Annotated in this window: 53 protein-coding genes (1 of these 53 cut by a window edge); 19 read left to right on the top strand and 34 right to left on the bottom strand. The window is 72.3% G+C overall.

The window, feature by feature from the left end; all coding sequences use genetic code 11:
• The first annotated feature begins 627 nt into the window (after positions 1-627).
• Entirely contained in the window at positions 628-1,653 is a 1,026-nt protein-coding gene (trpS, locus tag ACIP4Y_RS26145) for a tryptophan--tRNA ligase (RefSeq protein ID WP_401397887.1), read from the top strand.
• A 30-nt stretch (positions 1,654-1,683) separates the two neighbouring features.
• On the opposite strand, the gene proC is transcribed toward trpS, so the two are convergent.
• From proC to ACIP4Y_RS26175, 6 genes are all read right to left on the bottom strand, one after another.
• Complete coding sequence (gene proC / locus ACIP4Y_RS26150; protein ID WP_401397889.1) at positions 1,684-2,496, bottom strand: pyrroline-5-carboxylate reductase; 813 nt, start codon at positions 2,494-2,496, stop codon at positions 1,684-1,686.
• A gap of 101 nt (positions 2,497-2,597) precedes the next feature.
• A complete protein-coding gene (locus ACIP4Y_RS26155; protein WP_401397891.1) occupies positions 2,598-3,368 on the bottom strand; it encodes an ABC transporter permease in 771 nt (256 codons plus the stop codon).
• Complete coding sequence (locus ACIP4Y_RS26160; protein ID WP_401397893.1) at positions 3,365-4,162, bottom strand: ABC transporter ATP-binding protein; 798 nt, start codon at positions 4,160-4,162, stop codon at positions 3,365-3,367. Before ACIP4Y_RS26160 ends, ACIP4Y_RS26155 begins: the two co-directional genes overlap by 4 nt.
• Positions 4,163-4,224: 62 nt before the next feature.
• Positions 4,225-5,022, bottom strand: a complete 798-nt coding sequence (locus ACIP4Y_RS26165) for a class I SAM-dependent methyltransferase (protein ID WP_401397895.1) — start codon at positions 5,020-5,022, stop codon at positions 4,225-4,227.
• 52 nt (positions 5,023-5,074) lie between these two features.
• Complete coding sequence (locus ACIP4Y_RS26170) at positions 5,075-5,617, bottom strand: EamA/RhaT family transporter (RefSeq protein ID WP_401397897.1); 543 nt, start codon at positions 5,615-5,617, stop codon at positions 5,075-5,077.
• Between the two features lie 197 nt (positions 5,618-5,814).
• Positions 5,815-6,132 carry an SH3 domain-containing protein gene (locus ACIP4Y_RS26175; protein ID WP_358637641.1) on the bottom strand — a complete coding sequence of 106 codons (318 nt, stop codon included), beginning with the start codon at positions 6,130-6,132 and terminating at the stop codon, positions 5,815-5,817.
• A 152-nt stretch (positions 6,133-6,284) separates the two neighbouring features.
• Between ACIP4Y_RS26175 and ACIP4Y_RS26180 the strand changes: the two genes are divergently transcribed.
• Entirely contained in the window at positions 6,285-8,417 is a 2,133-nt protein-coding gene (locus ACIP4Y_RS26180) for a serine/threonine-protein kinase (protein WP_401397899.1), read from the top strand.
• Positions 8,418-8,466: 49 nt separating this feature from the next.
• Here ACIP4Y_RS26180 and ilvD read toward each other — a convergent pair whose 3' ends face one another.
• The 4 genes from ilvD to ACIP4Y_RS26200 form a co-directional block, all read right to left on the bottom strand.
• Positions 8,467-10,320 (bottom strand): dihydroxy-acid dehydratase, encoded by a 1,854-nt coding sequence (gene ilvD, locus ACIP4Y_RS26185; protein WP_401397901.1) that lies wholly within the window; start codon positions 10,318-10,320, stop codon positions 8,467-8,469.
• A gap of 95 nt (positions 10,321-10,415) precedes the next feature.
• A complete protein-coding gene (locus ACIP4Y_RS26190; RefSeq protein WP_358637647.1) occupies positions 10,416-11,051 on the bottom strand; it encodes a TetR family transcriptional regulator in 636 nt (211 codons plus the stop codon).
• Positions 11,048-11,872, bottom strand: coding sequence for a sugar phosphate isomerase/epimerase family protein (locus ACIP4Y_RS26195; protein ID WP_401397903.1), 825 nt, complete (start codon positions 11,870-11,872; stop codon positions 11,048-11,050). The genes ACIP4Y_RS26190 and ACIP4Y_RS26195 overlap by 4 nt, the downstream gene beginning before the upstream one ends.
• A 119-nt stretch (positions 11,873-11,991) precedes the next feature.
• Positions 11,992-12,924, bottom strand: coding sequence for a Ppx/GppA phosphatase family protein (locus tag ACIP4Y_RS26200; RefSeq protein WP_358637651.1), 933 nt, complete (start codon positions 12,922-12,924; stop codon positions 11,992-11,994).
• Between the two features lie 71 nt (positions 12,925-12,995).
• On the opposite strand from ACIP4Y_RS26200, the gene ACIP4Y_RS26205 reads away from it, so the two are divergent.
• A complete protein-coding gene (locus ACIP4Y_RS26205) occupies positions 12,996-13,835 on the top strand; it encodes a hypothetical protein (protein WP_401397905.1) in 840 nt (279 codons plus the stop codon).
• Positions 13,836-13,864: 29 nt separating this feature from the next.
• Here ACIP4Y_RS26205 and ACIP4Y_RS26210 read toward each other — a convergent pair whose 3' ends face one another.
• Positions 13,865-15,586, bottom strand: a complete 1,722-nt coding sequence (locus tag ACIP4Y_RS26210) for a hypothetical protein (protein WP_401397907.1) — start codon at positions 15,584-15,586, stop codon at positions 13,865-13,867.
• Positions 15,587-15,805: 219 nt separating this feature from the next.
• On the opposite strand from ACIP4Y_RS26210, the gene radA reads away from it, so the two are divergent.
• The gene (gene radA / locus ACIP4Y_RS26215; protein WP_358637657.1) at positions 15,806-17,215 is read left to right on the top strand and encodes a DNA repair protein RadA; all 1,410 of its coding nucleotides are present in this window, start codon (positions 15,806-15,808) and stop codon (positions 17,213-17,215) included.
• 80 nt (positions 17,216-17,295) lie between these two features.
• Positions 17,296-18,420, top strand: coding sequence for a DNA integrity scanning diadenylate cyclase DisA (gene disA, locus ACIP4Y_RS26220; protein WP_401397910.1), 1,125 nt, complete (start codon positions 17,296-17,298; stop codon positions 18,418-18,420).
• 43 nt (positions 18,421-18,463) lie between these two features.
• Here disA and ACIP4Y_RS26225 read toward each other — a convergent pair whose 3' ends face one another.
• Complete coding sequence (locus tag ACIP4Y_RS26225; RefSeq protein ID WP_401397911.1) at positions 18,464-19,276, bottom strand: hypothetical protein; 813 nt, start codon at positions 19,274-19,276, stop codon at positions 18,464-18,466.
• Between the two features lie 181 nt (positions 19,277-19,457).
• Here ACIP4Y_RS26225 and ACIP4Y_RS26230 point away from each other — a divergent pair, with 181 nt between their 5' ends.
• The 5 genes from ACIP4Y_RS26230 (at position 19,458) to cseC (ending at position 23,928) form a co-directional block, all read left to right on the top strand.
• A complete protein-coding gene (locus ACIP4Y_RS26230) occupies positions 19,458-20,333 on the top strand; it encodes an A/G-specific adenine glycosylase (protein ID WP_401397913.1) in 876 nt (291 codons plus the stop codon).
• Between the two features lie 274 nt (positions 20,334-20,607).
• Entirely contained in the window at positions 20,608-21,147 is a 540-nt protein-coding gene (locus ACIP4Y_RS26235; protein ID WP_030751823.1) for a SigE family RNA polymerase sigma factor, read from the top strand.
• Entirely contained in the window at positions 21,135-21,788 is a 654-nt protein-coding gene (locus ACIP4Y_RS26240; RefSeq protein WP_401397915.1) for a hypothetical protein, read from the top strand. The genes ACIP4Y_RS26235 and ACIP4Y_RS26240 overlap by 13 nt, the downstream gene beginning before the upstream one ends.
• A 54-nt stretch (positions 21,789-21,842) precedes the next feature.
• A complete protein-coding gene (gene cseB / locus ACIP4Y_RS26245; protein ID WP_401397917.1) occupies positions 21,843-22,544 on the top strand; it encodes a two-component system response regulator CseB in 702 nt (233 codons plus the stop codon).
• Positions 22,545-22,557: 13 nt separating this feature from the next.
• On the top strand, positions 22,558-23,928 hold the full coding sequence (gene cseC / locus ACIP4Y_RS26250) for a two-component system sensor histidine kinase CseC (RefSeq protein WP_401397919.1): 1,371 nt from the start codon (positions 22,558-22,560) through the stop codon (positions 23,926-23,928).
• 44 nt (positions 23,929-23,972) lie between these two features.
• On the opposite strand, the gene ACIP4Y_RS26255 is transcribed toward cseC, so the two are convergent.
• The 4 genes from ACIP4Y_RS26255 to ACIP4Y_RS26270 all read right to left on the bottom strand — a co-directional run bounded on the left by ACIP4Y_RS26255 (position 23,973) and on the right by ACIP4Y_RS26270 (position 27,436).
• Complete coding sequence (locus ACIP4Y_RS26255) at positions 23,973-24,824, bottom strand: class I SAM-dependent methyltransferase (protein WP_401397921.1); 852 nt, start codon at positions 24,822-24,824, stop codon at positions 23,973-23,975.
• Positions 24,821-25,255 (bottom strand): VOC family protein, encoded by a 435-nt coding sequence (locus ACIP4Y_RS26260; protein WP_401397923.1) that lies wholly within the window; start codon positions 25,253-25,255, stop codon positions 24,821-24,823. Before ACIP4Y_RS26260 ends, ACIP4Y_RS26255 begins: the two co-directional genes overlap by 4 nt.
• Positions 25,252-25,728 carry a helix-turn-helix transcriptional regulator gene (locus ACIP4Y_RS26265; RefSeq protein WP_401397925.1) on the bottom strand — a complete coding sequence of 159 codons (477 nt, stop codon included), beginning with the start codon at positions 25,726-25,728 and terminating at the stop codon, positions 25,252-25,254. The genes ACIP4Y_RS26260 and ACIP4Y_RS26265 overlap by 4 nt, the downstream gene beginning before the upstream one ends.
• 139 nt (positions 25,729-25,867) lie before the next feature.
• On the bottom strand, positions 25,868-27,436 hold the full coding sequence (locus tag ACIP4Y_RS26270) for an MDR family MFS transporter (protein ID WP_401397927.1): 1,569 nt from the start codon (positions 27,434-27,436) through the stop codon (positions 25,868-25,870).
• Between the two features lie 126 nt (positions 27,437-27,562).
• On the opposite strand from ACIP4Y_RS26270, the gene ACIP4Y_RS26275 reads away from it, so the two are divergent.
• Positions 27,563-28,162 carry a TetR/AcrR family transcriptional regulator gene (locus ACIP4Y_RS26275; protein ID WP_401397929.1) on the top strand — a complete coding sequence of 200 codons (600 nt, stop codon included), beginning with the start codon at positions 27,563-27,565 and terminating at the stop codon, positions 28,160-28,162.
• A gap of 57 nt (positions 28,163-28,219) precedes the next feature.
• Here the strand turns inward: ACIP4Y_RS26275 and ACIP4Y_RS26280 are convergent, their stop codons facing one another.
• Positions 28,220-28,771 (bottom strand): M23 family metallopeptidase, encoded by a 552-nt coding sequence (locus ACIP4Y_RS26280; protein WP_358637681.1) that lies wholly within the window; start codon positions 28,769-28,771, stop codon positions 28,220-28,222.
• Between the two features lie 465 nt (positions 28,772-29,236).
• Between ACIP4Y_RS26280 and ACIP4Y_RS26285 the strand changes: the two genes are divergently transcribed.
• On the top strand, positions 29,237-29,842 hold the full coding sequence (locus tag ACIP4Y_RS26285) for an HAD family acid phosphatase (protein ID WP_401397931.1): 606 nt from the start codon (positions 29,237-29,239) through the stop codon (positions 29,840-29,842).
• Positions 29,843-29,956: 114 nt separating this feature from the next.
• On the opposite strand, the gene ACIP4Y_RS26290 is transcribed toward ACIP4Y_RS26285, so the two are convergent.
• Complete coding sequence (locus ACIP4Y_RS26290; protein WP_401397933.1) at positions 29,957-32,482, bottom strand: ATP-dependent Clp protease ATP-binding subunit; 2,526 nt, start codon at positions 32,480-32,482, stop codon at positions 29,957-29,959.
• A gap of 465 nt (positions 32,483-32,947) precedes the next feature.
• On the opposite strand from ACIP4Y_RS26290, the gene ACIP4Y_RS26295 reads away from it, so the two are divergent.
• The gene (locus ACIP4Y_RS26295; protein WP_401397935.1) at positions 32,948-33,661 is read left to right on the top strand and encodes an SCO3374 family protein; all 714 of its coding nucleotides are present in this window, start codon (positions 32,948-32,950) and stop codon (positions 33,659-33,661) included.
• On the opposite strand, the gene ACIP4Y_RS26300 is transcribed toward ACIP4Y_RS26295, so the two are convergent.
• From ACIP4Y_RS26300 to ACIP4Y_RS26345, 10 genes are all read right to left on the bottom strand, one after another.
• Entirely contained in the window at positions 33,640-33,975 is a 336-nt protein-coding gene (locus ACIP4Y_RS26300; RefSeq protein ID WP_030342734.1) for an Lsr2 family protein, read from the bottom strand. The genes ACIP4Y_RS26295 and ACIP4Y_RS26300 overlap by 22 nt on opposite strands.
• Before the next feature lie 203 nt (positions 33,976-34,178).
• Positions 34,179-34,712 carry an amino-acid N-acetyltransferase gene (locus tag ACIP4Y_RS26305; protein WP_030651520.1) on the bottom strand — a complete coding sequence of 178 codons (534 nt, stop codon included), beginning with the start codon at positions 34,710-34,712 and terminating at the stop codon, positions 34,179-34,181.
• A gap of 9 nt (positions 34,713-34,721) precedes the next feature.
• A complete protein-coding gene (locus tag ACIP4Y_RS26310; protein ID WP_401398418.1) occupies positions 34,722-35,144 on the bottom strand; it encodes a BlaI/MecI/CopY family transcriptional regulator in 423 nt (140 codons plus the stop codon).
• Between the two features lie 191 nt (positions 35,145-35,335).
• The gene (locus tag ACIP4Y_RS26315; RefSeq protein ID WP_401397938.1) at positions 35,336-35,515 is read right to left on the bottom strand and encodes a hypothetical protein; all 180 of its coding nucleotides are present in this window, start codon (positions 35,513-35,515) and stop codon (positions 35,336-35,338) included.
• 342 nt (positions 35,516-35,857) lie between these two features.
• Complete coding sequence (locus ACIP4Y_RS26320) at positions 35,858-36,502, bottom strand: hypothetical protein (RefSeq protein WP_401398420.1); 645 nt, start codon at positions 36,500-36,502, stop codon at positions 35,858-35,860.
• A gap of 160 nt (positions 36,503-36,662) precedes the next feature.
• The gene (locus ACIP4Y_RS26325; RefSeq protein WP_358637693.1) at positions 36,663-37,460 is read right to left on the bottom strand and encodes a type III pantothenate kinase; all 798 of its coding nucleotides are present in this window, start codon (positions 37,458-37,460) and stop codon (positions 36,663-36,665) included.
• 5 nt (positions 37,461-37,465) lie between these two features.
• On the bottom strand, positions 37,466-38,443 hold the full coding sequence (gene nadC, locus ACIP4Y_RS26330; RefSeq protein ID WP_358637695.1) for a carboxylating nicotinate-nucleotide diphosphorylase: 978 nt from the start codon (positions 38,441-38,443) through the stop codon (positions 37,466-37,468).
• Positions 38,444-38,468: 25 nt separating this feature from the next.
• Positions 38,469-40,166: an L-aspartate oxidase gene (locus tag ACIP4Y_RS26335; protein ID WP_358637697.1), complete on the bottom strand. Its 1,698-nt coding sequence runs from the start codon at positions 40,164-40,166 to the stop codon at positions 38,469-38,471.
• On the bottom strand, positions 40,163-41,155 hold the full coding sequence (gene panC / locus ACIP4Y_RS26340) for a pantoate--beta-alanine ligase (protein ID WP_358637699.1): 993 nt from the start codon (positions 41,153-41,155) through the stop codon (positions 40,163-40,165). Before panC ends, ACIP4Y_RS26335 begins: the two co-directional genes overlap by 4 nt.
• Positions 41,152-42,162: a Rossmann-like and DUF2520 domain-containing protein gene (locus ACIP4Y_RS26345; RefSeq protein WP_401397941.1), complete on the bottom strand. Its 1,011-nt coding sequence runs from the start codon at positions 42,160-42,162 to the stop codon at positions 41,152-41,154. Before ACIP4Y_RS26345 ends, panC begins: the two co-directional genes overlap by 4 nt.
• A 184-nt stretch (positions 42,163-42,346) precedes the next feature.
• On the opposite strand from ACIP4Y_RS26345, the gene ACIP4Y_RS26350 reads away from it, so the two are divergent.
• A complete protein-coding gene (locus ACIP4Y_RS26350; RefSeq protein WP_401397943.1) occupies positions 42,347-43,519 on the top strand; it encodes a threonine aldolase family protein in 1,173 nt (390 codons plus the stop codon).
• 19 nt (positions 43,520-43,538) lie between these two features.
• On the opposite strand, the gene ACIP4Y_RS26355 is transcribed toward ACIP4Y_RS26350, so the two are convergent.
• Positions 43,539-43,748: a hypothetical protein gene (locus ACIP4Y_RS26355; RefSeq protein ID WP_401397945.1), complete on the bottom strand. Its 210-nt coding sequence runs from the start codon at positions 43,746-43,748 to the stop codon at positions 43,539-43,541.
• A 185-nt stretch (positions 43,749-43,933) separates the two neighbouring features.
• Between ACIP4Y_RS26355 and ACIP4Y_RS26360 the strand changes: the two genes are divergently transcribed.
• Positions 43,934-45,037 (top strand): DUF5937 family protein, encoded by a 1,104-nt coding sequence (locus ACIP4Y_RS26360; RefSeq protein WP_401397947.1) that lies wholly within the window; start codon positions 43,934-43,936, stop codon positions 45,035-45,037.
• 28 nt (positions 45,038-45,065) lie between these two features.
• Here the strand turns inward: ACIP4Y_RS26360 and ACIP4Y_RS26365 are convergent, their stop codons facing one another.
• Both ACIP4Y_RS26365 and ACIP4Y_RS26370 read right to left on the bottom strand, forming a co-directional pair.
• Complete coding sequence (locus ACIP4Y_RS26365) at positions 45,066-45,737, bottom strand: response regulator transcription factor (RefSeq protein ID WP_358637709.1); 672 nt, start codon at positions 45,735-45,737, stop codon at positions 45,066-45,068.
• A gap of 77 nt (positions 45,738-45,814) precedes the next feature.
• A complete protein-coding gene (locus ACIP4Y_RS26370; protein ID WP_401397949.1) occupies positions 45,815-47,020 on the bottom strand; it encodes a sensor histidine kinase in 1,206 nt (401 codons plus the stop codon).
• Positions 47,021-47,138: 118 nt separating this feature from the next.
• On the opposite strand from ACIP4Y_RS26370, the gene ACIP4Y_RS26375 reads away from it, so the two are divergent.
• Positions 47,139-48,383, top strand: a complete 1,245-nt coding sequence (locus tag ACIP4Y_RS26375) for an SAM-dependent methyltransferase (RefSeq protein ID WP_401397951.1) — start codon at positions 47,139-47,141, stop codon at positions 48,381-48,383.
• Between the two features lie 39 nt (positions 48,384-48,422).
• Here the strand turns inward: ACIP4Y_RS26375 and ACIP4Y_RS26380 are convergent, their stop codons facing one another.
• Positions 48,423-49,574, bottom strand: a complete 1,152-nt coding sequence (locus ACIP4Y_RS26380) for an NADH-quinone oxidoreductase subunit D (protein ID WP_401397953.1) — start codon at positions 49,572-49,574, stop codon at positions 48,423-48,425.
• Positions 49,575-49,605: 31 nt separating this feature from the next.
• Between ACIP4Y_RS26380 and ACIP4Y_RS26385 the strand changes: the two genes are divergently transcribed.
• On the top strand, positions 49,606-50,109 hold the full coding sequence (locus tag ACIP4Y_RS26385; protein ID WP_401397955.1) for a PH domain-containing protein: 504 nt from the start codon (positions 49,606-49,608) through the stop codon (positions 50,107-50,109).
• Positions 50,106-51,476 (top strand): PH domain-containing protein, encoded by a 1,371-nt coding sequence (locus ACIP4Y_RS26390; protein WP_358637719.1) that lies wholly within the window; start codon positions 50,106-50,108, stop codon positions 51,474-51,476. The genes ACIP4Y_RS26385 and ACIP4Y_RS26390 overlap by 4 nt, the downstream gene beginning before the upstream one ends.
• Before the next feature lie 77 nt (positions 51,477-51,553).
• Here ACIP4Y_RS26390 and ACIP4Y_RS26395 read toward each other — a convergent pair whose 3' ends face one another.
• Together ACIP4Y_RS26395 and ACIP4Y_RS26400 are read right to left on the bottom strand one after the other, a co-directional pair.
• On the bottom strand, positions 51,554-52,840 hold the full coding sequence (locus tag ACIP4Y_RS26395; RefSeq protein WP_401397958.1) for a hypothetical protein: 1,287 nt from the start codon (positions 52,838-52,840) through the stop codon (positions 51,554-51,556).
• A 96-nt stretch (positions 52,841-52,936) separates the two neighbouring features.
• A complete protein-coding gene (locus ACIP4Y_RS26400; protein ID WP_401397960.1) occupies positions 52,937-54,064 on the bottom strand; it encodes an alpha/beta hydrolase in 1,128 nt (375 codons plus the stop codon).
• 225 nt (positions 54,065-54,289) lie between these two features.
• Between ACIP4Y_RS26400 and ACIP4Y_RS26405 the strand changes: the two genes are divergently transcribed.
• Positions 54,290-55,120: the 5' portion of a phosphatidylglycerol lysyltransferase domain-containing protein gene (locus ACIP4Y_RS26405; protein WP_401397962.1), read on the top strand. Its footprint extends 984 nt past the window's final position; only the first 831 of its 1,815 coding nucleotides appear in the window; the start codon lies at positions 54,290-54,292; its stop codon lies off the right edge, out of view.

The raw sequence follows: 55,120 nt of genomic DNA on the forward strand, positions 1-55,120 counted from the left end.
CTCTCGGGCTTTCCTCCGGGCGCTTCCCTTCGGTCTTGCGTTTCCGACTCTATCAGATCTTTTCTCGATCCGATTTCCTCGGTGCTTTCCAGGTTTCCGCTCTCGCGTTTCCCTTTCCGGCGTTTCCGACTCTATCAGATCCTTTCGGCGTCTGATCCCCAGTCAGCGGGGTGTGTCTTCCCGGCCGTTGGGCCGTTCCGACGAGTGAGACTTTAGCGGATTCCTGGCTCCCGAGCTAATCGGGGCCGACGTCCTTTCGAACGCGGATTCCTCATTTCGCAAATACGCACGCCAATGCAGTCGGCGCCTGAGCGTCGAATGAGTGGGTGGTGCTTGCGGAATGGCTGTCCGGGGACCGACCGAAGTCGGCGCTCACGTCGGACAACTCGGAGAACAGTACGTATCGGCGTGGGGTGTGTCAACTCGCTCCCCAGCAGCACTCCGGGGGCGTACCGTGGAGCACGTGATGACGCGTACGTGTAGCCAGCTCTGGTGGGCCGCCTGACGGCGGCCGTACACACGTATGCACTCAACGGCCGCCGCTTCGGCGGCCGTTCTCGTATCTCCCTCCGGGTCTTCGGGGGCCGGCCGCAGGAGCGGCGGTCCCGACCAGAAGGTGGAGTGGAGATGACTCGGGTCTTCAGCGGGATTCAGCCGACCGGGCACCTGACCCTGGGCAACTACCTGGGAGCAATGCGGCGCTGGGCAGAGGTGGACCAGCACCGGGCCGACTCGCTGTTCTGCGTGGTGGATCTGCACGCGCTGACCGTGGACCACGATCCCGCGCGGGTGCGCAGGCTCAGCCGGCAGACGACCACGCTGTTGCTGGCGGCGGGGCTCGACCCCGAGGTGTGCACCGTTTTCCTGCAGAGCCATGTGGACGAGCACACGCGGCTGTCGTACCTGCTGGAGTGCGTGGCGACGGACGGGGAGATGCGGCGGATGATCCAGTACAAGGAGAAGGCCGCGAAGGAACGGGACCGCGGTGGGAGCGTGCGTCTGTCGCTGCTGACGTATCCCGTCCTGATGGCCGCGGACATCCTGGCGTACGGCACCGACGAGGTGCCGGTGGGTGAGGACCAGGCGCAGCACGTGGAGCTGGCCCGGGATATCGCGGTGCGGTTCAACCAGCGGTACGGGCACACCTTCGTGGTGCCGAGGACGACGCTGCCGCAGGTGGCGGCGCGGGTGATGAACCTGCAGGACCCCACGCGGAAGATGGGGAAGTCGGACGACTCGGGGGCGGGGGTCGTCTATCTGCTGGACGAGCCGGACGTGGTGCGCAAGAAGGTGCTGCGTGCGGTGACCGACAGCGGGCGGGAAGTCGTCTACGACCGGGCGGAGCGGCCGGGGGTCGCGAATCTGCTCGACATTCTCGCTGCGTGCACGGGCGGGAACCCTGAGTCACTGGCGGACGTTTACGACTCGTACGGCTCTTTGAAGAAGGACACCGCGGAGGCGGTGGTGGAGGTGCTGCGGCCGGTGCAGGCCAGGCACCGGGAGCTGTGCGCTGATCCGGTGTATGTCGAGGGGGTGCTGCGGGATGGTGCGGAGAAGGCTCGGTCGTTGGCCAGGCCGACGGTCGATACGGCTTACCGGGCGATCGGGCTGCTGCCGCCCGTGGCGGAGCCTTCACTGAGCGCAGCCCGGTAGCCGGGCGGCGCTCAAGCGGGGCCGGCCGGGTCAGTCCTTCTTGCCGGAGGCGAGTTCGCGGCTGCGGTCGCGGGCGGCTTCGAGGGCGGCGATGAGGGCGGCCCGTACGCCGTGGTTCTCCAGTTCGCGGATGGCGTTGATCGTGGTGCCGGCCGGGGAGGTGACGTTCTCCCGGAGTTTGACGGGGTGTTCGCCGCTGTCGCGGAGCATCACGGCGGCGCCGATCGCGGACTGGACGATGAGGTCGTGGGCCTTGTCGCGGGGCAGGCCGAGCAGGATGCCCGCGTCGGTCATGGCTTCGACCAGGTAGAAGAAGTACGCCGGGCCGGAGCCGGACAGCGCGGTGCAGGCGTCCTGCTGGCTCTCGGGGACACGGAGGGTCTTGCCGACGCCGCCGAAGATCTCCTCGGCGTGTGCGAGGTGTTCCTCGGTGGCGTGGCTGCCGGCGGAGATGACCGACATGGCCTCGTCGACGAGGGCGGGCGTGTTGGTCATGACACGGACGACGGGGGTGCCCGCTGCCAGGCGCTCCTCGAAGAAGGAGGTGGGGATACCGGCGGCTCCGCTGATGATCAGGCGGTCGGCGGGGACGTGCGGGGCGAGTTCGTCCAGGAGGGTGCCCATGTCCTGCGGCTTGACCGTGAGGATCAGGGTGTCGGCGGTCTTGGCGGCCTCGGTGTTGCCGACCGGGCTGACTCCGTAGCGGGTGCGGAGTTCTTCGGCGCGTTCGGGGCGGCGGGCGGTGACCAGGAGGTCGGCGGGGGACCAGCCGGCCCGGATCATTCCGCTGAGCAGGGCTTCGCCGATCTTGCCGGTGCCGAGGACTGCGACTTTCTGGCTCATGCGGTTCAGTTTGGCACCGGGGTGAGGTGCACGGGTCCGCTGTCCGGTGGGCGGAACGGGGGCCGGGCACAGGCTGGGCGGCTGCCGGGCGGGGGGTGTGGCTAGGCCGTGCGCCGTCGTAGCGTCGCCGCTCCCAGGCCCAGGACGAGGACCGCGCAGCCGGCCACGATCAGGATGTCCCGGACGAAGGTCGCGGTGATGTCGCTGTGGTGGAGGACCTCGTTCATGCCGTCGACGGCGTACGACATCGGCAGGACGTCGGACAGGGCCTCCAGGACGGGGTGCATGTCGGAACGGGGAGTGAACAGGCCGCAGAGGAGGAGCTGGGGGAAGATCACCGCGGGCATGAACTGGACCGCCTGGAATTCGGAGGCCGCGAAGGCCGAGACGAAGAGGCCGAGGGCCGTGCCGAGCAGGGCGTCGAGGAGGGCCACGAGGAGGAGCAGCCAGGGGGAGCCGGTGACGTCGAGGCCGAGGAGCCAGACCGCGAGTCCGGTGGCGAGGGCGGACTGGACGACGGCGAGGGCGCCGAAGGCCAGGGCGTAGCCGGCGATGAGGTCGGCCTTGCCGAGGGGCATGGCGAGGAGGCGTTCGAGGGTGCCGGAGGTGCGTTCGCGCAGCGTGGCGATGGAGGTGACCAGGAACATCGTGATCAGCGGGAAGACGCCGAGCAGCGAGGCGCCGATGGTGTCGAAGGTGCGGGGGCTCGCGTCGAAGACGTAGCGCAGCAGGATCAGCATCAGGCACGGGATGAGGATCATCAGCGCGATGGTGCGCGGGTCGTGGCGCAGCTGGCGCAGGACCCGGGCCGCGGTGGCGGTGGTGCGGGAGGCGTCGAGCGCGCCGGGGGCCGCCGGGGTGGTCGTACTCATCGGGTGCTCTCTTTCGTGCGGCCCGCGGCGGCCTCGTCGACCAGATGGAGGAAGGCGGCCTCGACGGTGTCGGCGCCGGTGCGGGTGCGCAGGGCGTCCGGGGTGTCGTCGGCGAGGACCTCGCCCTCGCACATGAGGAGGAGGCGGTGGCAGCGCTCGGCCTCGTCCATGACGTGGGAGGAGACGAGGAGGGTGGTGCCGCGGCCGGCGGCGAGGTCGTGGAAGAGGTTCCACAGGTCTCGGCGCAGGACGGGGTCGAGACCGACGGTCGGTTCGTCGAGGACGAGGAGTTCGGGGGTGCCGAGGAGGGCGACGGCCAGGGAGACGCGGCCGCGCTGGCCGCCGGAGAGGTTGCCGGCGAGGGCGTCGGCGTGGCGGGTGAGGTCGACGTCGGCGATGGCCTGGGTGACGTGCTGGTCGCGGCGTTGGGCGGCGGCTCGGCCGGGGTCGAGGATCGCGGCGAAGTAGTCGAGGTTCTGACGGACCGTGAGGTCGTCGTAGACGGAGGGGGCCTGGGTGACGTAGCCGACGCGGCTGCGCAGGGCGGGGTGGCCGGCCGGGTGGCCGAGGACGTTCAGGGTGCCGGTGACCTTGGCCTGGGTGCCGACGATCGAGCGCATGAGGGTGGATTTGCCGCACCCGGAGGGGCCGAGCAGGCCGGTGATCTGCCCGCGGGGGACGGTGAAGCGGAGGTGGTGCAGGACCGTGCGGGGGCCGCGGACGACGGTGAGGTCGTCGGCGTGGACGGCGGGGGCCGGTGACTGGGCTGGAGGGTCCGGCGCATAATTCATCATGCGATGAATAATTGGGCTGGAGGGGTCGCGACGTCAAGGGGGCGGGCCCGTGAGGAGTTGTTTCAGGGGGTGCGGGCGACCAGGAGCAGGACGTCGTACGTCTCCTCGACCGTCCCGTCCGGGAAGACCTCCAGGAGGTGGGCGCGCTCCTCCTCCAGGAAGGCGGCCGTGCGTTCCCCCGGGGTGACGAGGAACGCCGAGTGGCTGCCGATGTTGGCGAGGTGGGTGTCGATCGGGACGCGGCGGCTCCAGCGGACCGTGCGGCGGGCGAAGTCCAGGCGCCCGCCGGGGTCGGCCTGCTGGTCGGGCCTGCCCGGCTTGCTCGCCTCGGCGGCGACGTCCGCACCGAGGAAGCGGGCGACGCGCCGGCCGGCCTCGGCGATCCACGGGACGTCCAGGGGGCTGGTGTTCCACCACAGGGCCAGCGCACCGCCCGGGCGCAGTACGCGCAGCGCCTCCGGCACCGAGCGGGCCGGGTCGGTCCAGTGCCAGGCCTGGGCGTAGGTGACGAGGTCGGCCTGGGCGTCGGCGACGGGGAGGGCGTTGCCGTCGCCGCGGACCAGCGGGATGCGGGGCAGCGCGCGGCGGAACTCGGCGGCCATGCCCGCGCCGGGTTCCACGGCGAGGACATCGGCGCCGCGGGCGTGCAGGAGGGCGGTGGAGATACCGGTGCCTGCGCCGACGTCCACGGTCCGGGCGCCGGGCAGGGGGCGGCCGGCCAGTTCCTCGACGGCGTCGAACAGGGCTGGTGGATAGGAAGGGCGGTTCGCGGCGTACTGGGCGGCGGCGGAGTCGAAGGACCCGGCTCGGGCGGCGTGGAAGGCGCGCGGGTCGGCGGGCGACGGCTGGGTGGCGGTCATGCGGTCCTGTCTACGGCACCGCCACCCGCCTGTCGCAGCCGTTTCCGGCCTGCTACCGGCGGCGCTTCTTCCGGGACGGGTTGCCGGTGCGGCGGGTGGTGCGGCGTTCGTGGGCCTCGCGCGCCTTCTCGTACTCCTCGCGGTGCAGCCTCTCACCGGGCGCCTCGGTGAGGGAGCGGAAGAAGTAGGCGAGGAGGGAGCCGACGAAGCCGATGGCGAGCAGGCCGCGCAGGCCGGCCTGGCGCTGCGGGTCGTGGCGCCGGCCGAAGCCCTCCCAGGTGTTGCGGAAGGCGAGCGCGCTGCAGATCGCGAACATGGCGACGACCAGCACGGTCACGAAGGAACCGGTCTCGGCGATCCGGATGCCCTGGTAGGCGAAGCGCAGCACCAGGCAGGAGACGGCGGCAGCGGCGAGGGAACCGACGGCGACGCCGGCGCGGCGGGCGCCGTAGCCGTTGTCGTGGTGCACCCAGGACGTGCCGAAGAAGCGCAGGGGTTCGGGGCGGGGGCCGCCGCCCTGGGCCACGCCGTCGCCCTGGGCCGCGCGGCCGGCGGAGCCCGCCGTGGTGTCCGGGGTGCCGGTTTCGTCGCTCACGGGACGATTATGGCTCCGGCCGTCGGCGGACTCCCGGGCGGGTCGGGTCCCTGCCGGGGCGGGCCACCGGCCAGATCCGGGCCTCGACCGGCACAAGCCCCGTCCGCCCGGCTCGCCGTCGGGACGGCCCCCCACCCGGCCGAAACGGCCCGCCCCGTCGGGGCGACTGCCCGGCGGGACGGACCGTGAGGCCGGGATCAGCCGCAGCGGGAGGCGACGTAGCCGTCGCTGCCCGTGTTGACGTAGGCGTCGGAGACGTACTCGCCGCTGTCGATGAGGTCCCAGATGTTGGTCGTTCCGTAGGTGCCCGACACGGTCGTACCGGGCGACTGGCAGTAGATCGGCACCCGGACGCCCTCCGGCAGGACGCGGACCAGGTTGTACTGGGTGCCCGGGCCGCTGCGGACGTTCAGCCGGACGCCGGGGGCGACGGCGTAGGTGCGGACGGCTGCCGCCGTCTGTACCGCCGTGCCCTCGTCGATGCCCTCGGTCTCCTGTGCGCGGTCGACTGACATGTTGTGGTCCTCCCCCGTGTGTCACTGAAATGCGGCGCGCAACGCGTATGCGCGACTCGCACGCAGACGCTAGCAAGCCGCCTCTGCCCCGTACGAGTCATCGACTAGGCTCCGTGCGTCGCGCGCGCGGACGAAGAGCACGGGGGTGGTCCATGTCGCCACAGCGCAGCAGTGGAGCGGGCGCGGAAGCGGAACTTCCCGAATACGCCGGTCACTACCGGCTGGAGTCCTGTCTGGGGTCCGGTGGCATGGGAGTCGTCCATCTCGCCCGGAGCACCTCGGGGATGCGGCTCGCGGTGAAGGTCGTGCACGCCGAATTCGCGCGGGACCCCGAGTTCAGGGGCCGTTTCCGGCAGGAGGTGGCCGCCGCCCGCAGGGTCAGCGGTGCCTTCACGGCGCCCGTCGTGGATGCCGACCCGGAGGCCGAACGGCCCTGGATGGCCACCCTGTTCATCCCCGGTCCGACCCTCTCCGACCAGGTGAAGCGGAAGGGCCCCATGGCGCCCGAGCAGCTGCGTCGGGTGATGGCGGGACTCGCCGAGGCGCTGCGGGACATCCACCGGGTCGGGGTCGTGCACCGGGATCTGAAGCCCAGCAACGTGCTGCTCGCCGAGGACGGTCCGAAGGTCATCGACTTCGGTATCTCCCGGCCGAAGGACAGCGAACTGCGCACCGAGACGGGGAAGTTGATCGGCACACCGCCGTTCATGGCGCCCGAGCAGTTCCGGCGCCCCCGTGAAGTGGGTCCGGCCGCCGACATCTTCGCGCTCGGCTCGGTCATGGTGCACGCGGCCACGGGGCGCGGGCCGTTCGACTCCGACAGCCCGTACGTCGTCGCGTACCAGGTGGTCCATGACGAGCCCGACCTGGCGGGCGTACCGGAGGGGCTCGCGCCGCTGGTGCTGCGGTGCCTGGCCAAGGAGCCCGCGGACCGGCCCACACCGGACGAGCTGATGCGGGAACTGCGCTCGGTGGCGGCCTCGTACGACACCCAGGCGTTCATACCGGCGCAGCGGACGGGTGAGGACGGGCCCGCGTCGGAGTCCGCGCCGGAGTCCCTGTCCGTGAGCCCCTCGCGCCCCCGGCCCGCCGGGCGGCGCCTCGGCGGCAGACGGGCGGCGATGCTGGCGGCCGGAGGCCTCGGGCTCGCGCTGGCCGGCGTGCTCGCCGCGGTGTGGGCGTCGGGCGGAAACGATCAGGCGCCCGAGGGCGGGGGTGCGCGGACCCTGACGGCGGCTTCCGGCAGCACCTGGACGGCCCGGCCGTCGGTCGGCGGCGAGGGCATGCCGCACTGCGCGTACGGGGCGGGAAAGGTGCTCTGCGCGCGCCCGGGTGTCGTCTTCGCGCTCTCGCCGGACGACGGCGGGCTGCTGTGGCGGCGCCCGGTCGACACCCCGTCCACGAGCGGGCCGCCGGCCGTCTCCGGCGGGCTGGTGCAGCCGTACACGGACGGCGGCTCACGGCTCGCGGGGCTCGACCCGGCGACCGGCAGGCAGGTGTGGCAGCGCCGGCCGCCCGCGGGGACGACGGTGCGGTACGCCGGCGGTACGGCCCTGCTCGCGGGCGCCGACGGCACGCTCACCGGGGTGGACGGCGCGACCGGCGCCACCCGCTGGCGCGGTGCCGTACCCGGCCAGGGCGTGCCCGCCTTCGTGGCGTTCCCCGGCGAGCCGGCGGCCTGGGCGACGCGCACGTCCGCCGACGGGACGAGCACACAGGTGACCGCCGTGGACCCGGAGACCGGCCGGGTGCGGGAGGACGTACGGCTGCGGGGCTGGCTCAAACCGTTCGCCGCGCGGGACGGTTCGGTGTTCTTCCTGGCGGTGGACAGCGCGTACGGCGCCGAGGAGATCGTCCGCTACACCCCCGCGACGGGCGCGACCCGGCGCGTCGCGCTGCCCGCCGTGCTCGACGGCGCGCACGCCACCGTGCGCGGGAACGTCGTCTACGTGCTGGCCACCGGCGGCTCCCTGGACGCCGTGGACATGGCGTCGGGCAGGCACCTGTGGCATCTGGAGACGTCGGTGAGCCGCGGTTCGGTGCCCGTCGTGCAGGGCGGGCGGGTGTACTTCACCGCGAGCGACGGCCGGCTGCTCGCCGTGGACGCCCGGAAGGGCCGGCTCGTGGGGCAGACGCCGGCGCGGCTGGGCGCGAACTCCGCCCAGGTCATGAGCACCCCGCCCGCCCCGGTGCCGGTCGGCGACCGCGTGCTCGCCGCCGCGCCCGACGGCACGGTGTTCGCCGTGGACAGCCGGAAGCCGTCGGCCTGGGGCGCCTCCCGGTGACAGGACGCAGGGGCCGCCCCCGTCACAAGGCGACCCCTGCCGCGACCGGTCAGCCCAGCCGGGACACGTCGCGCACCGCGCCCTTGTCGGCGCTCGTCGCCATCGCCGCGTACGCCCGCAGGGCGGCGGAGACCTTGCGGTCGCGGTTCTTCGGGGCGTAGACGCCGTTCAGGGCCTGCGCGCGGCGGGCCAGTTCGGCCTCGTCGACCAGCAGCTCGATGGTGCGGCCAGGGATGTCGATGCGGATGCGGTCGCCGTCCCGGACCAGGGCGATGGTGCCGCCGGAGGCCGCCTCGGGGGAGGCGTGGCCGATGGACAGGCCCGAGGTGCCGCCGGAGAAACGGCCGTCGGTGATCAGGGCGCAGGTCTTGCCGAGGCCGCGGCCCTTCAGGTACGAGGTCGGGTACAGCATCTCCTGCATGCCGGGGCCGCCCTTGGGGCCCTCGTAGCGGATGACGACGACGTCGCCGTCCTTGACCTCCTGGGTGAGGATCCGCTGGACGGCCTCCTCCTGGGACTCGCAGACGACCGCCGGGCCCTCGAAGGTCCAGATCGACTCGTCGACGCCGGCCGTCTTGACCACGCAGCCGTCGACGGCGAGGTTACCGCGCAGGACCGCCAGGCCGCCGTCCTTGGAGTACGCGTGCTCGGCGGAGCGGATGCAGCCGTTCTCGGCGTCGTCGTCCAGGGACTCCCAGCGCTCGGACTGGGAGAAGGCCTCGGCGGAGCGGACGCAGCCGGGGGCCGCGTGCCACAGCTCGACCGCCTCCGGGGACGGGGAGCCGCCGCGGACGTCCCAGGTCTTCAGCCAGTCGGAGAGGGAGGGGCTGTGGACGGCGTGCACGTCCTCGTTGAGCAGGCCGGCGCGGTGCAGTTCGCCGAGGAGGGCGGGGATGCCGCCGGCGCGGTGCACGTCCTCCATGTAGTACGTGCGGTTCTTGGCGACGTTGGGGGCCACCTTCGCCAGGCAGGGCACGCGGCGCGAGACGGCGTCGATCTCGTCCAGGCCGAACGGGACGCCCGCCTCCTGGGCGGCGGCCAGCAGGTGGAGGATCGTGTTCGTGGAGCCGCCCATCGCGATGTCCAGGGCCATGGCGTTCTCGAAGGCCTGGAAGGTGGCGATGTTGCGGGGCAGGACGGTGTCGTCGTCCTGCTCGTAGTAGCGGCGGGTGAGGTCCATGACCGTACGGGCCGCGTCGACGTACAGCTGCTTGCGCGCGGTGTGGGTGGCGAGGACGGAGCCGTTGCCGGGCAGGGACAGGCCGATGGCCTCGGTCAGGCAGTTCATCGAGTTGGCGGTGAACATGCCGGAACAGCTGCCGCAGGTCGGGCAGGCGTTCTCCTCGATCCGGAGGATGTCCTCGTCGGAGATCTTGTCGTTGACGGCGTCGGAGATCGCGTCGACCAGGTCGAGGGTGCGGACCGTGCCGTCCACGAGGGTGGCACGGCCGGACTCCATGGGTCCGCCGGAGACGAACACCGTCGGGATGTTCAGGCGCAGGGCCGCCATGAGCATGCCCGGGGTGATCTTGTCGCAGTTGGAGATGCAGACCAGGGCGTCGGCGCAGTGCGCCTCGACCATGTACTCGACCGAGTCCGCGATCAGGTCGCGGGAGGGCAGGGAGTACAGCATGCCGCCGTGGCCCATCGCGATGCCGTCGTCGACGGCGATCGTGTTGAACTCGCGCGGGATGCCGCCCGCCTCCTTGATCGCCTCGCTGACGATCCGGCCGACCGGCTGGAGGTGGGTGTGGCCCGGCACGAACTCGGTGAAGGAGTTCGCGACGGCGATGATCGGCTTCCGGCCGATGTCCGCACCGGGTACACCGGAGGCGCGCATAAGGGCGCGGGCGCCCGCCATGTTGCGGCCGTGGGTGACTGTGCGGGACCTCAGCTCGGGCATCGTCGCTCGCTCCTTCAGACGGATGTGGCTGCTATCGAGCGTACGCCGGTCATCCAGTGGGCGGGACACGGTGTCCGAATTGCGGGACGCCCGTTTCATGGAGCCGTCAGGTGCCCCTGTACGACGGGTGCGACGCGGGCGATGATCTGCTCCAGGTCCGCCGACGCCAGCGGCTCCACCTTGATCACGTACCGCAGCATGGCGCAGCCCACCAGCTGCGCGGCCGCCAGCTCGGCGCGCAGCTCGGCGTCCGGCAGGTCCAGCTGGGCGGCGATACGGCGCAGCAGCTGGGCGGCGACCAGGCGGCGGAAGACGGCGGCGGCCGTGTCGTTGTTGACGGCCGAGCGCACGATCGCCAGCACGGGCGTGCGGGTGGTGGGGTTCTCCCAGACGCCGAAGATGAACCGGGTCAGCCGCTCGCCGACGGCGTCCAGGGGGCCTTCGGCGACCGCCTCCGGCCCGTTCAGCGCGGGGGCGAAGGCGACCTCGATGGCCGCCTCGAAGACCTGTTCCTTGGTGCCGAAGTAGTGGTGGACGAGCGCCGAGTCCACGCCGGCCGCCTTGGCGATGCCGCGTACGGACGTCTTCTCGTACCCGCGTGCGGAGAACTCCTCGCGGGCGGCGGTGAGGATGCGGTCCCGGGTGCCGGCGGACTCGGTGCGCGGGGGGCGGCCGCGGCGGCGGGCGGGGGGCTCGGGCCAGGTGCCGTCCGCCGGCGGGGTGGCGGTCACCGGCGGGACACCCGCACGGCCGCCGCGGTCAGGTGCTTGCGCGTGAACTCCAGGGCCTCGGCGAGATCGGCCTCGCGCTCGGCGCCGGACATCGCCCGCCGGGTGTTGACCTCGATCACGACATGGCCGTCGAAGCCGGTGCGCACCAGGCGCTCCAGCAGCTCGGCGCACGGCTGGGTGCCGCGGCCGGGGACCAGGTGCTCGTCCTTGGCCGAGCCCCGGCCGTCGGCGAGGTGGACGTGCCCGAGCCGGTCCCCCATGCGGTCGACCATGTCCAGGGCATCGCTGCGGGCCGTCGCCGTGTGGCTGAGATCGATCGTGAAGTGCCGGTAGTCGTCGTGGGTGACGTCCCAGTCGGGGGCGTAGGCGAGCATCTCGCGGTCGCGGTAGCGCCAGGGGTACATGTTCTCGACGGCGAACCGTACGTCCGTCTCGTCCGCCATCCGCCAGATCCCGTCGACGAAGTCCCGGGCGTACTGCCGCTGCCAGCGGAACGGCGGGTGTACGACGACGGTGGAGGCGCCCAGCTTCTCGGCCGCCGCGCGGGCCCGCTGGAGCTTCACCCAGGGGTCGGTGGACCAGACCCGCTGGGTGATCAGCAGGCAGGGGGCGTGGACGGCCAGGACCGGAATGCCGTGGTAGTCCGACAGGCGGCGCAGCGCCTCGATGTCCTGGCTGACCGGGTCGGTCCAGACCATCACCTCGACGCCGTCGTAACCGAGGCGCGCGGCGATCTCGAAGGCCGTCGCTGTCGACTCCGGGTAGACGGAGGCGGTCGACAGCGCGATGCGCACGTCCGTTGGTTCAGCCACGTCCGTCACCTTACGGCGTGGAGTGGCTCGGGTGTTGGGTGCCTATTCGCCGTTGTGAGGTTTGCCATTTGCGCGGCTGCGGGTGCGTTGTGGTTGACCGCGCCGTTCCCCGCGCCCCTCTCGGGGCGCTAATCGCTTCCCATGTGATCCAGGCGCCGCAGGATGACGCCCTCCCTCAGGGCCCAGGGGCAGATCTCCAGGCTTTCCACGCCGAACAGGTCCATCGCGCCCTCGGCGACCAGGGCGCCGGCGAGGAGCTGGCCGGCCCTGCCGTCCGAGACACCGGGGAGCTCGGCGCGCTGCTCGGTCGTCATACCGGCCAGGCGCGGGACCCAGGCCTCCAGGGACTCGCGCTTGAGTTCGCGCTGGACGTAGAGGCCCTCGGCGCTGCGGGCGGCGCCGGCGATGCGGGCGAGCTGCTTGAAGGTCTTGGAGGTGGCGACCACGTGGTCGGGGGCGCCTATGCGGCTGAATTCGCCGACCGTGCGGGCGATCTCGGTGCGGACGTGCCGGCGCAGGGCGCGGACGTCCTCCGGGGCGGGCGGGTCGCCGGGCAGCCAGCCGGCGGTGAGGCGGCCGGCGCCGAGCGGCAGGGAGACCGCCGCGTCCGGCTCCTCGTCCATGCCGTAGGCGATCTCCAGGGAGCCGCCGCCGATGTCCAGGACGAGCAGCTTTCCGGCGGACCAGCCGAACCAGCGGCGGACGGCGAGGAAGGTGAGCCGGGCCTCCTCCTCGCCGGCGAGCACCTGGAGCCGTACGCCGGTCTCCTCTGCCACGCGGGCGAGGACGTCGTCGGCGTTGGTGGCCTCGCGGACGGCGGAGGTCGCGAACGGCAGCAGGTCCTCGACGCCCTTGTCCTCGGCGGCCTGGAGCGCGTCCTGCACGACGGCGATCAGCTTGTCGATGCCTTCGTCGCCGATGGCACCGCTGTCGTCGAGGAGCTGGGCGAGCCGAAGTTCGACCTTGTGCGAATGCGCGGGCAGCGGGCGCGCGCCGGGGTGGGCGTCCACCACCAGCAGATGCACCGTGTTCGATCCCACGTCCAGGACACCGAGTCTCATGTACGGAACGCTACTGCCAGAACGTCCGTGCTCGGTCCCCGGAGCGGTGCCGGGCCACTTACCCTGGACGGGTGCCAAAGACGAAAAAGGCGAAGGCCGACAAGGCCGACAAGGCGGGCAAAGCTCATAAGGCCGCCAAAGCTCCCGAGGAGGCGAAGATGAGCGACGAGAAGGGCCTCGACTTCGCCCGCGCCTGGGTGGAGTTTCCCGATCCGGCGGACGACGAGCAGGTGTTCCGCTGCGATCTGACATGGCTGACCTCTCGCTGGAACTGCATCTTCGGCAGTGGCTGCCAGGGCATCCAGGCGGGGCGCGCGGCCGACGGGTGCTGCACGCTGGGGGCGCACTTCTCCGACGAGGACGACGAGAAGCGGGTCGCCGAGCACGTGGCCCGGCTCACGCCGGAGATCTGGCAGAACCATGACGAGGGCCTGCGCAACGGGTGGGTCTCCGAGGACGACGAGGGCTCCCGGCAGACGCGGCCCTTCCAGGGGTCCTGCATCTTCCAGAACCGGCCGGGGTTCGCGGGCGGGGCGGGCTGCTCGCTGCACATCCTGGCGCTGAAGGAGGGGCGCGAGCCGCTGGAGACCAAGCCGGACGTCTGCTGGCAGCTGCCGATCCGGCGGACGTACGACTGGATCGACCGGCCGGACGACACGCGCGTGCTGCAGGTGTCCATCGGGGAGTACGACCGCCGGGGCTGGGGACCGGGCGGGCATGACCTGCACTGGTGGTGCACCTCGGCGACGTCGGCACACGGCGCGGGTGAGCCGGTGTACGTCTCCTACCGGGCGGAACTGACGGAACTGATGGGCAAGGCCGGCTACGACCGCCTGGTCGAGCTCTGCGAGCAGCGCCTGGCATCCCAACTCCCCCTCCTGGCCCCCCACCCGGCCGACCCCACGCCCTGACCCCGCACTGGCCCACGCAGGGGCAGGGCCTACGTGTCCGAAGGGCTCGGGGTGTCTGTGACGGTGGGTGTGGCCGACGCGGAATCCGTGGGTGTCGGCGTGCCCGGAGGCGGAGTGGGCTCCGTGGGCGCCGGTGACTGGGTCGTCGGGGTGTCCGTGGGCGGTGTGCTCGGGGGTGGGGTCGAGGGGGGTGCGGAGGTCGGTCGAGTGGTGGGGCCGGTGGGGGCCGTGCCGTAGCCGTCGATGGTGACCACCGCGCCTGCCGGTGCCACCGCCACCCGTGCGTGCCAGTGGCCGGACGGCTCGCGCAGATGGTCGACGTACACCTTGATCGTCAACGTCTGCCCGGGCTGGAGGGTTCCCGAGGACTGGCTGAAGTAGAGCCAGGGGGCCGACGTGGACGCCGACCAGCGGACCGCGGCCGCCCCGGACGCCGTGAGGGTGATCAGCGTCGTGTCGCCGTCGTTCGCGGCGCTGACGGCGAGCTGCCCGGCCCCCTGCCCGCCCCGCCCGCCGACGCTGACGACCTCCACCGAGACGTCCGCCTTGCCGTCCTTGCCGATCCCGGTGCCCGGCTTGACGCTGGCGTTCCCCGCGTTCTCGTAGCCGCCTGCCGTGTCGCTGCCCATCGCGTCGGGGCCCTGCGCCTCGCGCGCGGTCGCGGAGTGGCCGTCGCCGTCCCCGGCCGGCCCGCCCCGGTAGGCGGCCCACAGCGCGAGCACCGGCGCGGCGACCACCGTGGCGACGACCGTCGTCGTGACGGCCCGCGCGCGGAGCCGGTCGCGGCGGGCCGCGCGGTCCTTGGGGTCCATCGGGAAACCGCGCCGGTCGAAGCGGGGCACGGCCGCGCCCCGCGCGCGCGGGTGGTGGGCCAGGGCGGTGTGCAGGTCCGCGCGCGGGGCCTCCAGGACGGGCAGCTCGGCGGGGGTGACCGTGGCGCCGGGCCAGTGGCCGGAGACGGCACGTTCGGCGGTGCGCCGGCAGCGCGGGCAGTCGTCGACGTGCCGGACCAGCTCGCGGCGCAGGGTCGTGCTGAGGACCAGCCGGCTGTCGCCGGTGAGGTGGGCCACGCTCGGACAGCCACCCGTGTGGACCACGGCGAGGGCCGCGCGGGTGCGTTCGACCTCGCAGGCGGCGGAGGCGAGCAGCTCGCGCGCGGCAGCGGGCTCCATGCCGAGGACGGCGGCGACCTCGTGGGCGGCGAGGTGGTGCCGTACGGCGAGTTCCAGGGCCTCGCGCTGCTCGGGGGTCGTACCGGCGGCCTCCGGCCAGGCCAGCAGGGCGAGTTCGCGGCGCCGCTCCTCCTGGACGTCCGGGGCCACGGGCGGGTCAGGGACCGCTTTCCCGGCTCCGCCGCGGCCCGCCGCGTGCGTGGCCTGACGTTTCTGCTTGGCCTCGGCCAGTTTCCGCAGGCACGCCCAGCGGGCCAGCGCGTACAGCCAGGCCCTGCGGTCGGCGGCGGTCACCGGGACCCGGTGGCCGCGCCGCTCGGCGACGGCGAGGACGTCACCGAGGGCGGCGGTGGCCGTGTCGTGGTCGCACAGGACCGACAGGCAGTAGGTGAACAGGCCGTCCAGGTACGGCTCGTAGCGCGCCGGCGTGCGCTGGGCCACGGTGCGCGCGGCGGCACGGTCGCGTGCCTCTCGCTCCGCGCGCCGCGCTTCCCGCGCTTCACGTGTCTCACGGGCCTCGCGGTGCGCCCGGTGGGCACCGGTCGTGCGGGTCGTGGTCTCCGGACTGCTGCTCATCACCCGTGCGACCGTAGGCGGCTACGGAGTGCCCGTTCTGGAACCTTGAGCACTTTTAATCCGTACGGGTGAAACGATCCCTCATAAGGGGACAGGAACCCTTTATTCCGCGGCTGGATCCCGGTGGGCGGTGGCCGATTGCGGATCACTCGTCCGCGCTCGGACGGCCCCGCGCACCCGGCTGCCGGCCGCGTTGTCAGTGCCGCGGGCTACGGTTTCCGCATGGCTGCCCGTACCAAGACCACCAAGGACCGCCCGTCCTACCGCTGCACCGAGTGCGGCTGGCAGACGGCCAAGTGGCTCGGCCGCTGCCCGGAGTGCCAGGCCTGGGGCACGGTGGAGGAGTACGGCGCGCCAGCGGTCCGTACGACGGCTCCGGGCCGCGTCTCCGCCTCCGCGCTGCCCATCGGCCAGGTCGACGGCCGGCAGGCCACCGCCCGCACGACGGGCGTGCCCGAGCTGGACCGGGTGCTCGGCGGCGGCCTCGTACCGGGCGCGGTCGTCCTGCTCGCCGGCGAGCCGGGCGTCGGCAAGTCCACGCTGCTGCTGGACGTGGCGGCCAAGTCGGCGAGCGCCGAGCACCGCACCCTCTATGTGACGGGTGAGGAGTCGGCGAGCCAGGTGCGGCTGCGCGCCGACCGCATCGGCGCCCTCGACGACCACCTGTACCTGGCCGCCGAGACCGACCTGTCCGCGGTCCTCGGCCACCTGGACGAGGTGAAGCCGTCCCTGCTGATCCTGGACTCGGTGCAGACGGTCGCCTCCCCGGAGATCGAGGGCGCGCCCGGCGGCATGGCCCAGGTGAGGGAGGTGGCCGGCGCTTTGATCCGGGCCTCGAAGGACCGCGGCATGTCCACCCTCCTGGTGGGCCACGTCACCAAGGACGGCGCGATCGCCGGCCCCCGCCTCCTGGAGCACCTGGTGGACGTCGTCCTGCACTTCGAGGGCGACCGGCACGCGCGCCTGCGCCTGGTGCGGGGCGTGAAGAACCGCTACGGGGCGACGGACGAGGTCGGCTGCTTCGAGCTGCACGACGAGGGCATCACGGGCCTCGCCGATCCCAGCGGCCTGTTCCTGACCCGTCGCGCCGAGCCGGTCCCGGGCACGTGCCTGACCGTCACCCTGGAGGGCCGCCGCCCGCTGGTGGCCGAGGTGCAGGCGCTGACCGTCGACTCCCAGATCCCCTCCCCGCGCCGTACGACGTCCGGCCTGGAGACCTCCCGCGTCTCGATGATGCTGGCCGTCCTGGAGCAGCGCGGCCGGATCAGCGCGCTCGGCAAGCGGGACATCTACTCGGCGACGGTCGGCGGCGTGAAGCTGTCGGAGCCGGCCGCCGACCTCGCCATCGCGCTCGCGCTCGCCTCCGCCGCCAGCGACACCCCGCTGCCGAAGAACCTGGTGGCGATCGGCGAGGTGGGACTCGCGGGCGAGGTCAGACGGGTCACGGGCGTGCAGCGCAGGCTCGCCGAGGCGCACCGGCTGGGCTTCACGCACGCGCTCGTGCCGACCGATCCGGGAAAGGTGCCGCCCGGCATGAAGGTCCTGGAAGTCGCCGACATGGGGGACGCGCTCCGGGTTCTGCCGCGCACCCGTCGCCGGGAGGCCCCACGGGAGGCGGAGGAGCGCCGGTAGACTTTGCCCTGGTCTCGCCCGTCCGTACGAACCGAGTGCGGGGACGGGGGCGCGTCAGAACCTGCGACCGGAGGAGTGCAGTGGCAGCCAACGACCGGGCAGCAGCTCCCGGAAAGTCCGGTGGGAGTGCCGGTCCCGATCGCCTGATGCGCGCCTCGCTGAGCGCCGTGGCACCCGGTACGGCCCTGCGTGACGGCCTGGAGCGGGTCCTGCGCGGCAACACCGGCGGGCTCATCGTGCTCGGCTCCGACAAGACGGTCGAGGCGATGTGCACGGGCGGTTTCGTGCTGGACGTGGAGTTCACCGCCACCCGGCTGCGGGAGCTGTGCAAGCTGGACGGCGGCATCGTGCTGTCGTCGGACCTGTCCAAGATCCTCCGGGCGGGCGTGCAGTTCGTGCCGGACGCGACGATCCCCACGGAGGAGACGGGGACCCGGCACCGCACGGCGGACCGTGTCAGCAAGCAGGTCGGCTTCCCGGTGGTCTCGGTCTCCCAGTCGATGCGGCTGATCGCGCTGTACGTCGACGGGCAGCGCCGTGTCCTGGAGGACTCGGCGGCGATCCTCTCCCGCGCGAACCAGGCGCTGGCCACGCTGGAGCGGTACAAGCTCCGGCTGGACGAGGTCGCGGGCACGCTGTCGGCGCTGGAGATCGAGGACCTGGTGACGGTCCGGGACGTGTCGGCGGTCGCGCAGCGTCTCGAGATGGTCCGCCGCATCGCCACCGAGATCGCCGAGTACGTGGTCGAGCTGGGCACGGACGGCCGGCTTCTCGCGCTCCAGCTGGAGGAGTTGATCGCCGGGGTCGAGCCCGACCGTGAGCTGGTGGTCCGGGACTACGTTCCGGAGCCGACGGCCAAGCGGTCCCGTACGGTCGACGAGGCGCTGGCCGAGCTGGACGCCCTGTCCCACGCGGAGCTTCTCGAACTCGGCACGGTGGCGCGGGCGCTGGGTTACACCGGGTCCCCGGAGACGCTCGACTCCGCGGTGTCCCCGCGGGGCTTCCGGCTCCTGGCCAAGGTCCCGCGGCTTCCGGGCGCCATCATCGACCGGCTGGTGGAGCACTTCGGGGGCCTGCAGAAGCTGCTCGCCGCGAGTGTGGACGACCTGCAGACCGTGGACGGGGTCGGCGAGGCCCGGGCGCGGAGCGTGCGGGAGGGGCTGTCGCGCCTGGCCGAGTCGTCGATCCTGGAGCGGTACGTCTGATTGCGCTCGCGCCGTCAACCCGCGCCCCCTTCGGGGCGCTCCTCTAGTCCGCCGACAGCACGAACGAAGCCTGTGCCTTCGCGAATCCCGGGGTCTTTGCCTCCAACAGGTACGTACCCGGCTTCGCCGAACCCCCGGAGGGCGTCGCGCAGTGGGCCGCGCTCGGCTTGCGGTCCCACTTCACGGTGTACGTGATGCTCTGGCCGGCCGGGACCCGGAACACCAGGCTCCCCGCCCCCTGGGGGCAGTCGGCCGAGGACCAGAACGTGTCGTCGCCGTCCGCCGGCGTGATGGTCAACACCGCGTTCTTCGGGCCGAGATCGACCTTGCAGTCGGCCGACGAGCCGTTCTTCGCGGTGAGTTCGAAGGTCGGCGTCTGGTCCGGCGAGTAGGAGTTGTGCACGCTGTGCAGGCCCAACGTGACCGCGCCGGAGGTGCAGTTGGGCAGCGAGGAGGACGCCGGGAGCGTGTCGCCCGTGCCGACGTCGCCGCCCACGGCAGCCGTACCCGAGCCGCCGCCGGAACCGGAGGACCCGTCGGTCGAGCCGTCCGAGCCGCTGTCACCACCGGAGGCGGAACCGGAGCCGCCACCGCTGGAGTCGCCGCCGCCCGACTCCTCGCGACCGCCGGGGTGTTGACTGATCGCGGAACCGGACGGGGTCGGCCCGGGCGTGATGGTGTGGGTGGGATTCTTGCCGTCGGACCCGTCGGCGTCGTTCTTGCCGCCCCCGCCGCCGGCGGTGACGATCCATGTGATCACCAGCGCCAACAGGGCGACCACGGACAGCAGTACGACCCTCCGACGCCAGTAGATGGAGGAGGGAAGCGGCCCGACCGGATTGCGCAGAGATCCCACGGCGCAAACTGTACGAGAGATCGTCGCGCCGGCTTGCGCCACCCGCCGCGCCGGCGCCAACTTTTCCGGATCATCATCCCGGCAACTGCCGCAGGCGACCTGCTTCTTCACATTTCGCCACGCTCGGTGACCGTGCGGTCACCCATTCCGCCCGCCAACCCGTGGCAGGATCGGAAAGGCCATGACTGAGAAGCTGCACGCCCCCGTGATCGCCTGGTTCGACGCCCACGCCCGCGACCTCCCCTGGCGCCGCCCGGAGGCGGGCCCGTGGGGCGTGATGGTCAGCGAGTTCATGCTCCAGCAGACCCCGGTGAACCGGGTGCTGCCCGTCTACGAGGAGTGGCTGGCCCGCTGGCCGCGCCCGGCCGACCTCGCGAAGGAGGCACCGGGCGAGGCGGTGCGCGCCTGGGGCCGGCTCGGCTATCCGCGCCGCGCGCTGCGCCTGCACGGTGCCGCGGTCGCCATAGCGGAGCGGCACGGCGGGGACGTACCGACGGATCACGCGCAGCTGCTGGCGCTGCCCGGTGTCGGCGAGTACACGGCCGCCGCGGTGGCCTCGTTCGCGTACGGGCAGCGGCACGCGGTGCTGGACACCAATGTCCGCCGGGTCCTGGCGCGGGCGGTGACGGGCGTGCAGTACCCGCCGAACGCGACCACGGCGGCCGAGCGGCGCCTGGCACGGGAGCTGCTGCCGGAGGACGAGCGCACCGCCGCACGGTGGGCCGCCGCCTCCATGGAGCTGGGCGCGCTGGTGTGCACGGCGAAGAACGAGGGGTGCCCGCGGTGCCCGATCGCCGCGCAGTGCGCCTGGCGGCTCGCGGGCAAGCCGGAGCACGCGGGTCCGCCGCGCCGCGGGCAGACGTACGCCGGTACGGACCGGCAGGTGCGCGGCAAGCTGCTGGCCGTGCTGCGGGAGGCGCACGCACCGGTGCCGCAGGCGGTGCTGGACCGGGTGTGGCACGAGCCGGTGCAGCGGGCCCGGGCGCTCGACGGGCTGGTCTCGGACGGTCTGGTGGAGCCGCTGCCGGGCGGCCTGTACCGGCTGCCGCTGGGCTGACGCACAGACAGGTCACAGCGCAGGGGCGTCCGTTACAGAACCCCTGAACCGACAAAGTGCCCCATAAGGGGACAGCCAGGCTGCTCGCCTTACCCCGTTCGTACTTCCGTTACACAACCGACGGATAGCCGATTGCCAGCCGCAGGCTGGTCCGCACAGCCCCGTGACAACCACTCCGTAGCTTCTTCTCCGTGCCCGGCGGACCACCGGGCGCGGGGACAGCAGGACTTCAGGCACGAGCCGGAAGCACAACGGGGAACGGAGGCGGTTGAACATGGCCCAGGGCGAGGTGCTCGAATTCGAGGAGTACGTCCGCACCCGGCAGGACGCGCTGCTGCGCAGCGCACGCCGGCTGGTTCCGGACCCGGTCGACGCCCAGGACCTGCTGCAGACCGCGCTGGTGCGGACCTACGGCCGCTGGGAGGGCATCGCCGACAAGCGGCTGGCCGACGCCTATCTGCGCCGGGTCATGATCAACACTCGGACCGAGTGGTGGCGGGCGCGCAAGCTCGAGGAGGTGCCCACCGAGCAGCTGCCGGACGCCTCCGTGGATGACTCGACCGAGCAGCACGCCGACCGGGCCCTCCTGATGGATGTCATGAAGGTGCTCGCACCGAAGCAGCGCAGTGTCGTGGTGCTGCGACACTGGGAGCAGATGTCCACAGAGGAGACGGCCGCTGCCCTCGGCATGTCGGCCGGTACGGTCAAGAGCACGCTGCACCGGGCGCTCGCCCGGCTCCGTGAGGAGCTGGAGGCCCGCGATCTGGACGCACGCGCGCTGGAGCGTGAGGAGCGGGAGCGTTGCGCGGCCTGACCGGGGCCGGGCCCTACCGGGCCCGCAGCAGTACACAGGCGGTGATCGCGGTGGGGGCCGCGCTCGCCGCCCTCGCCCTTTTCGTCGCCGCGTGCGGCAGCGGGGGCACGGGCGCCCGGGACGAGGGCCCGGCGCACGCCTCGGCGGTGGCCGGGGCCGTCGACTCCCCCTCCCCCAGTCCGGCGGAGAGTTACCGGCGGGTGGATCCGGTGGCGCTGGTCAAGAACGACCCGGAGGTGTCGGGCGCGGTCAAGCGGGAGCTGAAGCCGTGCAACGGCGACGAGTACCCGGTCGACGTCTCCTACGGCAATCTGACCGACGGACCGGTGGACGACGTCGTCGTCAACGTGCTGACCTGTGCCGACGCGGTCGGCATCGGCTCGTATGTCTACCGGGACGACGACGGCTCGTACACGAACGTCTTCAAGAGCGAGGAGTCCCCGGTCTACGCCGAGATCGACCAGGGTGTCCTGTCGGTGACCCGGCAGTACTACGAGAAGGGCGACCCGATCTCCAGCCCGTCGGGTGAGATCGTGACCCCGTACAGGTGGACGGAGGGGCGGTTCGCCCCGGGGAAGTCCACCCGCAACGAGTACAGCAAGTCGGCCGGCGGGGGCCCGACGCCCGCGCCGGACAGCTGACACCCCGTAGGACACCCTGACCCCCACGACACCACGAGGACTGAGAGCACCGGGATGGCAGACCAGACCCACGTCCTGTTCGTCGAGGACGACGACGTCATCCGCGAGGCCACCCAGCTCGCACTGGAGCGGGACGGCTTCGCGGTCACCGCCATGCCCGACGGTCTGTCGGGCCTGGAGGCGTTCCGGGCGAACCGCCCCGACATCGCACTGCTGGACGTCATGGTGCCCGGCCTGGACGGCGTCAGCCTGTGCCGCCGGATCCGGGACGAGTCGACCGTGCCGGTGATCATGCTGTCGGCGCGGGCCGACTCCATCGACGTCGTCCTGGGCCTGGAGGCGGGCGCCGACGACTATGTGACCAAGCCCTTCGACGGAGCCGTGCTGGTCGCCCGGATCCGCGCGGTGCTGCGCCGCTTCGGGCACGCCGGCGGGTCCGCGCAGGACGGCTCCGCCTCCGGGGTCGGCGGCGGCACGCTGAGCTTCGGCGACCTGGAGATCGACACCGAGGGCATGGAGGTGCGCCGGGCCGGGCGGCCGGTGGCGCTGACGCCCACCGAGATGCGGCTGCTGCTGGAGTTCTCCTCCGCGCCGGGGACCGTGCTCTCCCGCGACAAGCTGCTGGAGCGCGTGTGGGACTACGGCTGGGGCGGGGACACCCGGGTCGTGGACGTGCATGTGCAGCGGCTGCGGCAGAAGATCGGCCAGGACCGGATCGAGACGGTCCGCGGCTTCGGCTACAAGCTGAAGGCCTGAGCGGAGCGGCGGCATGCGGGGGATTCTGCGGCACCCGGTCCGGCGCATGGAGCGCGTGGGCCTGCGCACCGGACTGAGGTGGAAGGTCAGCGCGGCGATCGCGCTGGTGGCCGGCCTGGTGGCGATCGTGCTGAGCCTGGTCGTGCACAACGCGGCCCGTGTCTCGATGCTGGACAACGCGCGCGAGCTGGCCAACGACCGGGTCCTGATGGCCCAGCGCAACTACGAGCTGAACCGGGGGCGGGTCTTCCCCTACATCAAGGTCGACGACCCGGAGCTGCCGGCCGCGCTGCGCGAGAAGGTCGAGCGGGGCCGCCGGGCCAGCGATGTCTCCGAGCACGGCGGGGCGGCGGACATCTGGGCGGCCGTTCCGGTGAAGGACGGGCATGTGCTGTCCCTGCACAGCCATCTGCCGGACCGCAGCACCGACATGCTGCAGGACCTGGACCAGGCCCTGGTCATCGGCTCGGTCGCGGTGGTGCTCGGCGGCAGCGCGCTGGGCGTGCTGATCGGCGGGCAGCTGTCCCGCCGGCTGCGCAAGGCGGCGGACGCGGCGACCCAGACCGCCAACGGCGTGACCGACATCCGGGTGCAGGAGGCCATCGGCGGGGTCGTACGGGACGAGACCGACGAACTCGCGCGAGCGGTGGACGCCATGGCGGACGCGCTGCGCCAGCGCCTGGAGGCCGAGCGGCGGGTCACCGCCGACATCGCGCACGAGCTGCGCACCCCGGTGACGGGCCTGCTGACGGCCGCCGAGCTGCTGCCGCCGGGCCGGCCCACGGAACTGGTCCTGGACCGGGCCAAGGCCATGCGCACCCTGGTCGAGGACGTCCTGGAGGTGGCCCGGCTGGACGGCGCCTCGGAGCGGGCGGAGCTGCAGGACATCATGCTCGGCGAGTTCGTGGCGCGCCGGGTCGCGGCCAAGGACCCGGACGTCACCGTGCGGGTGGTGCACGAGTCGGAGGTCACCACCGACCCGCGGCGGCTGGAGCGGGTGCTGTTCAACCTGCTCGCCAACGCCGCCCGGCACGGCCGGCCGCCCGTGGAGGTGACCGTGGAGGGCCGGGTCATCCGGGTCCGCGACCACGGTCCCGGCTTCCCCGAGGAACTGCTCGCCGAGGGGCCGAGCCGGTTCCGCACCGGCAGCAAGGACCGCGCCGGGCAGGGCCACGGGCTCGGGCTGACCATCGCGGCGGGCCAGGCCCGGGTGCTCGGCGCCCGCCTGACGTTCCGCAACGTACGCCCTGCGGGCGCGCCCCCCGGCGTCGCCGCGGAGGGCGCGGTGGCCGTCCTGTGGCTACCGGAACACGCCCCGACCAACACGGGCAGCTACCCGATGCTGCCGGCGTCGGGCGGGACCCAGGCGTCGGGCGGCGCCTAGCCGAGGGGGCTGGGGCAGCCAGCCCGCCCAGCCGCCCCGGCGGCTCAGGTGGTGGCCAGCACCAGTTCCTCCGCCCTGGACGGGCGCAGGCCGTCCGGGCGGCCGGTGAAGTAGCGGCGGGTGAGTTCCTCGGCCGGTACGTGGCGGGCGTCGCGGAAGCCGGTGCCGCGGACCAGGGCCAGCATCTGCGGGGGCGTGAAGTAGCTGAGGAACGGTGTGCCGGAGGCGCGCGCGCCCCGCTCCGCCGCCTGGTGGAAGGGCCGCAGCTCGGGCTCCACGTCCTCGGCCGGCCGCAGGAACGTGGTGGCGAGCACGGAGCCCGGAGCGAGCGTCGCGACCTGCCGGAAGCTCGCCTCGACGGCGTCCCGGGTGAGGTACATGGTGACGCCGGTGCAGGCCACGACCGCCGGGCGGCCCGGGTCGAGACCGGCCGCGAGCAGCCGCCCCCACCAGTCGCCCTCGAAGTCGACCGGGACCAGCCGCAGCCAGTCGGGGACGCCGTACCCGAGGTCGGCGAGCCGCCTTCGCTTCCACTCCTGCGGCCCGGGCCGGTCCGCCTCGAACACCCGCAGGCCCGCGGCGATCTCGGGCCGGCGCTGGGCGAAGGTGTCCAGGCCGGCGCCGAGCAGGACGTACTGGTCCACGCCCCGCGCGGCCTGCTCCACCACGAGGTCCTCGACGAACCGGGCGCGGGCCGCGATGGACGCCCGCACCGGCCGGGTCTCCCGCTCGTCCATGTCGGGCCGGGAGCGCCAGTCGTCGCCGGGATCCGCCAGCCGCAGCCCGACCTCGTCCGCGATGACGTGCGGCGGCGGATCGGCCCGCAGGTGCAGCGCCCGCCACAGCGCGGTCCGTACCGCCGTGTGGTCCGGCAGCACCGCAGGCTGCGCGGTCATCCGAAGTCCTTGGAGAAGTCCAGCTCCTCGCTGCGCTGGGTCAGCGAGTACCAGTTGCCGTTGTCGTCGCGGAAGATCGCCTCGACGCCGTACGGCCGCTCCTTCGGCTCCTGGACGAACTCCACCCCGCGGGCCTTGAAGGTCTCGTAGTCTCCCCGGCAGTCGTCCGTGTGGAACGCCCCGGCGCCCAGCACTCCCTTGGCGACCAGCTTCTTCAGCGCCTCGGCGGACTCGGGGTCCAGGCCCGGGCCGTCCAGGCTCATCAGCGCCAGCTCCAGGCCGGGCTGGTCCTTGGCGCCGACGGTGATCCAGCGCATGTCGCCCAGGGCGAGGTCGGTGCGCACCTCGAAGCCCAGCTTCTCGGTGAAGAAGGCCTTCGTCCGCTGCTGGTCGGTGGTCCATACGGTGCTGATGGCCAGGCCTTTGATCATGGCTGCGCTCTCCTGTCGCGAGGCTGCTGTTCCTGCTCGTCACCGTAGGCAGGGCCGGGCGCGGCGCGCTTCTTCGATGTTGCGGTGTTGAAACCGCCGGCCCAGAGCATGGCGTAGCAGCCGGGTATGAGGGCGGCGCCACGGCCGACGTGCTCGCTCCGGTACTTGCTGGGGGTGAGGCCGGTACGGGCCTTGAAGCGGGCGGAGAAGGTGCCGAGGCTGCTGAAGCCGACCAGGGTGCAGATCTCGGTGACCGTGAGGTTGGCGCTGCGCAGCAGCTCCTCGGCGCGCTCGATCCGCCGGTGGGTCAGGTACTGGCCTGGTGTCTCGCCGTACGCCTCCTTGAAGGCGCGCAGGAAGTGATACCGCGAGTACCCGGCGTGGGCCGCCACCGCGTCCAGGTCGAGGCCCGGGTCGGCCCAGTCCCGGTCCATGGCGTCCTTGGCCAGACGCAGGCGGCGGATCTTGTCCATGCGCCGATGGTGGCACGGGGGTCTGACATCGGGCCCGAACCGGCGTCGACCAGCGCGGACACCGCGGTCTTGCGAGGGGTGGGAACGGCCGAAGGCCCCGGTGGCGGACACGCACCGGGGCCTTCGGACTCGGGGTTGCTCAGACGGCCTCGACCACGGCCTGCGGCGCCGGGTCGGCACCCTCCGCGGGGGCCTTCGGACCGCCCTTGAGCGGCACCTCCTTGACGAACAGCGCCGCGATCAGCACCACGACCGCGATCCCGGCACCGAGCAGGAACGCCGAGTGCGTGCCCGAGGACACCGCGTGCTGGTACGCCTCGCGCGCCACCGCCGGCAGCTTCTGCAGGCTCTTGGCGTCCAGCTGCGCCGACTTCTCGGTGATGTTCTTGCCCAGCGCGCCGGCCCGCTCGGCCATGACGTCCTGCACCCGGTGGTTGAACAGGGCGCCCATGATGGCCACGCCGAAGGAGGAGCCGAGGGTACGGAACAGGGTGGTCGAGGAGGACGCCACGCCCATGTCCTTCATCTCCACGCTGTTCTGCGCGACCAGCATGGTGATCTGCATCAGGCAGCCCATGCCCGCGCCGACGACGGCCATGTAGACGCCGGAGGTCAGCCGGGTGGTACCGGTGTCCATCAGGGACAGCAGGTACATGCCGACGATCATCAGGACACCGCCGACGATCGGGAAGATCTTGTACCGGCCGCTGTTGGTGGTGACCCGCCCGGCGACCATCGAGGTCACGAGCATCGCGCCGAGCATCGGCAGGAGCAGCAGACCGGAGTTGGTCGCGGAGGCGCCCTGCACGGCCTGCTGGTACAGCGGCAGGAACAGGGTGGCGCCGAACATCACGAAGCCGGTGATGAAGCCGATGACCGACATCAGGGTGAAGTTGCGGCTCTTGAAGATGTGCAGCGGCAGGACCGGCTCGGCGGCCCTGGTCTGCCAGAACACGAACCCGACCAGCGCGGCCACGCCGATGCCGATCAGCTCCATGATCCGCGCGGAGGTCCAGGCGTACTCGGTGCCGCCCCAGGTGGTGACCAGCACGATGGAGGTGATGCCGACGGTCAGCAGGACGACGCCCAGGTAGTCGATGCCGGCCTTGGAGCGCTTCCTCGGCAGGTGCAGTACGGCGGTGACCAGCGCCAGGGCGACCGCGCCCAGCGGCAGGTTGATGTAGAAGGCCCAGCGCCAGCCCCAGTTGTCCGTGATGGTGCCGCCGACCAGCGGGCCGCCGATCATCGCCAGCGCCATGACGCCGGCCATCATGCCCTGGTACTTGCCCCGCTCCCGCGGCGGGATCAGGTCGCCGATGATCGCCATCACGCCGACCATCAGACCGCCGGCGCCCAGGCCCTGCACGGCCCGGAACCCGATCAGCTGGCCCATGTCCTGGGCCATGCCGCTCAGCGCCGAGCCGATGAGGAAGATCACGATCGAACTGAGGAAGGCGCCCTTGCGCCCGTACATGTCACCGAGCTTGCCCCAGATCGGGGTGGAGGCCGCGGTGGCCAGGGTGTAACCGGTGACGACCCAGGAGAGGTGCTCCAGGCCGCCCAGTTCGCCCACGATCGTGGGCATCGCCGTGCCCACGATCATGTTGTCGAGCATCGCGAGCATCATCGCGATCATGAGTGCGAGCAGCACTACTCGCACACTCCTGGGCTGTTTGCCCTCTGTGGTGGTTTCGACCGTGTCCGCCATCGTCTTCCCGTTTCCCCCTGCGGCGTACTTACTTGCCGCCCGGCTAGTTGTCACTACACTGGGAAGGTAGACGCGCTACTAGCCGGGCGTCAAGTAAGTTTCCGCCGGAGCGCGAGGAGTACGAGGATGGGCGTCACCATGGACGGCACCAAACAGCAGCGCCGCGGCAACACCCGCCAGCGCATCCAGGACGTGGCGCTCGCCCTCTTCGCGGAGCAGGGCTACGAGAAGACCTCCCTGCGCGAGATCGCCGAGCGTCTCGACGTCACGAAGGCGGCCCTGTACTACCACTTCAAGACGAAGGAAGAGATCATCGTCAGCCTCTTCGAGGATCTGACGAAGCCGATCCTGGAACTGATCGAGTGGGGCCGGGGGCAGCCGCACACGCTGGAGACCAAGCAGGAGATCATCCGCCGCTACAGCGAGGCGCTCCAGGGTGCGGAGCCGTTGTTCCGCTTCATGCAGGAGAACCAGGCGACGGTACGGGAACTGCGCATCGGCGACACCTTCAAGGACCGGATGCGCGGCCTGCGGGACATCCTCATCAACCCGGAGGCGGAACTGGTCGACCAGGTCCGCTCCGTCAGCGCGATGTTCACGCTGCACGCGGGGATGTTCGTGATGCAGGACATCGAAGGCGACCCCGAGAAGAAGCGCGAGGCCGTTCTCGAGGTCGCCCTGGACCTGGTCACACAGGCGCACGAGCACGCCCGCGGGACGGACTAGGTCCTGTCGTTCGGATCAGCCGGCGAGCCCGGCACGATCCGAACGACAGGCCCTGGGTCAGACCGTCACGCCCTGGGCGCGCAGGAACGCGACCGGGTCGATGGCGGAGCCGTAGTTCGGGGTCGTACGGATCTCGAAGTGCAGGTGCGGGCCGGTGGAGTTGCCGGTGGAGCCGGACAGGGCGATGTGCTGGCCGGTCTTCACGATCTGGCCGGGCCGGACGTCGACCCGGGACAGGTGCGCGTACTGCGAGTAGGTGCCGCTGCCGTGCTTGATGACGACGGCGTTGCCGTACGCCGGGCCGTCACCGGCGCCGTTGGGGCCGGCCTTGACGACGGTGCCGCCGTGCGCGGCGACGACGTCGGTGCCGGTCGGCACGGCGAAGTCCTGGCCGCTGTGCTTGGCGGCCCAGTGACTGCCGGCCTGCGCGAAGCTCGCGGAGAGCGTGTAGCTCTTCACCGGGTCGACCCAGGAGCCGGCGGACGCGGTGGCGGCGCTCGCGACCCCGGTACCCAGCACGGCCGTGGCGCCGAGTCCGGCAGCCAGGACGGTCACACGGGCACGGAGCGAGGACGAGCGGGAAGAGCGGGACGTGAAGCGCTGGAACATCGGGACCTCGTGGACTCGGGAGCAGATCGGCCACCCGGCGCACAGACGTCCGGGGAGACATCCGGCCAAGCGGCCATCCCTTGGTAACCGAGCACCCCATCCAGCCCAAAACGGCCCATCTACGGCAGCGGGTAGTACACGACCGCGAAACCGGCCGCTTTCTTGACAGCCCTGCCCTCCGGACAACCGGCCCCTGACGACGGGTTTCTTCCGTGCGGGATTGCGGAGTAAAGGTCCCTTTTTGCCCTATTTATCCCGCTTTACCCGGCTAGCACATCCCACTATCCCGGCTAGTACCGGACATTTCGCCTGTGCCCCTTATCACCGGCTACCCAAACCGACGATCACGGAAATGTGACGCAGGCCTCTAGGCACCTACCCTCCGGTAACCCTACGGTTCCCCTCGCGCCACCCTCGCCTCAGATCATGCCCCTGACATTTCAGACGCGAGAGGACCACCCACCGATGACCAGACGCCCCTGGGCGCGCCGCATCTCCGTGACCGCCGTCTCCGTGGCCGCCCTGGCCGCGACGGCCGCCCCGGCCGAGGCGGCGACCACGAGCACCTCCTCCGCGAAGGTCGACTACGCCACCTGGCAGAAGGACTGCCAGACCGTCATGGACCAGGCCCTGCCGTACCTGAAGGACCGCATCGCCGCCGCCCGGCCCGGCGAGAGGCAGGCCATCGTCCTCGACATCGACAACACCACGCTGGAGACCGACTTCGGCTTCAGCTACCCCCAGCCGGCCAACAAGCCCGTCCTGGACGTCGCCCGGTACGCCCAGGAGCACGGCGTCTCCCTCTTCTTCGTCACCGCCCGGCCCGGCGTCCTGTACTGGCCCACCGAGTACAACCTGGAACACGACGGCTACGACGTCTCCGGCCTCTACGTCCGCGGCCTGTTCGACCTCTTCAAGGACGTCGCCGCCTACAAGACCGCCCAGCGCGTCGACGTCGAGAACGACGGCTACACGATCATCGCCAACATCGGCAACAGCGCCACCGACCTGTCCGGCGGGCACGCCGAGAAGGCCTTCAAACTGCCCGACTACGACGGACAGTTGTCGTAAGACCGAGCGCGCCCGGCACGGACCGCGCGCCCGGCACGGGACCGCGCCGGGAACGCCGAAGGGGCCGGTGCCCGAAGGCACCGGCCCCTCATGCTCGGCCGCTCCGCAGGAGGCTTACGCGTCCTTGCTCAGGTTGGGACCGGCCCCACCCGCGGCCTGCTCGATCGGCGGGACGTCCGGGAGGGCCGACTTCTCCTCGCCCCGGAAGGTGAAGGTCTGGGACTCGCCCTCGCCCTCGGTGTCCACGACCACGATGTGACCGGGGCGCAGCTCGCCGAAGAGGATCTTCTCCGACAGCGAGTCCTCGATCTCGCGCTGGATCGTGCGACGCAGCGGACGCGCGCCCAGCACCGGGTCGTAACCCTTCTTGGCCAGCAGCTCCTTGGCGGACTGGGAGAGCTCGATGCCCATGTCCCGGTCCTTCAGGCGCTCGTCCACCTTGCCGATCATCAGGTCGACGATCCGCAGGATGTCCGCCTGCGTCAGCTGCGGGAAGACGACCACGTCGTCGACGCGGTTGAGGAACTCGGGACGGAAGTGCTGCTTGAGCTCGTCCGACACCTTGTTCTTCATGCGCTCGTAGTTGGTCTTCGTGTCACCCGAGGCCGCGAAGCCCAGGTTGAAGCCCTTGGAGATGTCCCGGGTGCCGAGGTTGGTCGTCATGATGATGACCGTGTTCTTGAAGTCCACGACCCGGCCCTGGGAGTCGGTCAGACGACCGTCCTCCAGGATCTGCAGCAGCGAGTTGAAGATGTCCGGGTGGGCCTTCTCGACCTCGTCGAAGAGGACGACGGAGAACGGCTTGCGGCGCACCTTCTCGGTCAGCTGGCCGCCCTCCTCGTAGCCCACGTATCCGGGGGGCGAACCGAAGAGACGCGACACCGTGTGCTTCTCGCTGAACTCCGACATGTCGAGGGAGATCAGCGCGTCCTCGTCACCGAAGAGGAACTCGGCGAGTGCCTTGGACAGCTCGGTCTTACCGACACCGGACGGGCCGGCGAAGATGAACGAACCACCCGGACGCTTCGGGTCCTTCAGACCCGCGCGCGTACGGCGGATCGCCTTCGACAGCGCCTTGACGGCGTCGTTCTGGCCGATGACCCGCTTGTGCAGCTCGTCCTCCATGCGGAGCAGACGGCTGGACTCCTCCTCGGTCAGCTTGAAGACCGGGATGCCGGTGGCCGTGGCGAGGACCTCGGCGATCAGCTCGCCGTCGACCTCGGCGACGACGTCCATGTCGCCGGCCTTCCACTCCTTCTCCCGCTTCGCCTTGGCGGCCAGGAGCTGCTTCTCCTTGTCGCGCAGGGAGGCGGCCTTCTCGAAGTCCTGCGAGTCGATCGCGGACTCCTTGTCCCGGCGGACGGCGGCGATCTTCTCGTCGAACTCGCGCAGGTCCGGCGGAGCGGTCATCCGGCGGATGCGCATCCGGGAACCGGCCTCGTCGATCAGGTCGATCGCCTTGTCCGGCAGGAAGCGGTCCGAGATGTACCGGTCGGCCAGGGTGGCCGCCTGGACCAGGGCCTCGTCCGTGATGGAGACGCGGTGGTGGGCCTCGTACCGGTCACGGAGACCCTTGAGGATCTCGATCGTGTGCGGCAGGGACGGCTCCGCGACCTGGATGGGCTGGAAGCGGCGCTCCAGGGCCGCGTCCTTCTCCAGGTGCTTGCGGTACTCGTCCAGCGTGGTCGCGCCGATGGTCTGCAGCTCACCGCGGGCCAGCATCGGCTTCAGGATGGAAGCCGCGTCGATGGCGCCCTCGGCGGCACCCGCACCGACCAGCGTGTGCAGCTCGTCGATGAACAGGATGATGTCGCCGCGGGTGCGGATCTCCTTGAGCACCTTCTTCAGGCGCTCCTCGAAGTCACCGCGGTAGCGGGAGCCGGCGACCAGGGCGCCGAGGTCCAGCGTGTAGAGGTGCTTGTCCTTGAGGGTCTCGGGCACCTCGCCCTTGACGATGGCCTGGGCCAGGCCCTCGACGACGGCGGTCTTGCCGACACCGGGCTCACCGATCAGGACCGGGTTGTTCTTCGTACGGCGGGACAGCACCTGCATGACCCGCTCGATCTCCTTCTCGCGCCCGATCACCGGGTCGAGCTTGGACTCACGAGCGGCCTGGGTGAGGTTCCGGCCGAACTGGTCCAGGACGAGGGAGGTCGAAGGCGTGCCCTCGGCCGGGCCGCCCGCGGCGGCGGTCTCCTTGCCCTGGTAACCGGAGAGCAGCTGGATGACCTGCTGCCGCACCCGGTTGAGGTCTGCACCCAGCTTGACCAGGACCTGGGCGGCGACGCCCTCGCCCTCGCGGATCAGGCCGAGCAGGATGTGTTCCGTGCCGATGTAGTTGTGGCCCAGCTGAAGGGCCTCGCGGAGCGACAGCTCCAGGACCTTCTTGGCACGGGGGGTGAAGGGGATGTGCCCGGACGGGGCCTGCTGGCCCTGACCGATGATCTCCTCCACCTGCTGGCGGACCGCCTCAAGCGAAATGCCGAGGCTCTCCAGGGCCTTAGCGGCGACACCTTCGCCCTCGTGGATGAGACCCAGGAGGATGTGCTCGGTGCCGATGTAGTTGTGGTTGAGCATCCGGGCTTCTTCCTGAGCCAGGACGACAACCCGCCGCGCGCGGTCGGTGAACCTCTCGAACATCGTTAATCGCTCCTCAGAGCGGTCAGGCAGTGGGGGGAACTTCCCCTCCCTGTCCTTCCGCAGCTTAGTCCCGCAAGCGGGGACCGCTCATTCCAACTGCCGACACCGTCGATGGCCTCCTGACCGTGTGCGCCGACATCTGCTCCAACCCGATGGTGCGAGACGATGTTCCCGCAGGCCAGGCAGTTACCCCAGTCGCCAGTACGCCGATGGCGAACGTGAGACGGCCTGTCCTGCATGTCGCCCCCTCCCACTAGGCATGTCTTACCCGCAGGGACTGACACTCCATGCGGCGCGCACCGGTTCCCTCCGCTATGGGCGAACAACCTTGCGCCTCCCCGGACCCCCAAGCGCCCCGTTTTCCGGCACTGTGCGCAGCCGACAGGACACCCAGCGTAACCTGAAGGGGGATCCGGCGTTTCACTTGTCATGGTTGGCTCGGTCTCCAGGACCTCCACGGTCTCCATGTCTTCCACGGTCCCCCTTCCTCGCCGGCCCCTCGACCCGAACGCACCCGTCGCCGGTTGTCTCTGCGTCGGCCCGGACGCCCGGGCCCGGCACTGGTACGAGAACGATCTGGGGTGGCCGACAGTGCCCGGACGGCCGCTGCGGCTGCTCACGGGGGTGCGGTTCGACGTGCTGGACGTGCCGGCCGAGGCGGGCGCACAGGCGCTCCGGCATCTCGGGCCGGGCTCCCCGGTGGCCCTGCGGGGCGACCGGATGGAGCTGCTGGTGGCCGCGGGCGGGGCGGAGGAGCTGCCCGGGCTGCTGGACTGGCTGGAGTGGGGCGCCGTACGCCTGGACCTTCGGGTCCTCGGGGCGGGCGACACCCTGGAGGCACCGCGTCCGCCCACCGGGACCGCTGGTTCACGTCCTGGAGGGCCTGCATCCGTACGGCCCGGCTCCGTGCCGCGTGACTCCGTGCCGCGTGACTCCGTGCAGGGGGCCGCCGTGTGGCTGCGGCCCCCTGAGCCTGGACGCGAGGTCGAGGCCTCGCTGCCGGCCATGCCGGCCATGCCGGCCATGCCGGCCGTATCCCCCGTGGGGCGCGAGGGGAGCGCCCCCGATCTCGTACGACTGGTGGACACGGTGGCAGCGCACTGTCACCGGGTCCGGCTGCGGCGCGCGTGCGCCGGGCACCCCGCCGACCGGCGGGATCAGCCGTTGGCCTTCTCGTAGGCCTCGCGGATGGACGCGGGAACCCGGCCGCGGTCGTTGACCTCGTATCCGTTCTCCTTGGCCCACGCGCGGATCGCCGCGGTGTCCTGGTTGCCGCCCGAAGCGGCACGCGCCTTTCCACGCCCGCCGGAGGAGCGGCCACCGGTACGACGGCCACCCTTCACATAGGGATCAAGAAGGCTGCGCAGCTTGTCCGCATTGGCAGTCGTGAGATCGATCTCGTACGTCTTGCCGTCCAGCGCGAACGTCACGGTCTCGTCCGCCTCGCCGCCGTCGAGGTCGTCGACAAGAAGGACCTGAACCTTCTGTGCCACCGCATTTCCTTTCATCGATAACGTTGAGGGCCAGGGGTGTGCGGCGTCCGCCGTTTCGCCGCCCCTGTTATATGCAGTACTGCAGTACCTCGGAAAGCAAACCGCTTTTGCCGGAAAAACACAAACCCTCGGGAGTGACCCGACGGACCGCCCACACCCGGAAACATGCGCGTTTCGGACATAGGGCACCGGGGCAATGACGATCACAGATGCAGAAGCATCCGGCTGTTGCCCAAGGTGTTCGGCTTCACTCGTTCGAGACCCAGGAACTCGGCGACGCCCTCGTCATAGGAACGCAACAGCTCCGCGTACACATCGGTGTCGACCGGTGTCTCGCCGATCTCCACGAAGCCGTGCTTCCCGAAGAAGTCCACTTCGAAGGTCAGGCAGAAAACCCGGCGAACGCCGAGCCAGCGCGCGGTCTGGAGCAACTTCTCCAGCAACTGATGGCCGACGCCGGCGCCCTTGAGGCCGGGCTTCACCGCCAGAGTGCGGACTTCCGCGAGGTCCTCCCACATGACGTGCAGCGCACCGCAGCCGACCACCTCGGCGTTGTCGTCGCGTTCCGCGACCCAGAACTCCTGGATGTCCTCGTAAAGCGTGACCGTGGCTTTGTCGAGCAGGATGCGGTCGCGGACGTAGGCGTCGAGGAGGCGGCGCACGGCCGGGACATCGCTGGTCCGGGCCCGCCGGACGGTGATGGCTTTTGCGGAGACTTCGGGACGCTCTGCTGACATGAGCGGACGCTATCGCCCGGCCGTGTCCTCTGCCGAGCCGGGGTTCTCCTCTTGCCGGGCTTCGGGTGCTTCCTGTTGGCGGGCTTCGGGGGCTTCCCGGGTTTCTTCCGGGCCCTGGACGATCCGCACGGCGTCCCTGAGGGCCTGGCGCTGTTCGTCGCTCATCATGCCGAAGAAGGCGACGAGTGCGGCGGCGGGGTTGTCGCTCTGCGACCAGGCGTCGTTCATCAGGGCGGCGGCGTACGCGGCGCGCGTCGACACGGCCTCATATCGATAGGCCCGGCCTTCCGCCTCACGACGGACCCAGCCCTTCTGATGGAGATTGTCCAAAACCGTCATCACGGTGGTGTACGCGATGGAGCGTTCCTGCTGCAGGTCTTCCAGGACTTCTCGAACGGTCACCGGGCGGTTCCACTTCCACACCCGCGTCATGACCGCGTCTTCGAGTTCTCCCAATGGGCGAGGCACACCTCAGAACAATAGTGGGAGATCCGGGCAATGGCGTGCCGGACGTGCGCTAGGACTACAAACGCGAACAAAAAGGGCGTACGACTCGCGAAGCGCGCGGGCGCCGGAGTCGTACGCGGGGGACGGCCGAGGCGTGTGGAAGGCCTGCGGCCCGCTCAGGCGTCGCCGCCGGCGGAGGCCTTGCGTGCACCCTCCACGCGCGCGAGCGCGGCGTCGACGGCGGCGTCCTCCTTGGCCTTGGCGGCCCCGCCCTGGGTCTTCACGATCACCCTGACCACACCGATGAAGAACACGGCCATGACGACCGGAGGCACGAGCGCGGAGACATAGTCCATGCCTCCAGAGTAGCCACGGGGACCCGGGCGAACGGCCCGGGGGCACACGAACCACCCACCGCACCGCGAAGCCCACCACCGACGACCCACCCCAAGCCGCACGGCCGTTACGGGCGGGCAAGCGATCACCCCGCGGCCCGAAGGCCGCCGCGGCGAGCCCGCCCGCGGGGGGGCTCTCCCCGCGGCCCGAGGCTGCCGCCGACGAGCCCACCCCCCAAGGGCCACCCGCACCCCACCACCAAAGCCGCACGGGCGGCGCGGGCCGGAAACTATTCCCCCCACGGACCCGAGGCGACCGACGGTGAATCAGCCCCGCAGGGGGAGGAAATGGGGCCGCGGGTCCTAGCCCGCGGCCAGTTGGCGGGGCTCCGGTGGGGTCGGCTTGCGGCGTGGGAAGACCTCGCCCGGCGTGGGAATGGGCCGCTTCGGTGCCACCGGCTCCGCGGGGCCGGGCGCCGGCTTCGGCCGGGGCTTCTCCGCGGGCTCCTGCGGGGTCTGCGACGGCTCCTCGGCCTCCCCGTCGCCCTGGCGCACCCCCGCCTCCCCCGCGCCGCCCGCAAGGGCCGTCAGACGCGTCCGCGCGGGCGGCACGGCGGGCGCCGGGACCCTGCGCGCGCCCTGCGCGAACCGCGCCCGTACGTCCTGCTCGGCCAGCGCCTGGCAGCGGTCCAGCAGCGCCGCCGCCGCGGGGTTCCCGCGCAGCGCCCGGAGCGCCGCGAGGTCGTCCGGCGTGGGCCGGTGCCCGGCTCCGAGCGCCTCCTCCAGGAGGGTCAGGTAACCGGCGACGGTTCCCGGCAGAGCGGCCCGGTAGCGGTCCAGGTCGGCCACCAGGAAGGCGCGCAGCCTGGCCCCCTCGCACATCGCCTCGTCGAGCGACTCGGCGAGCCGGAAACAGTCCTGCACGTCCTCGGCGGAGGCGTGGCCGGGGTGGAGGGCGAGGGCGAGGGCGCGGCGGAGCACACGCAGCTCCTCCACGCCGAACGCCATGCCGCCGCGGGATCCGTATGGCGTGGGCATGCGGCGACGCTACCGACTAATCGGACAAAAGTGAGGAATCCCGGATGTTGATTCGCCGCGTGTCGTTCCGGGTTTCCCTCGTCCGGTGTCACGGGGCGGGGCCGGCACCCGCGCGGGCGCCGGCCGGCCCTCACAGCCGCGAGACGTTCCGCTCGTACACCAGGCGCAGCCCTATCAGCGTCAGCCACGGCTGGTGCTCGTCGATCACCGAGGACTCCCCCAGCACCATCGGAGCGAGCCCGCCCGTGGCGATCACCGTGACGTCGTCGGGGTCCTCGGCCAGCTCCCGCGCCATCCGGCTCACCACGCCGTCGACCTGTCCGGCGAAGCCGTACACGATGCCCGACTGCATGGCCTCGACGGTGTTCTTGCCGATCACGTTCCGGGGCCTGGCCACCTCGATCTTCCGCAGCTGGGCGGCCTTGACCCCCAGGGCCTCCACCGAGATCTCGATGCCGGGGGCGATGACCCCGCCGACGTACTCCCCGCGCGCGGAGACCGCGTCGAACGTGGTCGCCGTACCGAAGTCGACGACGATCGCCGGCCCGCCGTACAGCTCGTTCGCCGCGACCGCGTTGATGATGCGGTCGGCGCCGACCTCCTTGGGGTTGTCGAACTGGATCGGCACACCGGTCTTCACCCCCGGCTCGACCAGCACCGCGGGTACGTCGCCGTAGTACCGCCGGGTGACCTCGCGCAGCTCGTGCAGCACCGACGGCACGGTCGCGCAGATCGCGATGCCGTCGATGCCGTCGCCCAGTTCCTCGCCGAGCAGCGGGTGCATGCCCATCAGGCCCTGGAGCAGCACCGCCAGCTCGTCCGCCGTGCGCCGCGCGTCCGTGGAGATGCGCCAGTGCTCGACGATGTCCTCGCCGTCGAACAGGCCGAGGACGGTGTGCGTGTTGCCGACGTCGATCGTGAGCAGCATGGCCGTTACTCCGCCTCGCGCAGGTCCAGGCCGATGTCCAGGATCGGCGAGGAGTGCGTGAGCGCGCCCACGGCCAGGAAGTCCACGCCGGTCTCGGCGTACGCGCGCGCGCCCGCGAGCGTCAGCCGCCCGGAGGCCTCCAGCAGCGCCCGGCCGCCGACGATGCCGACGGCCTCCTCGCACTCGCCGGGCGTGAAGTTGTCCAGCAGGATCAGGTCGGCGCCCGCGTCCACGACCTCGCGCAGCTGGTGCAGGGTGTCGACCTCGACCTCGATCGGCACCTCCGGGAAGGCCTCCCGTACGGCCTTGAAGGCCTGCGCGACGCCGCCGGCGGCGACCACGTGGTTGTCCTTCACCAGGGCCGCGTCCGAGAGCGACATGCGGTGGTTGACGCCCCCGCCGCAGCGGACGGCGAACTTCTCCAGCGACCGCAGGCCCGGGGTGGTCTTGCGGGTGTCCCGCACGCGCGCCTTGGTGCCCTCCAGCGCGTCCGCCCACGCGCGCGTGGCGGTCGCGATGCCGGACAGCCGGCACAGGATGTTCAGCGCGCTGCGCTCGGCGGTGAGCAGGTCACGCGTGCGCGTGGTGACCGAGAGCAGCTTCTGCCCGGCCTCGATCCGGTCGCCGTCCTCCACGTGCCGCTCGACCTCGAACTCGTCCGTGCAGACCACGGAGAGCACGGCCTCGGCGACGCGGAGGCCGGCCACGACGCCCGCCTCGCGCGCGGTGAAGTCGGCGGTGGCCACCGCGTCCTCGGGGATGGTCGACACGGTCGTCACGTCGACGCCGCCGTCCAGGTCCTCCTGGATGGCGACGTTGGCGATGTCCTCGACCTCGAGCGGATCGAGTCCGGCAGCGGCCAGCAGCTCGGCGAGCGCGGGGTCGAGCCCGCACTCCAGGTACTCCTCGTCACCCTCGGCGCCGCAGGCGCAGCCGTCGCCGCAGCCGCCGGTCGGGGCGAGGGGAAGGTCGTCGGTGCTCACGTCTGTCACTGCTCCTGGGGCGCTGTTACCGGATAGGGGGGAAGTCTGCGGTGTCGGTGGTGCGTACGGCCAGCGACCGGTCCGGATTGAGCCGTACGACGATGTGGCGCCGCCAGTTCGCGTCGTCGCGCTCGGCGCGGTCCTCGCGCCAGTGGCAACCGCGGGTCTCCTCGCGCAGCCGGGCGGCGGTGACCAGGACCCGGGCCACGCACAGGAGGTTCGTCGCCTCCCAGGTGTCCACGCCGGGCTCGGCGGTCTTGCCGTTCTCCTGGAGCGCGTCCCGGGCGTCGGCGTGCAGCTTCTGCAGCTGGTCGGCGGCCTTGGCGAGGGACTCCTCGGAGCGCAGCACGCCGGCGCCCTCGGTCATGGTCCGCTGGATGGCGAACCGGGTCTCGGGGGCGAGCAGCGGGTGCGCGGGCTTGCCGGGGTCCGGGACCGGTGCGGGCACGCGCGCGTGCAGGCCGCTCCCGGCGTGGGCGGCGGCTATGTCGGCGGCGATCCGCTCGGCGTAGACGAGCCCCTCCAGGAGGGAGTTGGAGGCGAGCCGGTTGGCGCCGTGCACACCGGTGCACGCGACCTCGCCGCACGCGTACAGGCCGGGCACGGTGGTCCGGCCGCGGGCGTCGGTGCGGACGCCTCCGGAGGCGTAGTGGGCGGCCGGGGCGATCGGGATGGGCTCGGTGACCGGGTCGATGCCGTTGGCCCGGCAGGCGGCCAGGATGGTCGGGAAACGGTGCTCCCACATGGCGGCGCCGAAGTGCCGGGCGTCCAGGAACATGTGCTCGGCGTCCTGCTCCTGCATCCGCCGCATGATGCCCTTGGCGACGATGTCCCGCGGCGCCAGCTCGGCCAGCTCGTGCTGCCCCACCATGAAGCGCACGCCGTCGCCGTCGACCAGGTGGGCACCCTCGCCGCGCACCGCCTCCGAGACCAGCGGCTGCTGCCCTTCCGCGTCCGCGCCGAGGAACAGCACGGTCGGGTGGAACTGCACGAACTCCAGGTCGCTGATCTCCGCGCCCGCGCGCAGCGCCAGCGCCACGCCGTCACCGGTCGACACGGACGGGTTGGTGGTCGCGGAGAACACCTGGCCCATGCCGCCGGTCGCGAGGACCACGGCAGGCGCGTGCACGGCGCCCACGCCGTCGTGCTGGCCCTCGCCCATCACGTGCAGGGTGACCCCGGCCGTGCGGCCCTCGGCGTCCGTCAGCAGGTCCAGCACCAGCGCGTTCTCGATGGTGCGCAGCCCGCGCGCGCGGACGGCCTCGACGAGGGCCCGGGAGATCTCCGCGCCGGTGGCGTCGCCGCCGGCGTGCGCGATCCGGCGGCGGTGGTGGCCGCCCTCGCGGGTGAGTTCCAGTTCTCCTTCGGAGGACTCGTCGAAGTGCGCGCCGGTGTCGATGAGCCGCCGTACCGCGTCGGGGCCCTCGGTCACGAGGATCCGTACGGCCTCCTCGTCGCACAGGCCCACGCCGGCCACCAGGGTGTCGGCCAGGTGCTCCTCGGGGGTGTCGCCCTCGCCGAGGGCGGCGGCGATGCCGCCCTGCGCCCAGCGCGTGGAGCCGTCGTCCAGGCGGGCCTTGGTGACGACGACCGTGGTCAGCCCGGCGGCCTCGCAGCGCAGGGCTGCGGTCAGACCGGCCACCCCGGAACCGACGACGACCACGTCCGCGGAGATGGCCCAGCCGGGTGCGGGCGCGTGCAGTCGTATGCCTGTGCTGGTCACGAGGCGGCTCCGAAGGTGAGGGGGAGGTTGTCGATCAGCCGGGTCGAACCGACCCGGGCGGCGACGGCGAGGACGGCCTCGCCGGTGAAGTCGTCGCCGATCTCGGTGAAGTCGGCGGGGTCGACCAGTGCGAGGTAGTCCAGCTTCAGCGGCGGGTCGAGGCGGGCGGCCTCGTCCAGCACCTGGCGGGCGGCGGCGCGGACGGCCGCCGGGCCGCCGGGCGCGGCGGTGGCCACCGCGTGCGCGTCGGCCGCCGCGCGGGACTCGCCTATGGCGCTCAGTGCCTCGGCACGCGCGTGCGTGGAGGGCACTTCCCGGGCCCGCGCGCGCAGCGCCTCCTGCGCCGCGTGCCGGTCCCGGCCGGCGAACAGCGCGCGGGACAGCGCGAGCGCGGTACGCCGCTCGTCCGGCGCGAGGTAGCGGTTGCGGCTGGACAGGGCGAGCCCGTCCTCCTCGCGCACGGTCGGTACGGCGACGATCTCGACGCCGAAGTTCAGGTCCCGCACCATGCGCCGGATCAGGGCCAGCTGCTGGGCGTCCTTCTGCCCGAACAGGGCGACGTCGGGGCGGGTGAGGTGGAGCAGCTTGGCGACGACGGTGAGCATGCCGTCGAAGTGCCCGGGCCGCGAGGCACCCTCCAGGCGCTCGCCCATGGGGCCCGCGGTGATGCGCACCTGCGGTTCACCGCCGGGGTAGACCTCGTCCACGGAGGGCGCGAACACGGCGTCTGCGCCGGACTGCTCGGCCAGCTTCAGGTCGGCGTCCAGGGTGCGCGGGTAGCGGTCGAGGTCCTCCCCCGCGCCGAACTGCAGGGGGTTCACGAAGACGGTGACGACGACCTCGCCGTCCGGGCCGGCGGTCTCCCGCGCGGTGCGGATCAGGGTCGCGTGGCCCTCGTGCAGGGCGCCCATGGTCATCACGACGGCGCGGCGGCCGTGGCGCACGCGCGCGTGCAGCTCTCCGGCGGTGCTCAGCAGGGCGGTGGTCATCGGTCGTTCCCCTCGGTGCCGGTCGTGCCGTCGGTGCCGTTCGTCCCGTCGGTGCCGTGCGTGCCGCCGGTTCCGTCGCCTCCTCGGCTGCCGGGGCCGGCGTGGCCCGCGTCGGCGAGTACCCCGAGGAGGTCCTCGGCCAGCTCCGGCTTCAGCAGGCCGTGCGCGAGCGCACGGTCGGCGGTCGCGCGGGCCATCGCCAGATAGCCGGCCACGGTCTGCGGTGCGTGCTTGCGCAGCTCGGTGACGTGCGCGGCGACCGTACCGGCGTCCCCGCGCGCGACCGGCCCGGTCAGGGCGGCGTCACCGGAGCGCAGGGCGTTGTCCAGGGCGGCGCCGAGCAGCGGGCCGAGCATCCGGTCGGGGGCCGTCACGCCGGCCGTGCGCAGCAGCTCCATGGACTGGGCGACCAGGGTGACCAGGTGGTTCGCGCCGAGTGCGAGGGCCGCGTGGTAGAGCGGACGGTTCTGCTCGCTGATCCACTCCGGCTCGCCGCCCATCTCGATGACCAGGGCCTCGGCGGCCAGCCGCAGCTCCTCGGGCGCGGTGACGCCGAAGGAGCAGCCCGCGAGGCGCTGGACGTCCACCGGCGTGCCGGTGAAGGTCATCGCCGGGTGCAGGGCCAGCGGGAGCGCGCCCGCGCGCAGGGCCGGGTCGAGGACCTTCGTGCCGTACCGGCCGGAGGTGTGCACGAGCAGCTGTCCGGGCCGTACCGCGCCGGTGTCGGCGAGCCCGGCGACCAGGCCGGGCAGGGCGTCGTCGGGGACCGTGAGCAGCACCAGGTCGGCGCGCTGGAGGACCTCGGCGGGCGGCACCAGCGGGACGTCCGGGAGCATCGTCTCGGCGCGCCTGCGGGAGGCCTCGGAGACTCCGGAGACGGCCACCGGGCGGTGCCCGGCGAGCTGGAGGGACGCGGCCAGTGCGGGGCCCACGCGGCCGGCGCCGACGACGCCGACGGTGAGCCGCGCGGGGCGGTCCTTGAGGTCTGGCTGGTGGACTGTACTCACGCGACGGCGGCCTTCCCGTTCCAGTCCGCTCTGGGTACCGGACGATTTCTCGTCATGTTAACGCTATCGGGTGCGACGGCGGCCGGCTGTCCACAGGCTGTGGGTTTCGCCACGCGTCCGGCGGCGCCCGCGCGCGGGGAAACCCCGGTGCCCTCCCGGCCCCCGGCGCGGCATGATCCACGGCATGACCGACACGGGTGAGCAGGACACGGAACAACAGACGCGGGAGCGGCTGCGGGAGCGGCGCGCGGCGGCCGGGCGACAGGCCCGGCGCGTGCTGTCCCGCGCCGGCTGGGGAAGTTCGATCCGCGACCGTCTCGCCCATCTGATGGACGCGGCGGACGAGGTGTACGACCTGGACGAGCCGGCCGACGTCTACGGCAACCGGATCGTGGCGGCCCTGGAGGAGCGGGTCGCCGCGCTGCTCGGCACGGAGGCCGCCGCGTTCTTCCCGACGGGCACCATGGCCCAGCAGGTGGCCCTGCGCTGCTGGGCGGCCCGTACCGGCGATCCGACGGTGGCCCTGCACCCCATGTCCCACCCCGAGGTGCACGAGCGGCACGCCTTCAGCCAGGTCAGCGGCTTGCGCCCGGTCAGGGTGGGTGACGGGCGCCGGCTGCCCACGGCGGCCCAGATACGCGACGCGGAGGAGCCCTTCGGGGCGCTGATGCTGGAACTGCCCCTCAGGGACGCCGGTTTCGTGCTGCCCACGTGGGAGGAGCTGACCGAGGTCGTCGGGGCGGCCCGGGAGCGCGACGCGGTGGTGCACTTCGACGGCGCGCGCCTGTGGGAGTGCACCGAGCACTTCGGGCGCTCTCTTCAGGACATCGCGGGCCTCGCCGACAGCGTCTACGTGTCGCTGTACAAGTCCGTCGACGGCTTCGGCGGCGCCGCGCTCGCCGGCCCCGGGACGCTGGTGGAGGAGGCGAAGACCTGGCGGCACCGGTACGGCGGCATGATCTTCCAGCAGTTCCCGACCGCCCTGTCCGCGCTGATCGGCCTGGAGCGCGAACTGCCCCGGCTGCCGGAGTACGTCCGGCACGCGCGCGTGGTGGCCGCCGCGCTGCGCGAGGGCTTCGCGGCGGCCGGGGTGCCCTGGGCCCGCGTCCACCCGGAGGTGCCGCACACCCACGAGTTCCAGGTCTGGCTGCCGTACGAGCCCGGCGTGCCGGCCGAGGCGGCCGTGCGGCAGGCCGAGGAGACCTCCGTGCTGCTCTTCGCGAACGCCTGGGACGAGGGCGGCCCCGGCCTGGCGTTCACCGAGGTCGTCGTCCGTTCCGCCGGCCTGGAGTGGACGGCCGACGACGTCCGCGCGGCCGTACGGGACTTCGTGGACCGCCTGCCGGACCCGGCGTGACCGCGCGCGGGCCCCGGGGCTAGCCGAGTGCGCGGGGGCGCAGCCAGCGGGCCAGCGTGCGCCTGAGCCGCCCGCGCGCCGGGCGCTCGTCGACGACCGCGCGGAAGCGCCGGTAGTCGCGCAGCTCTCGGGCGAGGTCGAGGTCGTGGCGGCCCGGCGCGGGCGGTTCGGGCTCGCCGTGCAGACGGGCGCGGTAGCTGTCGAGGAGGTACTGCTGGGTGATGCTCATGGCGGATCGCCTTCTCGGGACGGTGACTGATCACTTGGCGCCACCGACCGCTCGGTGACTGATCGGGCTCCGCGGCTGCCCCGGTGCCTTCAGCCTGCCCCCCGGTCCGCCCCGGTGTCCCGTGGATTGACGGCTGGCGTCAATCGACGCGGGCCCTGTCAGTGGGCGGGTGCACGATGGAGGGCATGAGCGTGACCATCGACATCACCGGGCTGCCCTTGGAGCGGGTCTGCGTCGTGCCCTCTCCGCTGGCGGAGCTGGGGATGGCGTTGCACGCGCTGAGCGAGCCCGGCCACCACCCCGAGCTGCGTGGCTGGGCGACCGCCGTCTCCTCCCGGCTGGACCCGTGCCTGGCCGACCGATTGTGCGAGGCGGACTTCTTGTGGCGTACGACGTTCTCGGACGTCTTCGCCCCGTTCGCCGGCATCCCGGGCGGACGCGCGGTCCCCGGCGCCACGCTCGCCGAGGAGCTGGACCAGTTGGACAAGTTGACGGACGAACAGTTCGTCAACGCTGCCCTGGAGTTCACCTGCCAGTTGCGCTACGACGTCCAGGAACCCGGCCCGCTGGACGACCCGGAGCTGCGCCGGCGCTCCCTGGAGCTGGCCGCCGCGCGCGGGGCCGTACAGGAGCGGTTCACGCGCCGCCTGCTGACCGATCCGCCGGCCGTCCGCGCCTGGTTCCGGCAGCTGATGCTCGACTGCGACGACGCCTTCTTCGCCGACATCTGGGCCCGCATCCAGCCCCAGCTGGCCGCGGACGCCCGGCACAAGAGCGAACTGCTGCGCCGCAAGGGCCTCGGCGAGGCCCTCGCGGCCCTGTCCGGGGCGGTCTCGCTGGACGAGGAGACCGGGCTCATCACGGTCGACAAGCTGCTGGTGGGCCGTACCGCCACCGGGGACGGCGGCCTGGTGCTGGTGCCGACCAGCCTCGGCTGGCCGCACGTGATGGTCCTTCACCGGTACGGCTGGCAGCCCTCCATCGCCTACCCGGCGAGCGTTCCCCGGCCGCAGGCCCCGTCCGTGGAGCAGCTCACGCGCCGGCTGGAGGCGCTGGCGCACCCGGTGCGGATGCGGCTGTGCCGGCACCTCGCGCGCGCCCCGCACACCACGAGCGAACTGGCCGACGCGCACGGCATGTCGGCGCCCGAGATATCCCGGCACCTGACGGTGCTGAAGAAGGCGGGTCTGGTCACCGACTGCCGGCGCGGCCGGTACGTCCAGCACCAGCTGGACCTGTCCGCGGTGGCCCGGCTGGGCAGCGACTTCATCGAGGGCGTCCTGCGCTGAGTCGCGTACGGGACCGGGTCACCGGCCGTCAGCCGTGGCCGCCGGCCCGCACCAGCCCCGTCTCGTAGGCCAGCACGACGACCTGCACCCGGTCGCGCAGACCGAGCTTGGTCAGGATGCGGCCCACATGGGTCTTCACGGTCGCCTCGCTCAGCACCAGCCGGGCCGCGATCTCGCCGTTGGACAGTCCCTGCGCGACCAGCAGCATGACCTCGCGCTCGCGCTCGGTGAGCCGCCCCAGCTCCTTGTGCTGGGGCTCCTTGCCGACGGCGGGCAGCATCGGCGCGAAGCGGTCCAGCAGGCGCCGGGTGGTGGAGGGCGCCACGACCGCGTCACCGCTGTGCACGGCACGGATGGCGGCCAGCAGATCGCCGGGCGGCACGTCCTTGAGCATGAAGCCGGAGGCGCCCGCCTTCAGCCCGGAGAAGGCGTACTCGTCCAGGTCGAACGTGGTCAGGATGAGCACCTTCGGCGGGTCGGGCTCGGAGCAGATCCGCCGGGTGGCCTCCACACCGTCCAGCTTCGGCATCCGGACGTCCATCAGGACGACGTCGACGGGGGTGGACCGCAGTACCTGGAGGGCCTCCACGCCGTCGCCCGCCTCCGCGACGACCTCCATGTCCGGCTGCGCGGCGAGCACCATCTGGAACCCGGTGCGCAGCAGCACCTGGTCGTCGACGAGCATCACGCGGATCGTCATCGGGCCTCTTTCGTCATGCGGTGGTGTGGCGTCAGGGGAGGGTGTTACAGGTGTCAACAGAGAGGCGCACGGCTGCGTCAGTGCGCCGGTTTGAGCGGCAGCAGGGCACTGATGCGGAATCCTCCGCCCGGGCGCGGGCCGGCGTCCAGAGTGCCGCCGACCATGCCGACGCGCTCCCGCATGCCGATCAGGCCGTGGCCCTGCCCGTCGGCGCCGCCCTCCTCGTACAGCTCGTGCGGGGCGCCCTTGCCGTCGTCCTCGACCAGCAGGCCGAGACCGTCGTCGAAGTAGACCAGGCGTACGCTCGCGCCCGCGTTGGGCCCGCCGTGCTTGCGGGTGTTGGTGAGCGCCTCCTGCACGATCCGGTACGCGGTCAGCTCCACGCCGCTGGGCAGCGGGCGCGGGGTGCCCTCCACCTTGAAGTCGACGGGCAGGCCGGAGCTGCGGCACTGCTCGATGAGGTCGTCGATCTGCTCGACGTCGGGCTGCGGGACGTACTCCCCGCTCTCCTCGTGCTCGCCGGTGCGCAGCACGCCCAGCAGGCGGCGCATCTCGGCCAGGGCCTGGCGGCCGGTGGAGGAGATCGTCTCCAGGGCCTTGCGCGCCTGGTCGGGCGCGGTGTCCATGACGTAGGCGGCGCCGTCGGCCTGCACCACCATCACCGACACGTTGTGCGCGACGACGTCGTGCAGCTCGCGCGCGATCCGGGCGCGCTCGGCGGCCACCGCGACCTTCGACTGCGCCTCGCGCTCCTTCTCCAGACGGGCCGCGCGCTCCTCCAGCTGGGCGAAGTAGGCGCGCCGGGTGCGCATGGAGTCGCCGAGCACCCAGGCGAGGGCGAAGGGCACCGTCTGGAAGACGGCTATGGCGATCTGCCCGGCGAAGCTGGCCTGCTCGGCCGGCCAGCGGATCTGGGCCACGGTCGCCGCGCAGAGGCTGACGGCGAGGGCGAGCCGGGAGGCCCAGCGGGCGCCGACCGCCGCGACCGTGTAGGTGATCACCAGCATGGCGAAGTCGGAGACGGTCGTCTCGATGTCCAGGACCAGCTGGGCCAGCCCGACCACCAGGGCGACCAGCAGCATCGGCTCCGGGAAGCGGCGGCGCAGCGCCACGACGGCACCCAGGACCGCGGACACGGCCAGCCCCTCGGCGATGGTCCCGTGGTGACCGGGCACCCCGTCGAGGTTGACCACACTCACCGCGGACACCCCGAGCAGGGCGACGGCCCAGAAGCTGTCGACCCAGGTCGGGTGGCGGCGGAGGAAGTCATAGAGGCGCTGCACGTAACCCAGCGTAGGGAAACCCGATGCGTGCAGGGGTCAACCGAAGGACCGATCCGCGCTCGGCGCGCGTACTCCGCAAGGTGGATGCCGTGATCATCTGTGTGCCTAGTCTGGTGCGGTGACGGATGAGACGACGGCGGAGGGCTCCCGCGCGCATCACGGCCCGCGCGGCTGGCGCGCCGCGGCCGAGACGGCCCTGTACGGCCACGGCGGCTTCTACCGGCGTCCGGAGGGCCCGGCCGGTCACTTCCGTACGTCCGTGCACGCCTCCCCCCTGTTCGCGCGGGCCGTGGCCCGGCTGCTGTGCCGGGTCGACGCGGCGCTCGGCCGGCCCGCGGTGCTGGACTTCGTCGACATGGGCGCCGGGCGGGGCGAGCTGGTCGGCGGAGTGCTCGCCGCGCTGCCGGCCGACGTGGCGGCACGCGCGCGTGCGTACGCCGTGGAGGTCGCCGAGCGCCCGGCCGGCCTGGACGAACGGATCACCTGGCTGAGCGACCTCCCGGACGCGGTCACCGGTCTGCTGTTCGCCAACGAATGGCTGGACAACGTGCCCGTGGACGTCGTGGAGGTGGACTCCGCGGGCGTGCCCCGGCTGGTCCTCGTGGCGGAGGACGGCTCCGAGCGGCTCGGGGAGCCCGTGACGGGCGCGGCGGCCGACTGGCTCGGGCGCTGGTGGCCGCTGCCGGCCGAGGAGGGCCTGCGGGCGGAGATCGGGCTGCCCCGGGACCGGGCCTGGGCGGCGGCCGTGGGCCGGGTGGTACGGGGCCTGGCGGTGGCCGTGGACTACGCCCACACCCTGGACACGCGCCCCCCGTTCGGCACGCTCACCGGCTTCCGGGAGGGCCGCGAGACGGCACCGGTGCCGGACGGGTCGTGCGACATCACGGCGCACGTCGCCCTGGACGCGTGCGCGGCGGCGCCTGGTCCCACGTACACGCCCTACGGCACGGCGCGCACGCCCCTCGGTACGGCGCCCACACCCTCCGATACGCCCCTGCCCCCGGCGCGCACCATGCCCCGCACGCCTTCCGACACGGCTCAAGCGCCCGCAAGCACGGCGCACGGGACCAGCGGAACAGCGCGCGAGCTTCCTCCCGCGCGCCTCCTCACGCAACGCTCTGCTCTGCGCGCCCTCGACCTCACCGGCGCACGCCCCCCGCTGGCGCTCGCCTCCACGGATCCCGCCGCCTACGTGCGCGCGCTGGCGAGCGCGGGCGAGGCCGCCGAGCTGACGGCACCGGGCGGTCTCGGCGACTTCGGCTGGCTGCTCCAGCCGGTCGGCATCCCGGACCCCCTGGAGCGGGAGCCCGAGCAGGAGCCGGAGCGGGAGACAAGGCACCCCCAGGACCCGCCGGGCCGGTAGCCCGCGCCACCCCGCCGGCCGGCCCGCTCGCCGGCCGGCCTACTTGTCGATGTCGCCGACCACGAAGAACATCGACCCCAGGATCGCCACCATGTCCGCCACCAGCGTCCCCGGCAGCAGCTCGGTCAGCGCCTGGATGTTGTTGTACGAGGCCGAGCGCAGCTTCAGCCGGTACGGGGTCTTCTCGCCCTTGCTGACCAGGTAGTAGCCGTTGATCCCGAGCGGGTTCTCGGTCCACGCGTACGTGTGCCCCTCGGGCGCCTTCAGCACCTTCGGCAGCCGCTGGTTGATCGGCCCGGGCGGCAGCTCGGCGAGCCGGTCCAGGCAGGCGTCGGCGAGGTCCAGCGCGTTGTGGGTCTGCGCCAGCAGCACCTCGAAGCGGGCGAGGCAGTCGCCCTCGCTCCGGGTCACCACCTTCAGGGTGTCCTGGAGATCGGCGTAGGCCAGGTACGGCTCGTCGCGGCGCAGGTCGAAGTCGACGCCCGAGCCGCGCGCGATGGGCCCGCTCACGCCGTACGCGTGCACCGTCTCGGGCGCGAGCGTGCCCACCCCGCGCGTGCGCCCCCGGAAGATCTCGTTGCCGAGCACCAGGTCGTCGAAGACGTCCATGCGCGAGCGCACGTCGGCGACGGCGGCACGCGCGCGTGCGGTCCAGCCGGCCGGCAGGTCCTCCTTGAGACCGCCGACGCGGTTGAACATGTAGTGCATGCGCCCGCCGGAGACCTCCTCCATGACGTTCTGGAGCACCTCGCGCTCCCGGAACGCGTAGAACACCGGCGTGATCCCGCCCAGCTCCAGCGGGTACGAGCCGAGGAACATCAGGTGGTTCAGCACCCGGTTCAGCTCGGCCAGCAGGGTGCGCGTCCACACCGCACGCTCGGGGACCTCCATGCCGAGCATCCGCTCCACGGCGAGGACCACGCCCAGCTCGTTGGAGAACGCCGACAGCCAGTCGTGGCGGTTGGCGAGCACGATGATCTGCCGGTAGTCGCGTGCCTCGAAGAGCTTCTCGGCGCCGCGGTGCATGTAGCCGATGACCGGCTCCGCGTGCACGATGCGCTCCCCGTCCAGCACGAGCCTGAGCCGCAGCACGCCGTGCGTGGACGGGTGCTGGGGCCCGATGTTGAGCACCATGTCGGTGCTCTCCGCCGCGCCGCCGATGCCGACCGTGGTCTCCGCCGTAGGAGTCATGGCCCCAGTTTCCCCTACGTACGCTGGGCTCATGGAAACGGGGAGCCTCGAGGGGACCGGAGCGCCGGCGGACCAGCCGGTGTGGCGCGGGCTGGAGCCCGGACTGCTGCGCGTGCGCCGGCTGCTGCTGGTGGTGTGGACGGGGGTGCTCGCGGTCGCCGCGGGGCTGCTGCCCGGGCTGCTGGCGGGGCCCGCGTGGGCGGCTTGCGCGCTGCTCCCACCGGTGTGCGCCGCCTGGTGCTGGCGGCTGCTGGGCCGCAACTGGCGCTCCTGGCGGTACGCCGAGCGCGCCGACGACCTGCTGATCAGCCGCGGTGTGCTGTGGCGCGAGGAGACGGTGGTGCCTTACGGGCGGATGCAGCTGGTGGAGGTGACCTCCGGGCCCGTGGAGCGGCGCTTCGGGCTGGCCACCGTACAGCTGCACACCGCGGCCGCCGCGACCGACGCGACCATCCCCGGCCTGGACCCGGCCGAGGCGGAGCGTCTGCGCGACCGGCTGACCGAGCTGGGCGAGGCACGATCGGCGGGCCTGTGACGTCCCCCGGCCGTGCCGGCGGCATACCCGAGCACCCGCCCGTCACCGAGCGCCGGCTGCACCCGGTCACGCCCTTCCGCCGCGCCTGGGCGCCGCTCACGGTGCTGGCCGGCTGGGCGGTGCACGACCCGAACGGCGCCCAGGAGCAGCTCACGCGGCTGACCGGCACCATGCTGCTGCTGGGCGTCGCGGTGCTGGTGCCGGCGGCCGGTCTCTACGGCTTCCTGTCCTGGTGGTTCACGCACTACGCCGTCACCGACACCGAGCTGCGCATACGGACCGGGCTGCTGTTCCGGCGCACCGCGCACATCCGGCTGGAGCGCATCCAGGCCGTGGACGTCTCCCGTCCGCTCCTCGCGCGCGTGGCGGGCGTCGCCAAGCTGCGGATCGATGTCGTCGGCACCGACGACAAGGACGAGCTGGCCTTCCTGGGCGAGCGGGAGGCCCGAGCCCTGCGCGCGGAGCTGCTGGCGCGCGCGGCCGGTTTCGCGCCCGAGACGGCGCACGAGGTCGGTGAGGCGCCGGCGCAGGTGCTGCTGCACGTGCCCCCGCGCGAGCTGGCCCGCTCCCTGCTGCTGACGGGCGCCACCTGGGGCTCGCTGTGCGCCGCGCTCGTCGTGCCGACCGTGCTGTGGCTCGTCACCGACAACCTCTGGACCGTGCTCGCCAGCGCCCTGCCGCTGTTCGGCGCGGCCGGCGCGAGCAGTGCGGGCCGGTTCGTCACCGAGTTCGACTGGACGGTGAGCGAGTCCCCGGACGGGCTGCGCATCGACCACGGGCTGCTCGACCGGGCGCACGAGACGGTGCCGCCGGGCCGGGTGCAGACCGTGCGGATCGTGGAGCCGCTGCTGTGGCGGCGATGGGGGTCCCCCCGCTCGGGCGGAGCCGAGAGCGGGGGAGGCTGGGTGCGGGTGGAGCTGGACGTGGCCGGCTCCGAGAACTCGGTGCTGATCCCGGTCGCCCCGCGCGCGGTCGCCGAATCCGTCGTCGCGCGCGTGCTGCCCGGCGTGACGGTGCCCCGTGAGCTGTCGCGGGTGCCGCGGCGGGCCCGGTGGTGCGTGCCGGTGTGGTGGCGCGGGCACCGGCTCGCGGTCACCGGTGCGGTGTTCGCCGCCCGGAGCGGTCTGCTGCGCCGCCGGCTCTCCCTCGTCCCGCACGCCAAGGTGCAGAGCGTACGGCTCACCCAAGGGCCCTGGAGGCGCCGTTGGGGGCTCGCCGACGTCCACGTGGACACGGGAGCCGGCAAGACCGTGACGGCCCGCCTGCGCGACGCCCAGGAGGCCGCGCGCCTCCTCCACGAGCAGGCGGAACGCTCCCGCACGGGCCGCCGCAACGCCCGCCCCGACCGCTGGATGACCACCGGCTAGCCCCCGCGCCGCACCCACGCAGCGGGCCCGGCTCCCTCGCAGGGAGACCGGGCCCGGTGAGTACGGCTGACGGCGGCTCAGGAAGCCGCGCTGCGCAGCCGCTGGACGTCGATCTGTTCGGTCTCGTCGTGCGCCGTCAGGTCGATGATCTGGCCGACCTCCCGGGACCGCGCGTCGGCGGGCTTGAAGCCGGCTTCGGCCTCGGCCTTGTGCACGGCGAGCGCCTCGGGGCCGACGACGTCGGCGAGGTCCTCGTTCTGCACGGAGTCCAGCGTGGCCTTCGGCGCGCCCTTCTGGGTGCCGAAGAAGTCGAAGCCGCCCTCGACCACCGGCCGCCGCGCGGGCGGCGCCGGTACGACGGCCACCGCGGTCGGCACCGTGAAGTGCCCGGCGGGCGGCTGCCCCGCGGACTTGGCGACCTCGACCGCCCGGGAGGCGTCCGTACCGTCCGTCACGGCCTCCAGGGCGCCCTCTCCTTTGGCGGCGGCCCCGGCCTCGGACTCGTGCTCCGCGGGAGCCTCCAGCGCACCGGCCACGGCGTCCGCATGGGCGTCTGCTCGCGCATCCGCGTCCGCCTCGGCGGGCTCGGGCAGCGCGGCCTGCGGCTCGCCGGCCTCCGCCTCGTCGGCCCCGGTCTCGGACGCCTCCACGCCCTCCGCCTCGGTCTCGACGTCGGGCTCGGCCTCACCGTCGGGCTCGGGCTCGGGCTCGCCCGGCGTCCCCCGGCCGAACCGGGCCAGGGCCGTCAAGGCCTGCCGGTAGAGCCGAGCGCCCTCGGGTGAGAACACCGCGTACGCCGCCGGCTCGTCCTCGGAGCCCGTCGAGGCCGCGGAGGCCTCGGTGGCGGCCGTCTCCGGCTCGGCGCTCCGCGCGGGCGGCAGCGCGGGCGACGACGAGGGCTCCGGCACCCCCGCTTCGAGCTCCAGCAGCCGCCGCCCCTCCAGGGCGCTGGCGCGCTCGGTCTCCGCGGTGGCGTACCGGCGCAGCAGGGCCGCGTGCTCGTTGCGCAGGCCGGCCAGCTCGGCCCGCTTGGCGCGCAGCCGCTGCTCCAGCTTGGCGCGCAGTTCGCGGGACTCCTCCAGGTCGGTCTCCAGTTCGGCGACCCGTTCCTCGTACCGCCACTCGTCGCCGGCACGCGCGCGCGTGAGTTCGGCGACCTGCTTGCCCGCCTGCGCGTCCCAGCGGCGCATCACGACCGCGCCGACGACCGCCGTCACGGCGGCCGCTGCGGCCAGTGCGCGCACCACGGTGGCCTCGGTGAACACCCAGGGACCCAGCGCGCAGACGACGGAGACGCCGGCGATCGCCGACGGGGGCAACAGCCGGTGCAGAGGCGGGGAATGGCGGTGGCGTCCACGTGGCATGGCCAGAAACTTACCGCGCGTAGGCGAATCATGGGCCCCCGCCCCGTAAAAACCCGGCCACACCGCGGCCTTCACGGGAGTCGGGGCCCCGCCGGCTCAGCGGTCGGTGAGCCGTCCGCTGATCCACTGGAGGGTCGGCGGGATCTCGCGCCGCCAGGTGTTGAAGTTGTGGCCGCCACTGTCGAGGATGATCGACGAGATCCGGGTCAGGTTCGTGGCCTGCACCTGCTCTATGAACCGCGTCGTGGCCCTGTAGTTGTGCTCGCCGACCTTGCTGCTGGTGACGAGCAGCGAGGTGTCCGGCGCCTCCTCGTGCTGGAGCAGCCAGAACAGGTCGGCACGGTTCTGCAGCTTCTTGTCGCCGTGGAAGAGGTCACCGGTCGTGGGGTCGATCGGCGCCTTGTAGTACGGCGAGAGGCCCGCGCCGGCCGCGTAGACGTTGGGGTGGTGCATGGCGAGCTTGAGGGCGCAGTAGCCGCCGGTGGAGTCGCCGATGACGCCCCAGCTGCCCGGCCGCTTGCCGGCCCGGTAGTGGGTGAGGACGGCGTCCGGCAGATCCTTCGCAAAAAACGTTTCCGCTTGCGGCCCGCCCGGCACGTCCACGCATTCCGTGTCCCGCGGCGGCGCCACGGTCGGCCGCAGCATCACCAGGATCATCGGCTGCATCCGCCCGTCCTTGGCCAGCCGCTGCGCCGTGCTCGGGTAGTTCAGCTTGTCCACCAGCGACCGCGCGGTGCCCGGGTAGCCGGTCAGCACGACGGCCGTCGGGAACGTACGCGTGCGGTACTGCGGCTGGAAGTACTCCGGCGGCAGGTACACGTACGCGGGCGTGACGATGTGGGTCGTACGGCCGACGATGTCGACCTTCTGGACCTGGCCGCCTATCTCCGGCCGCGAGGCGCGCACCCCCGGCACGTCGGAGGTGGAGACCACCTGGAGCGGGCCGCCGGTGCTGCCGTGGGCCGAGTGGTCGATGACCACACCCTGGTCGGTCTCCTTGCCGAAGAGGTCGGCCCAGCTGGCGTAGAAGCCGAACGCCTGGTTGGCGGCGAGCCCCACGGAGGCGAAGAGCGCCACCTGGGTGGACAGCAGCAGGCCGACCCGTCCGCTGACGGCCCGCCAGTTCTGCCGGGCCAGCCGCGGCCACAGCCACACCGTGCCGATGAACAGCACGACAGCGATCAGAATCGCCAGCACCAGCACTTTGTTGCTCGTGAGACCCATGGCTGTTTCCTGCCTGCGCTTTCCGCCCGTTCCCGCCCACACCTCGTCGCGTGGACTTGCCCGGGGCTTTCCTTGGCCTTTGACCCGACTTTCCGGTGAGGAGTGAACCTCTCTCCCCGAGACACCGTCCTAGAGGGCGCAATGTCGCCGGCTGCCCGATCGGGCCCGGGTCCAAGGTCTCTCGCAGAACTACGGGATGCGATGTCTGTCAGGATAGATGGGGAAATGTCGGGCGGGGTTCCGAGCCGATCAAGCCGGGCGCGGCGCATACTGCGCGGCCCGCGTCCCGAGGCCGTTCCCGCTCTGGTCGGCCGGGCCGCCGCGATCGTCGGCGTCCTGGACATCGCCGCGGGCGTCTTCCCGCGCTTCCGGCACAGCCGTATGCACGCTATCGCGGAAGTGCTGCCGGGTTCGTTCGGCCCCTTCGCAGCGGCGCTCTCGCTCAGCTCGGGCGTGCTGTTGCTGCTGCTCGCGCACGGCCTCAAAAGGCACAAGCGCCGGGCCTGGCGGGCCGCGGTCGCACTGCTCCCGGCGGGCGCCGCCGCGCAGTTCGCCTACCGGCACTCGATCGTCGGCGTGCTCATCGCCGTTGCGCTGCTGGTGCCGCTGCTGCGCCACCGGCAGCAGTTCGAGGCGCTGCCGGACCCGCGCAGCAGGTGGCGCGCGCTCGCCAACTTCGTGCTCATGAGCGCCGGTTCCGTCGCCCTCGGCCTCGTCATCGTCAGCGTCCACCCGAACCGGACGATCGGCGACCCGAGTCTGGCCGACCGGCTGACGCACGTCATCTACGGCCTGTTCGGCTTCGAGGGCCCGGTCGACTACCAGGGCAACACCTCCTGGACGGTCGCGTTCTCCCTCGGCGCCCTCGGCTGGATCACCGCGGCCACCACCATCTACCTGGCCTTCCGCCCGGAGCACCCGGCGGCGCGCCTCACCGAGGAGGACGAGTCCCGGCTGCGCGCACTGCTGGAGAGGCACGGCCGGCGCGACTCGCTCGGCCACTTCGCGCTGCGCCGCGACAAGGCGGTCGTGTTCTCGCCGAGCGGCAAGGCCGCG

Origin of the sequence: Streptomyces sp. NPDC088810, from assembly GCF_044750305.1 — a bacterium.
In the GTDB taxonomy this organism is placed as follows: domain Bacteria; phylum Actinomycetota; class Actinomycetes; order Streptomycetales; family Streptomycetaceae; genus Streptomyces.

Excerpts from the sequence above, each read along its gene's own strand:
- trpS (WP_401397887.1), top strand. The coding sequence starts at position 628 with ATGACTCGGGTCTTCAGCGGGATTCAGCCGACCGGGCACCTGACCCTG.
- proC (WP_401397889.1), bottom strand. The coding sequence starts at position 2,496 with ATGAGCCAGAAAGTCGCAGTCCTCGGCACCGGCAAGATCGGCGAAGCC.
- ACIP4Y_RS26155 (WP_401397891.1), bottom strand. The coding sequence starts at position 3,368 with ATGAGTACGACCACCCCGGCGGCCCCCGGCGCGCTCGACGCCTCCCGC.
- ACIP4Y_RS26160 (WP_401397893.1), bottom strand. The coding sequence starts at position 4,162 with ATGATGAATTATGCGCCGGACCCTCCAGCCCAGTCACCGGCCCCCGCC.
- ACIP4Y_RS26165 (WP_401397895.1), bottom strand. The coding sequence starts at position 5,022 with ATGACCGCCACCCAGCCGTCGCCCGCCGACCCGCGCGCCTTCCACGCC.
- ACIP4Y_RS26175 (WP_358637641.1), bottom strand. The coding sequence starts at position 6,132 with ATGTCAGTCGACCGCGCACAGGAGACCGAGGGCATCGACGAGGGCACG.
- ACIP4Y_RS26180 (WP_401397899.1), top strand. The coding sequence starts at position 6,285 with ATGTCGCCACAGCGCAGCAGTGGAGCGGGCGCGGAAGCGGAACTTCCC.
- ilvD (WP_401397901.1), bottom strand. The coding sequence starts at position 10,320 with ATGCCCGAGCTGAGGTCCCGCACAGTCACCCACGGCCGCAACATGGCG.
- ACIP4Y_RS26200 (WP_358637651.1), bottom strand. The coding sequence starts at position 12,924 with ATGAGACTCGGTGTCCTGGACGTGGGATCGAACACGGTGCATCTGCTG.
- radA (WP_358637657.1), top strand. The coding sequence starts at position 15,806 with ATGGCTGCCCGTACCAAGACCACCAAGGACCGCCCGTCCTACCGCTGC.
- ACIP4Y_RS26230 (WP_401397913.1), top strand. The coding sequence starts at position 19,458 with ATGACTGAGAAGCTGCACGCCCCCGTGATCGCCTGGTTCGACGCCCAC.
- ACIP4Y_RS26235 (WP_030751823.1), top strand. The coding sequence starts at position 20,608 with ATGGCCCAGGGCGAGGTGCTCGAATTCGAGGAGTACGTCCGCACCCGG.
- cseB (WP_401397917.1), top strand. The coding sequence starts at position 21,843 with ATGGCAGACCAGACCCACGTCCTGTTCGTCGAGGACGACGACGTCATC.
- cseC (WP_401397919.1), top strand. The coding sequence starts at position 22,558 with ATGCGGGGGATTCTGCGGCACCCGGTCCGGCGCATGGAGCGCGTGGGC.
- ACIP4Y_RS26255 (WP_401397921.1), bottom strand. The coding sequence starts at position 24,824 with ATGACCGCGCAGCCTGCGGTGCTGCCGGACCACACGGCGGTACGGACC.
- ACIP4Y_RS26260 (WP_401397923.1), bottom strand. The coding sequence starts at position 25,255 with ATGATCAAAGGCCTGGCCATCAGCACCGTATGGACCACCGACCAGCAG.
- ACIP4Y_RS26265 (WP_401397925.1), bottom strand. The coding sequence starts at position 25,728 with ATGGACAAGATCCGCCGCCTGCGTCTGGCCAAGGACGCCATGGACCGG.
- ACIP4Y_RS26270 (WP_401397927.1), bottom strand. The coding sequence starts at position 27,436 with ATGGCGGACACGGTCGAAACCACCACAGAGGGCAAACAGCCCAGGAGT.
- ACIP4Y_RS26275 (WP_401397929.1), top strand. The coding sequence starts at position 27,563 with ATGGGCGTCACCATGGACGGCACCAAACAGCAGCGCCGCGGCAACACC.
- ACIP4Y_RS26280 (WP_358637681.1), bottom strand. The coding sequence starts at position 28,771 with ATGTTCCAGCGCTTCACGTCCCGCTCTTCCCGCTCGTCCTCGCTCCGT.
- ACIP4Y_RS26285 (WP_401397931.1), top strand. The coding sequence starts at position 29,237 with ATGACCAGACGCCCCTGGGCGCGCCGCATCTCCGTGACCGCCGTCTCC.
- ACIP4Y_RS26290 (WP_401397933.1), bottom strand. The coding sequence starts at position 32,482 with ATGTTCGAGAGGTTCACCGACCGCGCGCGGCGGGTTGTCGTCCTGGCT.
- ACIP4Y_RS26295 (WP_401397935.1), top strand. The coding sequence starts at position 32,948 with ATGTCTTCCACGGTCCCCCTTCCTCGCCGGCCCCTCGACCCGAACGCA.
- ACIP4Y_RS26305 (WP_030651520.1), bottom strand. The coding sequence starts at position 34,712 with ATGTCAGCAGAGCGTCCCGAAGTCTCCGCAAAAGCCATCACCGTCCGG.
- ACIP4Y_RS26310 (WP_401398418.1), bottom strand. The coding sequence starts at position 35,144 with ATGACGCGGGTGTGGAAGTGGAACCGCCCGGTGACCGTTCGAGAAGTC.
- ACIP4Y_RS26315 (WP_401397938.1), bottom strand. The coding sequence starts at position 35,515 with ATGGACTATGTCTCCGCGCTCGTGCCTCCGGTCGTCATGGCCGTGTTC.
- ACIP4Y_RS26320 (WP_401398420.1), bottom strand. The coding sequence starts at position 36,502 with ATGGCGTTCGGCGTGGAGGAGCTGCGTGTGCTCCGCCGCGCCCTCGCC.
- ACIP4Y_RS26325 (WP_358637693.1), bottom strand. The coding sequence starts at position 37,460 with ATGCTGCTCACGATCGACGTCGGCAACACGCACACCGTCCTCGGCCTG.
- panC (WP_358637699.1), bottom strand. The coding sequence starts at position 41,155 with ATGACCACCGCCCTGCTGAGCACCGCCGGAGAGCTGCACGCGCGCGTG.
- ACIP4Y_RS26350 (WP_401397943.1), top strand. The coding sequence starts at position 42,347 with ATGACCGACACGGGTGAGCAGGACACGGAACAACAGACGCGGGAGCGG.
- ACIP4Y_RS26355 (WP_401397945.1), bottom strand. The coding sequence starts at position 43,748 with ATGAGCATCACCCAGCAGTACCTCCTCGACAGCTACCGCGCCCGTCTG.
- ACIP4Y_RS26360 (WP_401397947.1), top strand. The coding sequence starts at position 43,934 with ATGAGCGTGACCATCGACATCACCGGGCTGCCCTTGGAGCGGGTCTGC.
- ACIP4Y_RS26365 (WP_358637709.1), bottom strand. The coding sequence starts at position 45,737 with ATGACGATCCGCGTGATGCTCGTCGACGACCAGGTGCTGCTGCGCACC.
- ACIP4Y_RS26380 (WP_401397953.1), bottom strand. The coding sequence starts at position 49,574 with ATGACTCCTACGGCGGAGACCACGGTCGGCATCGGCGGCGCGGCGGAG.
- ACIP4Y_RS26385 (WP_401397955.1), top strand. The coding sequence starts at position 49,606 with ATGGAAACGGGGAGCCTCGAGGGGACCGGAGCGCCGGCGGACCAGCCG.
- ACIP4Y_RS26395 (WP_401397958.1), bottom strand. The coding sequence starts at position 52,840 with ATGCCACGTGGACGCCACCGCCATTCCCCGCCTCTGCACCGGCTGTTG.
- ACIP4Y_RS26400 (WP_401397960.1), bottom strand. The coding sequence starts at position 54,064 with ATGGGTCTCACGAGCAACAAAGTGCTGGTGCTGGCGATTCTGATCGCT.